Origin of the sequence: Pseudomonas sp. GW531-T4, from assembly GCF_017349615.1 — a bacterium.
GTDB lineage: Bacteria > Pseudomonadota > Gammaproteobacteria > Pseudomonadales > Pseudomonadaceae > Aquipseudomonas > Aquipseudomonas chlororaphis_I.
On record NZ_JACMZT010000019.1, the window covers coordinates 1 to 57136 of the forward strand.

Annotated in this window: 52 protein-coding genes, 2 tRNA genes and 1 pseudogene (1 of these 55 cut by a window edge); 18 read left to right on the forward strand and 37 right to left on the reverse strand. The window is 62.2% G+C overall.

What is annotated here, in order from left to right:
• Positions 1-39: 39 nt before the first annotated feature.
• On the reverse strand, positions 40-264 hold the full coding sequence (locus tag J4D28_RS16570; RefSeq protein WP_007927809.1) for a hypothetical protein: 225 nt from the start codon (positions 262-264) through the stop codon (positions 40-42).
• A gap of 940 nt (positions 265-1204) precedes the next feature.
• On the opposite strand from J4D28_RS16570, the gene J4D28_RS16575 reads away from it, so the two are divergent.
• Both J4D28_RS16575 and rmuC read left to right on the forward strand, forming a co-directional pair.
• Positions 1205-1528 carry a hypothetical protein gene (locus tag J4D28_RS16575; RefSeq protein WP_009050247.1) on the forward strand — a complete coding sequence of 108 codons (324 nt, stop codon included), beginning with the start codon at positions 1205-1207 and terminating at the stop codon, positions 1526-1528.
• A gap of 175 nt (positions 1529-1703) precedes the next feature.
• A complete protein-coding gene (rmuC, locus tag J4D28_RS16580) occupies positions 1704-3071 on the forward strand; it encodes a DNA recombination protein RmuC (protein ID WP_162096439.1) in 1368 nt (455 codons plus the stop codon).
• A gap of 103 nt (positions 3072-3174) precedes the next feature.
• Here rmuC and J4D28_RS16585 read toward each other — a convergent pair whose 3' ends face one another.
• On the reverse strand, positions 3175-6645 hold the full coding sequence (locus J4D28_RS16585; protein ID WP_009050245.1) for a PAS domain-containing hybrid sensor histidine kinase/response regulator: 3471 nt from the start codon (positions 6643-6645) through the stop codon (positions 3175-3177).
• Positions 6646-6834: 189 nt separating this feature from the next.
• Positions 6835-7380, reverse strand: coding sequence for a TetR/AcrR family transcriptional regulator (locus tag J4D28_RS16590; RefSeq protein WP_009050244.1), 546 nt, complete (start codon positions 7378-7380; stop codon positions 6835-6837).
• A gap of 91 nt (positions 7381-7471) precedes the next feature.
• Here J4D28_RS16590 and J4D28_RS16595 point away from each other — a divergent pair, with 91 nt between their 5' ends.
• The 4 genes from J4D28_RS16595 (at position 7472) to J4D28_RS16610 (ending at position 12298) form a co-directional block, all read left to right on the forward strand.
• Positions 7472-8677: an MFS transporter gene (locus J4D28_RS16595; protein ID WP_009050243.1), complete on the forward strand. Its 1206-nt coding sequence runs from the start codon at positions 7472-7474 to the stop codon at positions 8675-8677.
• A gap of 93 nt (positions 8678-8770) precedes the next feature.
• A complete protein-coding gene (locus tag J4D28_RS16600) occupies positions 8771-9082 on the forward strand; it encodes a cupin domain-containing protein (protein ID WP_016704411.1) in 312 nt (103 codons plus the stop codon).
• Positions 9083-9190: 108 nt separating this feature from the next.
• A complete protein-coding gene (locus J4D28_RS16605; RefSeq protein WP_009050241.1) occupies positions 9191-10339 on the forward strand; it encodes a TDT family transporter in 1149 nt (382 codons plus the stop codon).
• Between the two features lie 84 nt (positions 10340-10423).
• On the forward strand, positions 10424-12298 hold the full coding sequence (locus J4D28_RS16610) for an MFS transporter (RefSeq protein ID WP_009050240.1): 1875 nt from the start codon (positions 10424-10426) through the stop codon (positions 12296-12298).
• Between the two features lie 64 nt (positions 12299-12362).
• Here the strand turns inward: J4D28_RS16610 and sugE are convergent, their stop codons facing one another.
• From sugE to rdgC, 3 genes are all read right to left on the reverse strand, one after another.
• Positions 12363-12680 (reverse strand): quaternary ammonium compound efflux SMR transporter SugE, encoded by a 318-nt coding sequence (gene sugE, locus J4D28_RS16615; protein WP_009050239.1) that lies wholly within the window; start codon positions 12678-12680, stop codon positions 12363-12365.
• A 117-nt stretch (positions 12681-12797) separates the two neighbouring features.
• Entirely contained in the window at positions 12798-13763 is a 966-nt protein-coding gene (locus J4D28_RS16620) for a bile acid:sodium symporter family protein (RefSeq protein ID WP_009050238.1), read from the reverse strand.
• 130 nt (positions 13764-13893) lie between these two features.
• On the reverse strand, positions 13894-14814 hold the full coding sequence (rdgC, locus tag J4D28_RS16625) for a recombination-associated protein RdgC (RefSeq protein ID WP_009045083.1): 921 nt from the start codon (positions 14812-14814) through the stop codon (positions 13894-13896).
• 160 nt (positions 14815-14974) lie between these two features.
• On the opposite strand from rdgC, the gene J4D28_RS16630 reads away from it, so the two are divergent.
• Together J4D28_RS16630 and J4D28_RS16635 are read left to right on the forward strand one after the other, a co-directional pair.
• Positions 14975-15050: transfer RNA gene (locus tag J4D28_RS16630), tRNA-Val, on the forward strand.
• A 19-nt stretch (positions 15051-15069) separates the two neighbouring features.
• A tRNA-Asp gene (locus tag J4D28_RS16635) sits at positions 15070-15146 on the forward strand.
• A gap of 130 nt (positions 15147-15276) precedes the next feature.
• On the opposite strand, the gene J4D28_RS16640 is transcribed toward J4D28_RS16635, so the two are convergent.
• Positions 15277-16413, reverse strand: a complete 1137-nt coding sequence (locus tag J4D28_RS16640; RefSeq protein ID WP_009050237.1) for a catalase family protein — start codon at positions 16411-16413, stop codon at positions 15277-15279.
• Positions 16414-16441: 28 nt separating this feature from the next.
• Entirely contained in the window at positions 16442-18250 is a 1809-nt protein-coding gene (locus J4D28_RS16645; protein WP_009050236.1) for a di-heme-cytochrome C peroxidase, read from the reverse strand.
• A 258-nt stretch (positions 18251-18508) separates the two neighbouring features.
• On the opposite strand from J4D28_RS16645, the gene J4D28_RS16650 reads away from it, so the two are divergent.
• The 5 genes from J4D28_RS16650 (at position 18509) to J4D28_RS16670 (ending at position 21216) form a co-directional block, all read left to right on the forward strand.
• A complete protein-coding gene (locus J4D28_RS16650) occupies positions 18509-19222 on the forward strand; it encodes an FKBP-type peptidyl-prolyl cis-trans isomerase (RefSeq protein WP_007927823.1) in 714 nt (237 codons plus the stop codon).
• 289 nt (positions 19223-19511) lie between these two features.
• Positions 19512-19967, forward strand: a complete 456-nt coding sequence (locus J4D28_RS16655) for a YkvA family protein (protein WP_007927824.1) — start codon at positions 19512-19514, stop codon at positions 19965-19967.
• A gap of 107 nt (positions 19968-20074) precedes the next feature.
• Positions 20075-20416 carry a helix-turn-helix domain-containing protein gene (locus J4D28_RS16660; protein WP_028683112.1) on the forward strand — a complete coding sequence of 114 codons (342 nt, stop codon included), beginning with the start codon at positions 20075-20077 and terminating at the stop codon, positions 20414-20416.
• On the forward strand, positions 20413-20784 hold the full coding sequence (locus J4D28_RS16665) for a hypothetical protein (RefSeq protein ID WP_003179080.1): 372 nt from the start codon (positions 20413-20415) through the stop codon (positions 20782-20784). The genes J4D28_RS16660 and J4D28_RS16665 overlap by 4 nt, the downstream gene beginning before the upstream one ends.
• Positions 20785-21216 (forward strand): hypothetical protein, encoded by a 432-nt coding sequence (locus J4D28_RS16670; RefSeq protein ID WP_038634234.1) that lies wholly within the window; start codon positions 20785-20787, stop codon positions 21214-21216. It begins immediately after the preceding gene.
• Here the strand turns inward: J4D28_RS16670 and J4D28_RS16675 are convergent.
• Complete coding sequence (locus J4D28_RS16675) at positions 21152-22978, reverse strand: bifunctional diguanylate cyclase/phosphodiesterase (protein ID WP_009050234.1); 1827 nt, start codon at positions 22976-22978, stop codon at positions 21152-21154. The two genes, J4D28_RS16670 and J4D28_RS16675, sit on opposite strands and share 65 nt — an antisense overlap.
• A gap of 133 nt (positions 22979-23111) precedes the next feature.
• Entirely contained in the window at positions 23112-25196 is a 2085-nt protein-coding gene (locus J4D28_RS16680) for a carboxy terminal-processing peptidase (protein ID WP_177477884.1), read from the reverse strand.
• Positions 25197-25334: 138 nt separating this feature from the next.
• Here J4D28_RS16680 and J4D28_RS16685 point away from each other — a divergent pair, with 138 nt between their 5' ends.
• Positions 25335-26297 (forward strand): zinc-binding dehydrogenase, encoded by a 963-nt coding sequence (locus J4D28_RS16685; protein WP_009050232.1) that lies wholly within the window; start codon positions 25335-25337, stop codon positions 26295-26297.
• A gap of 112 nt (positions 26298-26409) precedes the next feature.
• Here the strand turns inward: J4D28_RS16685 and J4D28_RS16690 are convergent, their stop codons facing one another.
• The 6 genes from J4D28_RS16690 to J4D28_RS16715 form a co-directional block, all read right to left on the reverse strand.
• Positions 26410-27063, reverse strand: coding sequence for an HAD family phosphatase (locus J4D28_RS16690; protein WP_009045076.1), 654 nt, complete (start codon positions 27061-27063; stop codon positions 26410-26412).
• A gap of 120 nt (positions 27064-27183) precedes the next feature.
• Entirely contained in the window at positions 27184-28173 is a 990-nt protein-coding gene (locus tag J4D28_RS16695) for an ABC transporter ATP-binding protein (protein WP_028683109.1), read from the reverse strand.
• Positions 28170-28970 (reverse strand): ABC transporter permease, encoded by an 801-nt coding sequence (locus J4D28_RS16700; RefSeq protein WP_009050230.1) that lies wholly within the window; start codon positions 28968-28970, stop codon positions 28170-28172. The genes J4D28_RS16695 and J4D28_RS16700 overlap by 4 nt, the downstream gene beginning before the upstream one ends.
• Positions 28957-29802 (reverse strand): ABC transporter permease subunit, encoded by an 846-nt coding sequence (locus tag J4D28_RS16705; protein ID WP_009050229.1) that lies wholly within the window; start codon positions 29800-29802, stop codon positions 28957-28959. The genes J4D28_RS16700 and J4D28_RS16705 overlap by 14 nt, the downstream gene beginning before the upstream one ends.
• The gene (locus J4D28_RS16710) at positions 29799-30605 is read right to left on the reverse strand and encodes an alkaline phosphatase family protein (RefSeq protein WP_103331208.1); all 807 of its coding nucleotides are present in this window, start codon (positions 30603-30605) and stop codon (positions 29799-29801) included. The genes J4D28_RS16705 and J4D28_RS16710 overlap by 4 nt, the downstream gene beginning before the upstream one ends.
• Positions 30606-30731: 126 nt before the next feature.
• The gene (locus J4D28_RS16715; RefSeq protein ID WP_009050227.1) at positions 30732-31799 is read right to left on the reverse strand and encodes an ABC transporter substrate-binding protein; all 1068 of its coding nucleotides are present in this window, start codon (positions 31797-31799) and stop codon (positions 30732-30734) included.
• A 352-nt stretch (positions 31800-32151) separates the two neighbouring features.
• On the opposite strand from J4D28_RS16715, the gene phnR reads away from it, so the two are divergent.
• The gene (phnR, locus tag J4D28_RS16720; RefSeq protein WP_009050226.1) at positions 32152-32865 is read left to right on the forward strand and encodes a phosphonate utilization transcriptional regulator PhnR; all 714 of its coding nucleotides are present in this window, start codon (positions 32152-32154) and stop codon (positions 32863-32865) included.
• A gap of 58 nt (positions 32866-32923) precedes the next feature.
• Here phnR and J4D28_RS16725 read toward each other — a convergent pair whose 3' ends face one another.
• The 9 genes from J4D28_RS16725 to minC form a co-directional block, all read right to left on the reverse strand.
• Entirely contained in the window at positions 32924-34270 is a 1347-nt protein-coding gene (locus J4D28_RS16725; RefSeq protein WP_103331206.1) for an amidohydrolase, read from the reverse strand.
• Between the two features lie 107 nt (positions 34271-34377).
• Positions 34378-36534 carry a mechanosensitive ion channel family protein gene (locus tag J4D28_RS16730; RefSeq protein ID WP_029527109.1) on the reverse strand — a complete coding sequence of 719 codons (2157 nt, stop codon included), beginning with the start codon at positions 36532-36534 and terminating at the stop codon, positions 34378-34380.
• Positions 36535-36613: 79 nt separating this feature from the next.
• Positions 36614-36790 (reverse strand): hypothetical protein, encoded by a 177-nt coding sequence (locus J4D28_RS16735; RefSeq protein WP_007927853.1) that lies wholly within the window; start codon positions 36788-36790, stop codon positions 36614-36616.
• Positions 36791-36992: 202 nt separating this feature from the next.
• The gene (locus tag J4D28_RS16740) at positions 36993-38282 is read right to left on the reverse strand and encodes a M18 family aminopeptidase (RefSeq protein ID WP_007928670.1); all 1290 of its coding nucleotides are present in this window, start codon (positions 38280-38282) and stop codon (positions 36993-36995) included.
• A gap of 105 nt (positions 38283-38387) precedes the next feature.
• The gene (locus tag J4D28_RS16745) at positions 38388-39224 is read right to left on the reverse strand and encodes a hypothetical protein (RefSeq protein WP_103331205.1); all 837 of its coding nucleotides are present in this window, start codon (positions 39222-39224) and stop codon (positions 38388-38390) included.
• 156 nt (positions 39225-39380) lie between these two features.
• Positions 39381-40016: an RluA family pseudouridine synthase gene (locus J4D28_RS16750; protein ID WP_007928667.1), complete on the reverse strand. Its 636-nt coding sequence runs from the start codon at positions 40014-40016 to the stop codon at positions 39381-39383.
• 117 nt (positions 40017-40133) lie between these two features.
• Positions 40134-40388, reverse strand: a complete 255-nt coding sequence (gene minE / locus J4D28_RS16755) for a cell division topological specificity factor MinE (RefSeq protein WP_007928666.1) — start codon at positions 40386-40388, stop codon at positions 40134-40136.
• Positions 40389-41201 carry a septum site-determining protein MinD gene (minD, locus tag J4D28_RS16760; RefSeq protein WP_009050222.1) on the reverse strand — a complete coding sequence of 271 codons (813 nt, stop codon included), beginning with the start codon at positions 41199-41201 and terminating at the stop codon, positions 40389-40391.
• 168 nt (positions 41202-41369) lie between these two features.
• Positions 41370-42107 carry a septum site-determining protein MinC gene (gene minC / locus J4D28_RS16765; RefSeq protein WP_009045065.1) on the reverse strand — a complete coding sequence of 246 codons (738 nt, stop codon included), beginning with the start codon at positions 42105-42107 and terminating at the stop codon, positions 41370-41372.
• Between the two features lie 121 nt (positions 42108-42228).
• Here minC and J4D28_RS16770 point away from each other — a divergent pair, with 121 nt between their 5' ends.
• Both J4D28_RS16770 and J4D28_RS16775 read left to right on the forward strand, forming a co-directional pair.
• On the forward strand, positions 42229-43161 hold the full coding sequence (locus J4D28_RS16770) for a lipid A biosynthesis lauroyl acyltransferase (RefSeq protein ID WP_009050221.1): 933 nt from the start codon (positions 42229-42231) through the stop codon (positions 43159-43161).
• 193 nt (positions 43162-43354) lie between these two features.
• On the forward strand, positions 43355-44527 hold the full coding sequence (locus tag J4D28_RS16775) for a patatin-like phospholipase family protein (RefSeq protein ID WP_103331204.1): 1173 nt from the start codon (positions 43355-43357) through the stop codon (positions 44525-44527).
• Between the two features lie 90 nt (positions 44528-44617).
• Here the strand turns inward: J4D28_RS16775 and J4D28_RS16780 are convergent, their stop codons facing one another.
• The 9 genes and pseudogenes from J4D28_RS16780 to puuE all read right to left on the reverse strand — a co-directional run bounded on the left by J4D28_RS16780 (position 44618) and on the right by puuE (position 53762).
• A complete protein-coding gene (locus J4D28_RS16780) occupies positions 44618-45472 on the reverse strand; it encodes a pirin family protein (protein ID WP_038634224.1) in 855 nt (284 codons plus the stop codon).
• 142 nt (positions 45473-45614) lie between these two features.
• Positions 45615-46401, reverse strand: a pseudogene (locus J4D28_RS16785) (outer membrane protein OmpK).
• A gap of 385 nt (positions 46402-46786) precedes the next feature.
• Positions 46787-47572 carry an outer membrane protein OmpK gene (locus J4D28_RS16790; RefSeq protein WP_016704392.1) on the reverse strand — a complete coding sequence of 262 codons (786 nt, stop codon included), beginning with the start codon at positions 47570-47572 and terminating at the stop codon, positions 46787-46789.
• A 145-nt stretch (positions 47573-47717) separates the two neighbouring features.
• Positions 47718-49076, reverse strand: coding sequence for a nucleobase:cation symporter-2 family protein (locus J4D28_RS16795; protein WP_009050216.1), 1359 nt, complete (start codon positions 49074-49076; stop codon positions 47718-47720).
• Positions 49077-49226: 150 nt separating this feature from the next.
• Positions 49227-50546, reverse strand: a complete 1320-nt coding sequence (locus J4D28_RS16800; protein WP_103331203.1) for a urate hydroxylase PuuD — start codon at positions 50544-50546, stop codon at positions 49227-49229.
• Between the two features lie 51 nt (positions 50547-50597).
• On the reverse strand, positions 50598-51101 hold the full coding sequence (locus J4D28_RS16805) for an ureidoglycolate lyase (RefSeq protein ID WP_009050214.1): 504 nt from the start codon (positions 51099-51101) through the stop codon (positions 50598-50600).
• 148 nt (positions 51102-51249) lie between these two features.
• Positions 51250-52245, reverse strand: coding sequence for an allantoicase (gene alc, locus J4D28_RS16810; protein WP_101283145.1), 996 nt, complete (start codon positions 52243-52245; stop codon positions 51250-51252).
• Positions 52246-52323: 78 nt separating this feature from the next.
• Positions 52324-52839, reverse strand: a complete 516-nt coding sequence (gene uraD, locus J4D28_RS16815; RefSeq protein WP_009050212.1) for a 2-oxo-4-hydroxy-4-carboxy-5-ureidoimidazoline decarboxylase — start codon at positions 52837-52839, stop codon at positions 52324-52326.
• A complete protein-coding gene (gene puuE / locus J4D28_RS16820; protein WP_009050211.1) occupies positions 52836-53762 on the reverse strand; it encodes an allantoinase PuuE in 927 nt (308 codons plus the stop codon). The genes uraD and puuE overlap by 4 nt, the downstream gene beginning before the upstream one ends.
• A 421-nt stretch (positions 53763-54183) precedes the next feature.
• Between puuE and uraH the strand changes: the two genes are divergently transcribed.
• Positions 54184-54537: a hydroxyisourate hydrolase gene (gene uraH / locus J4D28_RS16825; protein WP_009050210.1), complete on the forward strand. Its 354-nt coding sequence runs from the start codon at positions 54184-54186 to the stop codon at positions 54535-54537.
• A gap of 189 nt (positions 54538-54726) precedes the next feature.
• On the opposite strand, the gene J4D28_RS16830 is transcribed toward uraH, so the two are convergent.
• From J4D28_RS16830 to J4D28_RS16840, 3 genes are all read right to left on the reverse strand, one after another.
• The gene (locus J4D28_RS16830; RefSeq protein WP_009050209.1) at positions 54727-55353 is read right to left on the reverse strand and encodes a LysE family translocator; all 627 of its coding nucleotides are present in this window, start codon (positions 55351-55353) and stop codon (positions 54727-54729) included.
• A 63-nt stretch (positions 55354-55416) separates the two neighbouring features.
• Complete coding sequence (locus tag J4D28_RS16835; protein ID WP_009050208.1) at positions 55417-56766, reverse strand: NCS2 family permease; 1350 nt, start codon at positions 56764-56766, stop codon at positions 55417-55419.
• 321 nt (positions 56767-57087) lie between these two features.
• Positions 57088-57136, reverse strand: the final stretch of a protein-coding gene (locus tag J4D28_RS16840) for a MarR family transcriptional regulator (protein WP_009050207.1). 386 nt of this gene lie beyond the right edge of the window; the window shows 49 of its 435 coding nt (coding positions 387-435); its start codon lies off the right edge, out of view — the gene reads right to left on this strand; the stop codon is at positions 57088-57090.

Below are 57136 nucleotides of genomic sequence, written 5' to 3' on the forward strand. Positions count from 1 at the left end.
TGTTCAGACGGGGCTTCGGGTTTTCAGCGCTCTGGCGTCTCAGGCAGTCAGGGCCTGACGGGTGCGCTCGATCACCGCTTGCAGCGGCTCGGCGCTGGAATACTGGTCGGGGTACAGGCGTTCGCTGTGACGAGCGATACCGTGTTCGTTGACCAGGGTGAAGCTGAAGCAGCCTTTGCGAGCGGCCATGATCAGGCAGTTCATTGGAGCAAAAGCGTTGGTGAGGGTGCGAATGGCATCCTGAGTCTGGATTTGAGTAGACATAGTTATTGGGTGTTCCTACAAATGACACGGTTAAGAACCGTGCAACGTTAAAACGTTCCAGTAACGCCGACCACCATTGGTCGAACGAAGAACCCGACTGGAACAAAGCAGCCAGTTGGAAGCGCTTTATCAAGTGCGCGCTAGGGCTGGCAGGTAGGTACTTAGGAGGGCAGGCAATCACAGCGGGGGTTAAGGTTCTGGGCCCCAGGTGAAGATCCTGATCAATTTGCAGGTTGGTTCGGTCAGAGTAAAAGGGCTTCGCGACATCCTTTGCAATGTGTTCAAAGGCGGTGTCGGCGAAAGCTTTACCTGGAAACCAGCGAGGTGGTCGATCCCGTGTAGTCGGTAGAAACTTCTCTTCAGGGAAGCTGAACCGGGGGACTTGTTCGACCAGAATTGACTTTCAGCTTGGTACTAACGCTGTGGATGATAACGGATTGATGTGGCTGGTGCAAGTGTGTTAGGCAAAATGGTTATGAGTATCGCAGGGCAGGCCGCGAATGAGCCGGGCCGGACTTTCACCGCTGTGGGGGAGAAAAGTTGTTACTGGAATCTTTGGTCTTCGATGTTGTTCTCCCGGGAACGGACGAAAAAGGTGCAGCGATATAACTGGATCGAGGGTACTTGTGCACAATAGTTGCGCGGGCTGTCACCGGCCTGTCACCTCACCTGCCGGGCCCTCCAATGCCTGCGATGAAAATTTAAGTCAATGAAAAACATCGGTTTTTTTTACTGGTGAAAAAATCGTCAGTTTGACTGCGGGCCCCGTCCCATGCGGCTTTCGGCGACTTGTAGGGCGGTTGTCCACTGAGTTATCCACAGCTTCTGTGGATTGTCCCAAGCGCTTGCTCTAGCACGGGCGTGCCGAGTTCTTTTCGACTTTACGCGTGCGAAAAAAGGAGTAGAGTGGCGCGCCTTCCGATCTGCCCTACAGTGCTTTATGAAGTTTCGCTCAGTGTCACCTTCTGTTACCCCTGCCTCTTCCAGTGTTACCGAGCCCAAGCGTTTTTCGTTACGCGTGGCCATGTGGCTGCTCGACAGCCCACGCCTGGGTGATAACCGGAACATCAAGCACTTTGCCGGGCGTTTGCTCAAGCAGCCTGCCCGGGAAGGGGTGGTGGCAGCACAGAGTCGTCTTGGCCAACTGATGTGCCGCGAATGCGGCAACGCCCGCGATCGGCGGATCGGCCACGATCTGCTGCGTCAGGCGGCACGGGCTGGCGATCGTCGCGCCCAGCAGGAGCTTGGCCAGATCGAAGACTGAGCTGTCCAAGCCTCGGTCCCTTGGTTAACCTTCAAGCTTTATTTCCCTGTCTGGAGTGGCTATGGCTATGGACTTGACCAGCGTACTGCTCGGTCTGGCAGGCGCGGCATTGCCCTTGGTGGCGCTCGCCTGGCAACTGCAACGCCGTCTGAGCTCCCGCCAAACCGAACTGTCCCTGCTGGAGGAGCGCCTGGCCACCGCACTGCTGGCGCAGGATGGCTTGAACGCCCAGCTGGATGCCTGCCGCGACGAGATCAGCGACCTGGGCCAGGCGAATGCCGTGAAGCAGGCCGATCTGGCGGCGGTGCGCCGGGAAGTCGAGTTGTTGCAGATCGAACGCGACAACGCCCGTGACGCGGCCCACGCCTGGAATCTTGAGCGGGCCAACAAGGAAGCCGAGTTGCGGCGCCTGGACGCCCAGGCCGCGTCATTGAATGCCGAGCTGCGCGAGCAGCAGGAAAGCCACCAGCAACGCCTGAGCGACCTGCAAGGCTCGCGGGACGAGCTGCGGGCACAGTTCGCCGAGCTGGCAGGCAAGATCTTCGATGAGCGCGAGCAGCGTTTTGCCGAGAACAGCCAGCAGCGTCTCGGACAATTGCTCGACCCGCTCAAGGAGCGCATCCAGTCCTTCGAGAAGCGGGTCGAAGAGAGTTATCAGGCCGAAGCGCGCGAGCGTTTTTCCCTCGGCAAGGAACTCGAACGCCTGCAACAGTTGAACCTGCGCTTGAGCGACGAGGCGACCAACCTGACGCGCGCGCTCAAGGGCCAGAAAACCCAGGGCAACTGGGGCGAGCTGATTCTCGAGCGGGTGCTGGAACATGCCGGCCTGGAGAAAGGCCGCGAGTACCAGACCCAGGTCAGCCTCAAAGGGCCCGACGGCGAGCGCTTCCAGCCCGACGTGCTGATCATGCTGCCCGGCGACAAGCAGGTAGTAGTGGACTCCAAGGTCAGCCTGACCGCCTACCAACAGTTTGTCGCGGCGGACGATGAGGTGATCGGCCAGGCGGCGCTGAAACAGCACGTGCTGTCCTTGCGCAATCACGTCAAAGGCCTGGCCGGCAAGGACTACAAGCGCCTTGAAGGCTTGCACAGCCTGGATTTCGTGCTGCTCTTCGTACCTATCGAGGCGGCCTTTTCCGCCGCCTTGCAGGCCGAGCCCAACCTGTTCCAGGAAGCCTTCGACCGCAACATCGTGATCGTCAGCCCGACCACGCTACTGGCCACGCTGCGAGTGATCGACAGCCTGTGGAAGCAGGAGCGGCAGAGCCAGAACGCCCGGGAAATCGCCGAACGCGCCGGTTGGCTGTACGACAAGTTCGTGTTGTTCATTCAGGATCTGGATGAGGTCGGCAATCGTCTGCAGCAGCTGGACAAGGCCTACAGCGCCGCGCGCAACAAGCTGACCGAGGGGCGCGGCAACCTGGTCAGCCGTAGCGAGCAACTGCGCTTGCTCGGCGCGCGCGCGAGCAAGAGCCTGCCGGCGGACCTGCTGGAACGGGCGATGACCGATGCCGACGGTGCCCTGCTCGAGCTGCCGGATTGAGCTGTAGCCGCTGCCGTAGGCTGCGATCGGCCCCGGAGGGGACGCGGCGCTTTCAATATCGCTGAAGGTCTTATCGCAGCCTGCGGCAGCGACTACAGGACTCTCAGAGCGGCAGATGCCGGCTCAACAGCGCCCGCAACGCCGCCGGCTTCACCGGCTTGGCCAGGTAGTCCAGCCCCGCGGCGTGTACCTCGGCGACCATCTCGGGGCGTCCGTCGGCGCTGATCACCACGCCAGGTACCGGATCACCCAACTGGGTGCGCAGCCAGGCCATGACCTCGGTGCCGGTTTCACCATCGTCCAGGTGATAGTCCACCAGCGCCAGTTGCGGGCGCACGCCATCACTGAGCAGCGCGGCGCATTCTTCCCGGTTGCGCGCGGTCCAGACCTGGCAGCCCCAGCGGCTGAGCAGGCTGTTCATGCCGATCAGGATGCTGTCTTCATTGTCGACGCACAGCACCTGGGCACCGGACAGCAGATGACCGTTGAGTTCGGCCACCTGTCTCGGTGCGCTGACAGCTGCCTTGGCCAGCGGCACGCTGACGCTGAAGACGCTGCCCTTGCCCGGCCAGGAGCGGACTTGCAAGCCGTGGCCGAGGACGCGGCACAAGCCATCGGCGATCGCCAGTCCGAGGCCCAGGCCTTTTTCGGCGCGGGTCTGGTGGCTGTCGAGGCGCTTGAACTCTTCGAAGATCACCTGCTGCTTGTCCAGCGGAATCCCCGGCCCACGATCCCAGACCTCCAGGCACAGTTGGTTGCCGCGGCGGCGCACGCCCAAGAGCACAGGCCCCTTGGCGTAACGGAAGGCATTGGTCAGGAAGTTCTGCAGGACCCGGCGCAGAAGCTTGATGTCGCTGTCGACCCTGAGACGGCTGCCGCGCAGGCGGAACTTCAAGCCTTGCTCCTGGGCCAGGACCTTGAATTCGGCCCCCAGGGTATCGAACAGCTCGTTGAGCACGAACGGCTTGCGCTCCGGATTGATCTTGCCGTTTTCCAGGCGGGAGATATCCAGCAGGTCGCTGATCAGGTCTTCGGCGGAGCGCAGGGAGCTGTCCAGGTGCTGGACCAATTGCTGGGCTTCGGCGGACAAACCGTCGTTCTGGTGGGAGAGGGCGGCGGAGAACAGCCGGGCGGCGTTCAGCGGTTGCATCAGGTCGTGACTGACCGCCGCCAGGAAACGCGTCTTGGACTGGTTGGCGGCCTCGGCGGTGCCCTTGGCTTCGGTCAGCGCAGCGTTCAACTGCGAAAGCTCCTGGGTCCGTTCGGCAACCCGTTGTTCCAGGCCTTCGTTGGCTTCGGTGAGGGCCTGTTCGGCTTCGCGGAACGGGGTGATGTCGGTGAAGCTCATGACAAAGCCGCCGCCGGGCATCGGGTTGCCGATCAACTCGATCACCCGGCCATTGGGGAACAGCCGCTCGGAAGTGTGGGCGCGGCCCTGGCGCATCCAGTGCAGGCGGCGGGCGACATGCACTTCCGCCTCGCCCGGCCCGCACAGGCCGCGCTCGGCGTTGTGGCGGATGATGTCGGCGATCGGCCGGCCGACGCTGATCAGCCCGTCCGGGTAGTTGAACAGCTCCAGGTACCGGCGGTTCCAGGCCACCAGCCTGAGGGACTGGTCGACCACGCTGATGCCCTGGCTGATGTTCTCGATCGCGCCTTGCAGCAGGGCGCGGTTGAATTGCAGCACTTCCGAGGCTTCGTCGGCGATGCGCACCACGTCTTCGAGCTGCATCTCCCGCCCTTCGATGGCGGCCTTGACCACTGCGCGGGTGGACGAGGCGCCGAGGACACCGGCCAGCAGGCGTTCGGTGTGGGCGATCCATTCGCCGTCGGCGTTCTGGTTGGGGTTGAAACCTTTGCCCTGGCGGTAGGCAAAGCGGATGAAGCTCTGGCGGGCCCGTTCTTCCCCGACAAAACGCGCGGCGAGCTTGAGCAGGTCGTCGATCTGCACCGACAGCATCGAGCGGGAGCTGGGGCGGCCGCTGATTTCCTGGCCGATGAAGCGCCCGGCCTGCCAGTGTTCCGAAACCCGGGTGCGTGACAGTACCGAGACCCAGGCGAACAGGGTGAAGTTACCGGCCAGCGACAGCACCACGCCCTGGGTCAAGGGCGTGATCGGCAGGTTCAGCGGGTTGCCGTGCAGCCAGGCCAGGCCCGGGAAGCTGCTCAGCGACCAGCCCAGGCTGTGGGCGGCGATCGGCAGGATCAGGGTGTAGAACCACAGGAAGGTGCCGGCCGCTAATCCGGCGAACACGCCGCGGCGGTTGGCCTGCTTCCAGTACAGCGCGCCGAGCATGGCCGGGGCCAGTTGGGTCACGGCGGCGAAGGCGATCTGGCCGATGGTCGCCAGGCTCGCGGTGGAGCCCAGCAGACGGTAGCTGACATAGGCCAGCAGCAGGATGACCACGATGCTGACCCGGCGCACCGAGAGCATCCAGTGGCGGAACACTTCGAAGGGTCGCTCGGCGCTCTGCCGGCGCAGCAACCAGGGCAGCAGCATATCGTTGGAGACCATGGTCGACAGCGCCACGCTGGCGACGATCACCATGCCGGTGGCGGCCGACGCGCCGCCAATGAAGGCCAGCACCGCCAGGGCCGGATGGGCTTGGGCCAGGGGCAGGCTGATGACGAAGGAATCCGGCAGGACCGAGCTGGGCAGCAGCATCTGCCCGGCCAGGGCGATCGGCACCACGAACAGCGCGGCCAGGGCCAGGTAGGCGGGAAACACCCACTTGGCCAGGCGCAGGTCCTGGGGCTCGATGTTCTCCACCACGGTGACGTGGAACTGCCGCGGCAGGCAGATGATCGCCATCATGGCGACGCCGGTCTGCACCACCATCGACGGCCAGTTGATGGTTTCCTGCCAGTACTGTTCCAGGCGCGGGGCGAGCATGGCCTGGCTGAACAGATCGTCGAAACCGTCGTACAGGCCATAGGTGACAAAGGCGCCGACCGCGAGAAAGGCCAGCAGCTTGACCAGGGATTCGAAGGCAATCGCCAGCACCATGCCGCGGTGGTGCTCGGTGGCGTCGAGGTTGCGGGTACCGAAGACAATGGTGAACAGCGCCAGGATCAACGACACGATCAGCGCCGTGTCCTGGGCGCGGGTGCCCATGGTGTCGGCGCCGGCGCCGATCAGCAGGTCCACGCCAAGCACGATGCCCTTGAGCTGCAGGGCGATGTAGGGCAGCACGCCAACCAGGCAGATCAGCGCCACCACCACCGCCAGCGACTGGGATTTGCCATAGCGCGCGGCGATGAAGTCGGCGATGGAGGTGATGTTTTCCTGCTTGCTGATCATCACCATCTTTTGCAGGACCCAGGGCGCGAGCACCAGCAGCAGGATCGGCCCCAGGTAGATCGGCAAGAACGACCAGAGTTGCTCGGCGGCCTGGCCGACGGCACCGAAGAAGGTCCAGCTGGTGCAATACACCGCCAGCGACAGGCTGTACACCCAGGCACGCACCCGCGGCGGCAAGGGCGCGCTGCGACGGTCACCGTAAAAGGCGATGGCGAACATGATGGCCATATAGGCCAGGGCGACAATGGCGATCAGCCCGCTGGACAACGACATGGAAACTCCGAACATAAAGGCGCGCCGGGCGCTTCAGCCCGGTCAGACAGTCTCGCACGATGTTCGGGGTTCGTCAGTGTCGACCAAGGTATTGGCGCGGCCAGGTGTCGCAGGGGGGAAGTGCAAGCAATCTCGCTTCTGCAAAGGGTGACGAACCCGGCAGGAGCGAGCTTGCCCGCGCTGGCGGTCTCAAGGCCGCAGCGCGATGTCGATCAACTCAGGCAGCGCTTGCGGCTCAAGCGGGGTCGCGGCGAACAGGATGCGGAAGGCTATCGGCGCCACCACTATATTCAGCAGCCGGTCGATGCTGGGGAGCACTGCTTCGTTGGGCCGGTGGCGGTCGAGGATGATCTGCAATTGCCCGCCGAGGATGCTCGCGCAATAGCCGGGCGTGGCGCTGCATTGCACGTCGCGCATCATGTTGCGCCCGGGCTCGGAACTCATTTCGTCGAGGTACTGTTCGGCCCAGGCCAACAGGTCGCCGCGCAGGCTGCCGGTGGCGGCCGGTTCGCTGTCCGGGCGCATGCGCGCCAGGGCGACATCCGCCAGCAGCGTCGACAGGTCGCCCCAGCGGCGGTAGATGGTCGAGGGTGTCACGCCGGCGCGGGCGGCGATTTGCGGCACGGTCAGGGTCGAGCGCTCCTGTTCTTCGAGGAGTTCCCTGACTGCCGAGTGGATGGATTCCTGCACCCGGGCACTGCGCCCGCCTGGGCGTAAACCTTCTTTAATAGCCATGGATCGAACCTTAACACAAAGAATTTGCTTTAAGAGCGAGGCGGTAGCACACTCCGCAAAAGCAAAATATTAGCTTTAATGGAGCGTGCCCATGTCCAGTCCTGTCGACTCTTCACTGTCAAACCGTTCCAGACTGCTGTTTCTGGCGATCACCTTACTCAGTTTTCTCGCCGCTTCCAGTGTGCCGACACCGATGTACCACCTGTATCAGGAGGTGCTGCAATTCTCCTCGGCGACCCTGACCCTGATCTTCGGCGTCTACGCCTTGAGCCTGTTGGCGGCGCTGCTGACCGTGGGTTCGCTTTCGGATTATCTGGGACGCAAGCCGGTGATCTTCGTGGCGCTGCTGCTGGACATACTGGCGATGCTGCTATTTATCCATGCCGACAGCGTAGCCTGGCTGATTGCTGCCCGGGTGATGCAGGGCTTCGCCACCGGCATGGCCACCAGCGTGCTGGGGGCGGCGCTGCTGGATACCGACCGGCAGCAGGGGCCGCTGGTCAACAGCGTGGCGCCCTTGCTGGGCATGGCGTGCGGGGCGATGGGCAGCGGTTTGCTGGTGGAATACGCACCGTTGCCGCTGCAACTGGCCTACTGGTTGCTGCTGGTGCTGTTTGTCGCCCAGGCGCTGTACGTCTGGCGCCTGCCGGAGACAGTCAGTGCCCAGCCCGGTGTCTGGGCCTCCCTGCGGCCGACCCTGCATGTACCGCCTCAGGCGCGGCGGGCGCTGTGGCTGGCGTTACCGGTGGACGTGGCGGTGTGGGCCGTGGGCGGGTTCTTTCTGTCGTTGGCGCCATCGCTGGTGCGTACCGCGACGGGCTCGACCTCGAACCTGATCGGTGGCGGCCTGGTGGCGGTGCTGACCCTGAGCGGTGCCCTGATGATTGTTTCCCTGCGCCATCGTCCGGCGGACAAGGTGCTGCGGCTGGGCGCGAGCCTGCTGGCCGTCGGCATCGGCCTGATCCTGATTGCCGTGCACACCGCCAGCCTGCCGCTGTTCTTCCTCGGCACCCTGGTCACTGGCGGTGGTTTTGGCTCCGGGTTCCTCGGCGCCCTGCGCAGTGTGATGCCCCTGGCCTTGCCCCATGAGCGGGCGGGGTTGATGTCGGCATTTTATGTCCTGAGTTATCTGGCGTTCTGCCTGCCGTCCCTGCTGGCGGGAAACCTGACCCGCAGTTTTGGCCTGATCGCGACCACCGATGGTTATGGCGCGGTATTGATCCTGCTGTCCCTGGCCGCCTTGCTGGGGCTGCTGCGCCAGCGCACCGCCAAGGCCTGCGTCGTGCCAGAAGGTTGAGCGCGTTGGTGGCTGATCCGGGCGCCGGCTTGGGTTAGCCTGCGCATCTGGCGCGCGAGGTGCACGCATCAGCCTTGGGGGCGACGGGCATTCATGAAGATCATTCGCAGTAAAACCTTCACTGGGGAGCGGGCCTGGGCGGCGTTGGATATCGCCAACATGAACGGCATCACCACGCGCCTGCATTGGACCGACCAGCCTTATAAGTGGCACACCAACGACGGGCAGGAAGTGTTTGTCGTGCTCGATGGCCAGGTGCGCATGCACTATCGGGAAAACGGCCTGGAACAGTCGGTGCTGCTGGAGGTGGGCGATATCTTCTACGCCGATGTCGGCACCGAGCATGTGGCTCTTCCACAAGGTGCAGCGCGGGTATTGGTGGTGGAAACCGCGGGCAGTGTCTGACTCTTATATTTGCAAAATAGATAACAGATAGAGAAATTACCCGTTATATAGATATTCGATCCGGTTCTATCATGGGCTCCACCTCATCGGAGGACAGGAGATCGCACCATGACATGCCCCAACACCCTCAGAACCGGACGGCCCTTGAGCCAGCTGCAGCATCCTCGCGAAGCCATTCGCCAATTCACCCCCAACTGGTTCGCCGCGACCATGGGCACCGGCGTACTGGCCCTGGCGCTGGCCCAGTTGCCGCTGCGGATCCCGGGCCTGCACCTGCTGGCCGAGGGGCTGTGGCTGTTCACCATCGTACTGTTCGTGCTGTTCAGCGCGGCCTATGCGGCACGCTGGATAATGTTCTTCGACGAAGCCCGGCGGATTTTCGGGCATTCCACGGTCTCGATGTTCTTCGGCACTATCCCCATGGGCCTGGCCACCATCATCAACGGTTTCCTGCTGTTCGGCGTCCCACGCTGGGGCGACGGTGTGGTGCAACTGGCCGAGCTGCTGTGGTGGCTGGACGTAGCACTGTCGCTGGCTTGCGGGGTGCTGATTCCCTACATGATGTTCACCCGCCAGGAGCACCGTATCGACCAGATGACCGCGGTCTGGCTGTTGCCGGTGGTCGCGGCCGAAGTCGCCGCCGCCAGTGGCGGGCTGCTGGCGCCGCACCTGGTGGACGCGCATTCGCAACTGGTGATGCTGGTGACCAGCTATGTGCTCTGGGCCTTCTCGCTGCCGGTGGCGTTCAGCATCCTGACCATTCTCCTGCTGCGCATGGCCCTGCATAAGCTGCCGCACGAAAGCATGGCCGCCTCGAGCTGGCTGGCCCTGGGGCCGATCGGCACGGGGGCCCTGGGCATGTTGCTGCTGGGCGCGGACGCTCCGGCGATCTTTGCTGCCAACGGCATGGCCGGAATGGGCGAAATCGCCGAGGGCCTGGGGCTGGTGGCCGGTATCACCCTGTGGGGGTTCGGCCTGTGGTGGATGCTGACGGCGCTGCTGATCACCTTGCGTTACCTGCGCGACGGCATTCCGTTCAACCTCGGCTGGTGGGGGTTCACCTTCCCGCTGGGGGTCTATGCCCTGACCACCCTGAAACTGGCCGCTACCCTGAACCTGACGTTTTTTGCGGTGTTCGGCAGCCTGTTGGTCCTGGCGCTGGCACTGATGTGGCTGCTGGTGGGCAAGCGCACGCTGCAGGGCGCCTATCGGGGTGAGCTGTTCGTTTCGCCTTGCATCGCAGGATTAGCGAAATAATCCGCGAACTTTAGGTAAGGTTGTGGCCTGGATCGAAGATCGATAATCCAATAACAGCATCCAAGCCACTCAGGGACATGGAAGATGAGTCACCCCTCACAGTTCACCTTGCTTCGTACGCGGCGTTTCCTGCCGTTCTTCATTACCCAATCCCTCGGTGCGTTCAACGACAACATCTTCAAGCAGTCGCTGATCCTCGCCATTCTCTACAAGCTGGCCATCGAGGGCGACCGCTCGATCTGGGTCAACCTCTGCGCCTTGCTGTTTATCCTGCCGTTCTTCCTGTTCTCGGCGCTGGCCGGGCAATTCGGCGAGAAGTTCGCCAAGGACGCGTTGATCCGCCTGATCAAGCTCGGCGAGATCGTGATCATGGCAGTGGGGGCAGTGGGTTTTGTCTTCGATCACCTGTCGCTGATGCTGCTGGCATTGTTCGCCATGGGCACCCACTCGGCGCTGTTCGGTCCGGTGAAATATTCGATCCTGCCGCAGGCGCTGCGGGAGGAAGAATTGGTCGGCGGCAACGGCCTGGTGGAAATGGGCACCTTCCTGGCGATTCTCGCCGGGACCATTGGCGCGGGGATCATGATGTCCTCCGCCCATTACGCCCCCATCGTCTCGACGGCGATCATTGCAGTCGCCGTACTCGGTTATCTCGCCAGCCGGGGCATTCCCCGGGCCGCGGCGGCCACTCCGGACCTGCGCCTGGACTGGAACATCTTCAGCCAGTCCTGGGCTACCTTGCGCCTGGGCCTGGGGCAGACTGCGGCGGTGTCGCGCTCGATCGTCGGCAACTCGTGGTTCTGGTTTGTCGGGGCGATCTACCTGACGCAGATTCCGGCCTACGCCAAGGAGTGGATGCACGGGGACGAAACGGTGGTCACGCTGATCCTCACCGTGTTCTCGGTGGGGATCGCTGTCGGTTCCATGCTGTGCGAGAAGCTCTCGGGTCGTAAGGTCGAGATCGGCCTGGTGCCCTTTGGCTCGTTCGGCCTGACGGTGTTCGGCCTGCTGCTGTGGTGGCATTCCGGCGGGATTCCGGTCAGCGAGGCGGGTTACGGCTGGATCGAAGTGCTCGGTTATAGCCACGCCTGGTGGGTGCTGATCGATATTCTCGGCCTGGGCATCTTCGGCGGTTTCTACATCGTGCCGCTGTACGCCCTGATTCAGTCGCGGACCCCGGAGCACGAGCGGGCGCGGGTGATTGCCGCGAACAACATTCTCAACGCGCTGTTCATGGTGGTGTCGGCGATCGTCTCGATCGTCTTGCTGAGCCTGGCCAAGCTGTCGATCCCGCAGTTGTTCCTGGTGGTGTCGCTGCTGAACATCGCGGTCAACGCCTACATCTTCAAGATCGTCCCCGAGTTCAGCATGCGTTTCATGATCTGGCTGCTCAGCCATTCCATGTACCGGGTCGAGCATCGCAACCTGGAGGCGATCCCGGACGAAGGCGCGGCGTTGCTGGTGTGCAATCACGTGTCCTTCGTCGATGCCTTGCTGATCGGCGGCGCGGTGCGGCGGCCGATTCGTTTCGTGATGTATTACAAGATCTACAACCTGCCGGTGCTCAACTTCATCTTCCGTACCGCCGGGACCATTCCGATTGCCGGGCGCAACGAGGACATCCAGATCTACGAAAGGGCGTTCACCCAAATTGCCCGTTACCTCAAGGATGGCGAGCTGGTGTGCATCTTCCCGGAAGGCAAGCTGACCGCCGATGGCGAGATCAATGAGTTCAAGGGCGGGCTGACGCGGATTCTCGAAGAGACACCGGTGCCGGTGATTCCGCTGGCGTTGCGGGGGCTGTGGGGCAGCTTTTTCAGCCGCGATCCTAGCAAGGGGCTGTTCCGCCGCCTGTGGTCGCGAGTGACCCTGGTGGCGGGTTCGGCCGTGACAGCCGACAGTGCCGAACCGGCCCGTTTGCAAACCCTGGTGGGCGAGCTGCGCGGTAACGTGCGCTAGGTTTCCAGCGCCTATAAAAACGCCCACAGAGTTGTGGGCGTTTTTGTTGGGGCGCTTGCTGGTATCAGGCCGTGCTGACCTTCAAGCCGATCAGCCCGGTAATGATCAGTGCCACGCTGGCCAGGCGGAACAGCGCCATGGACTCACCGAACAGAATGATCCCGGCGATCACCGTGCCGACTGCGCCGACCCCGGTCCAGATGGCATAGGCGGTGCCCAGCGGCAGCTCCTTCATGGCCAGCCCCAGCAGGCCGAGGCTGACCGCCATGGCGGCGATGGTCAGGGCAGTGGGGAGAGGGCGACTGAAACCGTCGGTGTACTTGAGGCCGACGGCCCAGCCCACTTCGAACAGGCCGGCGAAAAACAGAATGATCCAGGACATGATGACCTCCATCGATTGACGGGGTCGTCCCCAGATTAATGACTCGATCGAGCCGCGGGGTCGTCCCCGCGTTGCGCAGTATAGTGCCCATCATTAATCCGGGGATCAAGTTTCTCCTCAGTCGCTCGCCTGCTGGGCGGCCAGTGTGCGGTCGTCCTTTTCGCTCATGCGGCGGAACCAGGTGGAAAGCAGCGCCCCGGAAATGTTGTGCCAGACGCTGAACAGGGCGCTCGGCACCGCCGCCAGCGGCGAAAAATGCGCGCTGGCCAGGGCGGCGCCAAGGCCGGAGTTCTGCATGCCGACTTCCAGGGCCAGGGATTTGCGTTGCGCCAACGGCAGCTTGAACAGGCGGCCGGTGAAGTAGCCCAGCAGGTAACCGAAGCTGTTATGCAGCATCACTACGGCCATGATCAGCAGGCCGGACTCGGCGATTTTCGCCTGGCTGGCGGCCACCACCGCGGTGACGATGATCACGATGCTGACCACCGACACCAGCGGCAATACTTCCACCGCATGCCGCACCCGGTCGCCGAGCACGCGCTGGGCAATCACCCCGAGCACGATCGGCAGCAGCACCACCTGCAGGATCGACCAGAACAGCTCCATGAACGAAACCGGCAGCCAGGCCGAGGCCAGCAGCCAGATCAGGGCCGGCGTCAGCAGCGGCGCCAGCAGGGTGGTGACAGCGGCGATCGCCACTGACAGCGCCAGGTCGCCGCGGGCCAGCCAAGTCATGACGTTGGACGAAGTACCGCTCGGGCAGCAGCCGACCAGGATCACGCCGACGGCGATCTCCGGCGGCAGGTGGAAGACCTGGCACAGCAACCAGGCCATGCCCGGCATGATCACGAAATGCGCGACCACGCCCAGGGCCACGCGCCATGGATGGCGGGCGACTTCGGCGAAGTCTTCGAGCTTCAGGGTCAGGCCCATGCCGAACATCACCAGGCCCAGCAGCGGCACGATGGCGCCCTTGAGGCCGATGAACCAGCCCGGCTGCAAGAACGCCACCACCGCGAAAATCAGTACCCAGTAGGCAAAGGTATTGCCGACAAAACGACTTAATGCTGCCAGTGCACGCATGGCCTGTTCCTTCTTATATGAAAACGCCACCGAAAGCGGTGGCGTCTGTGAGGCTCCTGCAGGAGCGAGCGGGCTGGCGATAAGGCCGGAGGCTGCCGGTCGCAAGCCCGCTGGCTGCTACAAGGGGGTGTCAGATGCCTTGTGGAATCTCTTCGCCACCCAGGGCTTCGAACAGCGCCGGGAGGAAATCGCCGAAGGTCAGCATCATCAGGGTGAAGCTGGCGTCCAGTTGGCCGAGGGCTTCGTCGCCGCCGTCCTGTTCCGCCTGGTCCTGCAGCAGGTCTTCGAACTTCAGGCGCTTGACCGTCATCTTGTCGTCGAGCATGAAGGACAGCTTGTCCTGCCAGGCCAGGGACAATTGGGTGACCACCTTGCCAGTGCTCAGGTGCAGCTGGATTTCTTCGCTGGTCAGGTCCTGGCGCTTGCAACGGACGATGCCGCCGTCTTCGTGGGTGTCGCGCAGTTCGCACTCATCGAGGACGAAGAAGTCGTCGGCGGCTTGTTGGGTTTTCACCCAGTCGGTCATGATCGCAGTCGGCGCGGTCTTCACGGTCAGCGGGCGCACTGGCAGGGTGCCGAGCACTTCGCGCAGGGTGGAGAGCAGGTCTTCGGCGCGTTTCGGGCTGGCCGAGTTGACCAGGATCAGGCCCTGCTTCGGCGCGATGGCGGCGAAAGTCGAGGAGCGACGGATAAAGGCGCGTGGCAGGAAGGCCTGGATGATTTCATCCTTGATCTGGTCGCGTTCCTTTTTATAGACCTTGCGCATTTGCTCGGCCTCGATCTCTTCGACCTTTTCCTTGACCGCGTCGCGCACCACGCTGCCAGGCAGAATACGTTCTTCCTTGCGCGCGGCGACCAGCAGGAAGTCCTGGCTGACGTGCACCAGCGGCGCATCTTCGCCTTTGCCGAATGGCGCGACGAAACCGTAAGTGGTCAACTCCTGGCTTGCACATGGACGCGCCAGTTTGGTGGCCAGTGCGGTTTCCAGCGCCTCAGCATCAAAGGGCAGATCTTGGGTCAGGCGATAGATAAGCAGGTTCTTGAACCACATGGGGTGAATCTCTCCTTTATACAAAGGGGGGCATTATTCTCCGCGCAGCTCCATAGGCCAACCCTCCGCTAAGCCTTTGGAAGGCCTGAAAAAATTATTTTAAAAAGTGCTTGCCAGAGTAGGGGACGCTCCGTAGAATGCGCGCCACACCGAACGTGAAGGGTGATTAGCTCAGCCGGGAGAGCATCTGCCTTACAAGCAGAGGGTCGGCGGTTCGATCCCGTCATCACCCACCATTCGCTTTCAGTGTTACGCGCAGCGGTAGTTCAGTCGGTTAGAATACCGGCCTGTCACGCCGGGGGTCGCGGGTTCGAGTCCCGTCCGCTGCGCCATATTCGATGAGTTGGAACACTGAACGCCAGCTCATTACAAAAAGCCCGCTAACGCGGGCTTTTTGCTGTCTGGGGTATGCAAATACTCCCCAAAAAAAGCGGCCTGCGGGCCGCTTTTTTCGTTTGTGGCTCACTGCTCGGCGTTGCGGCTGTGCCGGTAGTCGCTGACCGCTTCGTACACCGCCTTGCGCAGGCGGTTGATGCCGCCGATAGGGCGGTGCGCCTCCAGGCCGAACCAGGGGTTGAAGGACAGGTTGTCGCATTGCAGGTTCTGCTGCGGGGTATCGAAGTCCTGGGCGGGAATCCTGATCCGTGCCACGGTTTCGAAGGGCGCATCGCTTTCTCGCCATTCGATGCTGGTGTCTTCGATGGGCATGTAGTGGCCCGGGTCCTGGCGTTGCACCTGCAATACCAGGCAGGCCGGCACCCGGTCGGTCGACAGCTGCTGGTTCAGGGCGTTGCGCAGAAAGTTGGGCAGGGCCTGGTTCTGTGGGGGCAGGTTGTACGCCGGGCAGCTGTCCGGATCCGGTGCGACGCGGAACTTGGCGTTGGCGCCGCCGAACTTGTAGGGCGAAACCGAAAAATAGCGGGTTTGCGTCGGGCTGGCCGGGGGCGGCGACAGGGTGGCCAAGGCGATGAACAGATGACGAACCTGCCAGGTGCGTGGGTCCCAGCCGGGGAAAAAGGCTCCGACCTTTTTTCCGTCCGCCTGCGCGGCGACATTCTGCCGATACTCGGCGACATCGCTGACGAAGAAGTTCGGATGGTTGAACATCACGAAATCCTGCTCGCCACGGCCCTGTTGCTCCTTCAATAGCTGGGTGCCGGGCACATTCAACAATTTGATCGCCATCCCGCGCGCATCACGAATGCTGTCGAACTGTGGATAAGCATTGCCGTTGGACAGCCGTACCATGGCTTGCCAGGTCTTGCCGGGTTCGGCGAACACGCCCTGGCGCAACGGCGGCGTCAGTTGCTCGAGCACCTGGACCTCGGCCTTTACGCAGCCGTGGGCCTTGGCGTGGGCGTCGCGCAGGTAACGGGTGTTATCCCGGTGCTGATCGACGATGCGCACGGCGGTCTGGATGATGTCCTGGGTCATGGCGGCTTCGCCGGGCGGGACCTGTTCTTCGGTCGAGACCGGCCCCTGGTAGCGCCAGATCGACCAGGCGCTACTCAGCGCCCAGCCGAGCAACGCGATCAGCACCAGCAGCACAAGTGTCTTGAGCAGCAGCGCACCGATGCGCAGCCATAAGGTGATCAGCATGAAAGCATCCTTTCGATGAGGGCCAGGGTCATGGCAGCTGCGCCTCCAGCGGCCCGCCCAGCACTTTCAGGTATTCCAGCAGCGCCCAGCGTTCCTCGGGTTGCAGCAGGCGGCCGATCACCCCGTCGCCACGCTTGCCCGAGCGGAACTCATGTCCACCGTTGTGGTTGCCACTGATCCGCGTATCGAACAGGAAGCCGTTCTTGAACGGTTCGGTACGGTAGCCCAGGTGCTTTGGATCGTATTCGAAGGTGCCTTTATAGAAGGTGCTGGCGCGTTCGTCCTGAGGCGAGAGCAACTGGTACAGGCTGGGCACCGAACCGTTGTGCAGGAAGGGCGGGGTGGCCCACACGCCAGCCAGCGGCCCGGCCTTGTAGGCCCGCAGTTCGCGAACGCCGATCGGCAGGCCGTAGCCGTCGAGCCGCGGGCGTTCGGCCGGGGTCACCTGGGCGTCCCGGTAGGCACGTTCTTCGACGAAGGCCGTGACATAGGCCAGGCCCTTGGCCACGGACAGCTGACGCATGTCCAGCGGCTCGTCGGGCGTTGGGTGCAACTCGACATTCGACTGGGCCAGCTCGGCGGCATCCCATTGCAGCGCGCTCAGGTCATAGCGCTGGTCGGCAATATTGTTGGCGGTATTGGGGTCGGTACCGATCACCGCAACCGGCAACATCTTCAGCTGCTGCACCGGACGCCCGTTGACTTCGGTGACCGACGGGACATGGCAACCCGCGCAGTTTTCCGCGAACAGTGCTCGCCCCTTGGCCGCCAGCGGCTTGTCGATGCTGCCGAACAGGCCTTCCGGCCAGGTCGGCGGTTTCAGCCGTTGCAGGGTTTCTTCGATGCGATTGAGGTCGCGCACCCGAACGCTCGACGGGTAGCGGGCATCGCCCTTGAGCGGCTGGCCCTGGGCATCGAAGAAATTCAGGGTGGCGCCGACGCCCAGAGCCTCGCCGATATTGCGGGCCATGGGTTGCTGGGCCGAGCCGTTCCACTGCACCCAGTCGAAGCTCCAGATGTCCCACAGCTGGGGGTAATCCACCGGCGCGTTGGCTACCCGATAGTTGTCGGGGGAGATGGCGTCGCCGAAGCTGGCGTTGGCGATCCGGCCAAAGGCATCGGTACGCCCGGGGCCTTCTTCGGTGGGGTAGAGGCCACGATGCGTGTCGTTCCAGGCGACGCGCAGGAAGGTGTCCAGCGATGCCTTGAAGTCCTTGCGCAGTTGTTCATGCTCGGCGTCGTAGTTCTGGCCCAGCACGTTGCGGGCGAACCGCTCGAATTTCCACGGGTTGTAATAGGTCGACGCCAGGCTGGCGACCAGTGCCTGGCCGAAGCTGCCGCCGCGCAGGGTCGGCACGCTGGAGGGCAGTACATGCTGCGCCGACCCGCCGTCGATCCGCAGGGCCTGCTGGTTGTAGCGCAGCTCGCCGGTGTGGCAGGCGGCGCAGGTGATGTCCAGGTACTGTTGTGGACTGCCAGGGTTCTGATGACGGGTGAAGCCGACCGGCAGGTTCGCCGGGTTATCGGCGCTGGCCTGCTGCGCCGGATCCACCAGGAAGCCGAAGCGGGCCAGGTACTGCGGGGCGGCGAAGCGTTGCGTGGAGAAGGGCAGTTCCAGGGCGGCGAACCACTCATAGCGCAAGCCTTTCACCTGAGTGCCCTGGGGCGTGAAGTAATAGGTCTGGCGGTCGGCGGCGCTCCATTGATCCTGATAATGCACCTGCCGGGCGGGCACATAGTCGGGCAATTTCGGATTGGCCGCGTAATACAGGACCACGGCCAGGGCGACGCCGATCAGGGCGAGGATCAGCAGCAAAACACGGGATAAGAGGCGCAAGATAAACATCCTTGTCGAGTTGTGGCTCTCTTATGCCTCAGGGCAAACTGCCGGGCAAGTGGCCATTACGTCCGGTGTCATGACTTTGTGTTCGAGGCGTTCTTTCCCGCACTCGTAGTATTGGCTGGCGAAATGCTTTTAAACACGTGAACTTATCGGACTAATCCGGCTCTCATGCCGGTAGCCATTGGTCGTGGCCGCCTGATAAGCTCGCGGCTTTACTCGAATGCCCTTTAGGCGCATGAACAAGGAAATAGCATGAAACAGCATCGGTTAGCGGCGGCGGTAGCCCTGGTTAGCCTGGTACTCGCGGGTTGTGACTCGCAGACCAGCGTGGAGCTGAAAACCCCGGCGCAGAAAGCTTCCTATGGTATCGGCCTGAACATGGGTAAAAGCCTTGCCCAGGAAGGTATGGATGACCTGGATTCCAAAGCGGTAGCCCAGGGCATCGAAGATGCCATCGGCAAGAAAGAACAGAAGCTGAAAGACGACGAACTGGTCGAAGCCTTCGCCGCGCTGCAAAAGCGTGCTGAAGAGCGCATGGCCAAGATCAGCGAAGAGTCGGCAGCAGCCGGCAAGAAATTCCTCGAAGAAAACGGCAAGAAGGCTGGCGTGACCACTACCGCCTCGGGCCTGCAGTACGAAGTGCTGAAGAAGGCCGATGGCGCCCAGCCTAAGCCGACCGACGTGGTGACTGTTCACTACACCGGCACCCTGACCAACGGCACTGTGTTCGACAGCTCGGTCGAGCGCGGCAGCCCGATCGATCTGCCGGTCAGCGGCGTGATTCCGGGCTGGGTCGAAGGCCTGCAACTGATGCACGTCGGCGAGAAGTACAAACTGTACATCCCGAGCGATCTGGCCTACGGCGCACAGAGCCCGAGCCCGGCCATTCCGGCCAACTCAGTGCTGGTGTTCGAGCTGGAACTGCTGGGTATCAAGGATCCAGCGAAACAAGACGACGCCAAGTAATCTTCGTCTGGTTCAATGACAACGCCCCGTCCTTACGGGGCGTTGTCGTATCTGGTCGTTGGTCCGGGAAAAAATGCGAACCCACGGCATAAGGCATAGTCTTAACAAGACGCGCTGCGGCTAGCCGCATGAAGCTGCCAAGTCAATGAAATTATGGGTTTTTTTATGTGAGTAAAAAACGCCCGATCTGAGCCGAGCCCTTGTAAAACGGGGCTTTCAGCTGTGAAAAGCGGCTCTGTTCACAAGGTTATCCACAATTTGTGTGGATAACATTTCAGTGGGAGTGACGATGAAAGCACCCTGGAATTTCGCCCGCTTCCTGCCCCTGGCCGGCCGCTTGCTCAGCCGTGGCCGGCTGCCGACCCTGTTGTTCGCCGTGGCCAGCAAAGGCGCCTTGCAAGGCGGCCGTCTCGGCAAGCTCAAGGACGATCTGCGCCTGCTGCAGGCCCTGTGCCTGGCTTACTGGCGTGGCGAGTACCGCGCCATCAGCCCCAAGGCGCTGCTGTCGGTGGTCGCGGGCCTGATGTACTTCCTCAGTCCGCTGGATGCCATCCCGGACTTCCTGCCCATGTTCGGCATGCTCGATGATATCGCTGTGCTGGCCTGGATCATGAAAACCCTGGACGGCGAACTCAGCGCCTTCCGCGCCTGGCGCAATCGCCAGCAACCGGAGAAGCTGGCGGTGGTCGAGCGTTTGCCCGACACCCCGGAACAACTGCAATTGGAAGGTCCGAAGAAAAACTGAGGTGAATTCGGATCCATACAACGATGCCCCCGCGACCTTAGTGACTGTTAGGATTACACTTCATAAGGAAAAGTCCGACTCGTTATGTGTCGTCCTACGGGGTAGTAATGGATATTCAGATAATTGCACGCGATGGCGAGCCCGAGTATGCGGTGCTGCCATGGGCTCAGTATCAGGCTTTGCTAAAGGCCGCAGGTATCACCGATCAATCTCCGCGAGAGGCCAGGGGACCTGTCGCGACCGCAGCCGACCAGCCACTTCCGGGTCTGGATCAACTCCGCAGTTTGCGTGAAACCAAGGGCATCGCCATCGAGGCGCTTGCCCGTACGGTAGGTATCAGTCCGTCATATCTGGCCATGATTGAAAGCGGTGAGCGTCAACCGGACGCCGCTATACGCCGTAGCCTGGCCTGGGAATTGACGGTTCCGGGTTGGAGGGATGAATCGTGAGCGTAAGGATCAGTCGTCAACATTGGGATGGCCTGTTGGGGGAACTCGACCAGGCCCGTCGGCAACGCCATCTTTTGACCTATCGCGCTCTGCTTGAGCGCTTGCAGCTACCCAGTCCCGCCATGCAGACCCTGACAGCGGCCCTCGAGCATCTGGCCGCGCTGGATGCGCGTGCGGAGCAGCCGTTGCGCAGTTCGCTGGTGATCAGCCAGGGGGCGAGCCGTTTGCCGCGCACCGGTTTTTTCGAGTGTGTGGAGCGCCTCGGGCGTTTTTCCGGGCCTTCCGACGGGGTGGCGGCCGCCTCATGGCATGCCTCGGAAGTGGTTCGTGTATTCGAGTACGAATACCCTGAGTCGGCGGAGGCCTGAGTGTACTGGCGCCTCAAGGCGCGGGCCGGCTACTGGCTGGCCCGCCGGTTGTTTCATTGGCCCTGGTTTGTGCGTCAACCCCGGGGCTGGCACTGGCTGGAGGGGCAACTGGCGCGCATGGCGAACCTGGGGGACGTCGGTGCGCAGAGCTTTTATGGCCATATCCTGACCTTTCGTGGCCAGGGCCTGGGGGCCCGTGAAGAAGGCATACGCCTGTTGCGTCTTGCCGGCTTGGCCGGGGACGCCAAGGCGGCCTATCAGATGGGCGTCATCAGCCTGGCCGGTTCACCCAGCAAGGCGGCGGATGCGGCAGAAGCGGCCCGTTGGTGGACCCTGGCGGCGAAGGCCGGGCACCCCTTGGCCGAGGTCAAGCTGGCGCAGCTGAATCCGTCGAGTACGCCGGATCCGCTAGCCGGTCCGCGCCAGCCGTAAAGCCGCCGGCCACCTGGCGGCTGTCGATCACATGAATGCTGTAGCCCGGCACGTTCTTGGCGTGGTGCTTGGCTTGCGAGGCCAGTTCGGCCAGCTGGCTGGCATCGAGTTGTCCACAGGCCTGTGGATACAGATGCACCACGCCAATGGACAGTGACAGCAAGGCGAACTCCTGGCGAATGCCCTGGCGGTTCGGGGCGATGAAGCAGCCGGCTTCCAGGTGTTCGCTGCGATAGAAGCGCCGGCACTGGCTGTGGAAATCGTCCAGCAGCTGGTTCAGGCGCTTTTGCCAGTCCTCGGGGCCCAATACCAGGAGAAAGTCGTCGCCGCCGATATGGCCGACGAAATCGCGGCTGGGGTCCACCCGGTCATTCAGGCACTGCGCCAGACACAGCAGCACTTCATCGCCACGGCCGTAGCCATAGATATCGTTGAAGGGCTTGAAGCTGTCGATATCCACGTAACAGATCAGTGATTCCCGCCCTTGTTGCAGCAGGTGGGTCAGGCACTGCTGGATCGGCACGTTGCCAGGCAGCAGGGTCAACGGGTTGGCATAACGCGCCTGCTGGATTTTCAGTTCGGTTATCAGCTTGAGCACATCGATCACCCGTCCCAGGCCCAGGTAGCCGCCGTTGAGGGTGATGATGAAATCCTCCTCGATCCGTTGCCGCGCGCGGCTGGTGATCAGGCGGCTGACCTGTTGCAGCGACTGGCTGAGCTCCACCGCGAGGAAGTCGTCGTTCATCAGGCGGCTGATGGGCTTGCGGGCAAACAGGTCGGTGGCGAAGGGCTTGAGCAGGGCGTCGGACAACGAATGGCGGTGCACGATGCCGCAGGGCTGGCCCTGTTCATCGAGCACCGCCAGCGAATTGAGGTTGGCCTGGCGGCGGAAGGCTTCCAGCACCGTGGCCGTCGGTATGTCGCGTGCTACCGCTGGTTGTTCGTTGAGCAGGGCACTGAGGTCGCTGCCTTCGTCGTTGAGCGTCGCGGGAGTGCTTTCGCGCTTGGGCAGCAGGTTGCGGCCATCGCGGGGCGGGTGCTCCTGGGGACGGCAGAGCAGGTAACCCTGCAGCAGGTCCACGCCCATTTCCGTGAGCACCGCCAGCTCTTCCGCCACTTCGATGCCCTCGGCGATCACCTGGGCGCGGGAGGCCTTGGCAATTTGCAGGATCGAACCGACGAACTCGCGCTTGAGGGCATCCTGGTGAATGCCGTCGATAAAGTGCCGGTCGATCTTCACGTAGTCCGGGCGCAGCTCGGACCACAGGCGCAGGCTCGAATAACCGGCGCCGAGGTCGTCCAGCGCGATCGAGAACCCCATGTCCCGATAGTGATGCAGCGCATCGTGCAGCAGCTGGAAGTCATCGATCGGCGTCTGTTCGGTGAGTTCGATCACCACCTGGCTCGGCGGGATACCGAAGTCCTGCAGCAATTGCAGGGTGCGCCCTGGCTGGTGGGCGGCTTCCAGCAGCGATTCCGGAGAGACGTTGAGAAACAGCTTGCCGGGCAACCGCTGCTCGCTGAAGCCCTTGCAGGCGCTCTGGCGGCAGGCGATTTCCAACTCGCTGAGGCGTCCGACCTGGCGGGCCACGGCAAACAGGGCGACAGGGGAGTGCAGCGGGCTGTTGGACGGGCCGCGGGTCAAGGCTTCGTAGCCGAGAATGCGCCGCTCGGAGAGACAGATGATCGGCTGGAACAGACTGTGCAAACCGCTTTGAGCCAGGATTGAGCTCAAGGCACTCAGCTGTTCGGTCGTGGTCATGGCGATCTCTGTCGATAAAAAAAGGACCGGGCGTGCCCTTGATTCAAGAGCAGCGCCCGGTCCTTTATTTCACGACAGAATGATGACTGTTTGATGACGCTCCGAGGAGCGTCAGCATTAAATTGCCATCATCTCAGTGCTTGGCTACCGCGGTGTTGAGCTTCAGGTAATCGAGGAGGATTCGCCCGGTTTCGCTCAGGTAAGCATCGTCTTCCGGCTTGGTCTTGTCCGGATCGGCGGCCGCGATGGCGTCTTCGTCTTCTTTCTTCAACTCCTTGAGCGGCTCTTCACCCTTGGCCTTGCGGCGGATGTTTTCCAGCGTCAGCTGCTTGGCCTCGATGTCGGCATGCTGCGCCCGACGCTCGGCTTCGTTGAGGCTGACGGTTTTTTCCGCCATCAGCTTCTTGGCCAGGGCCAGCTTGTCGCGGATGAAGACGAATTCGGCGTCCTTGGCCGAGCGCACGTCATGCTCGGATTTCAGCTGCGCGAGGAATGGCTTGAACGGATCCACCGCCGGCTTGATGGCCGGGCGAATGGTGTCCCACGGCATGGCTTCGGGCAGGGCGCTTTCGCCGATTTCCTTGGTGTCGATGATCGACGGGTAATCGATGTCCGGCAGCACGCCCTGATGCTGGGTGCTCTGCCCGGAAACCCGGTAGAACTTGGCCAGGGTCAGTTTCAGCTCGCCATGGTTGAGCGGCTGGATGGTCTGCACGGTGCCTTTGCCGAAGGTCTGGCCACCGATGATCAGCGCACGGTGATAGTCCTGCATCGCACCGGCGAAAATCTCCGAGGCCGAAGCCGAGAGACGGTTGACCAGCAGCGCCATCGGCCCTTTGTAGAAGGCACCAGGGTTTTCGTCTTCGAGCACGTCGACCCGGCCGTCGGCGTTACGCACCAGCACGGTAGGGCCCTTGTCGATGAACAGGCTGGTCAGCTCGGTGGCTTCCTGCAGGGAGCCGCCGCCGTTGTTGCGCAGGTCAATGACCACGCCGTCGACCTTGTCTTTCTGCAACTCGGTCAGCAGCTTCTTCACGTCACGGGTGGTGCTCTTGTAGTCCGGATCGCCGGCACGGAAGGCCTTGAAGTCCAGGTAGAAGGCCGGGATCTCGATGACCCCGAGCTTGTAGTCCTTGCCATCCTGCTTGAGGTTGAGGATCGACTTCTTCGCCGCCTGCTCCTCCAGCTTCACCGCTTCGCGGGTGATGGAGACGATCTTGCTGGTCTGGTCGTTCGGCGCGTTGCTCGCCGGGATGATTTCCAGGCGCACCACCGAGCCTTTCGGACCGCGGATCAGCTTGACCACTTCGTCCAGGCGCCAGCCGACCACGTCGACCATTTCCTTGTCGCCCTGGGCCACGCCGATGATCTTGTCCGCCGGAGCCACCTGCTTGGTCTTGTCCGCCGGGCCGGCCGGCACCAGGCGCACGACCTTGACCTGGTCGTTGTCGCTCTGCAATACGGCGCCGATGCCTTCCAGCGACAGGCTCATGTTGATGTCGAAGTTCTCCGCGTTATCCGGCGACAGATAGTTGGTGTGCGGGTCGTAGGACATGGCGAAGGTGTTGATGTACGCCTGGAAGATATCTTCGGCGCGGGTCTGGTCCAGGCGGGCGAGCTGATTCTTGTAGCGCTTGGTCAGCGTTTCCTGAATCTGCTTGGGTTCCTTGCCAGCGATCTTCATGCGCAGGACTTCGTCCTTGACGCGCTTGCGCCACAGGTCGTCGAGTTCCGCGGTGGTCTTGAGCCAAGGCGCGTCCTTGCGATCGATCAGCAAGGATTCCTTGGTAGTGAAGTCGAATTTGTCGACGCCTTTGCCCAGCTCGACCAGGGCGAAGTCCAGACGCGCCTTGACGCGGTCCAGGTAGCGCTTGTAGATGATGAAGCCGGCGTTCAGGTCACCGCTTTTCAGGAAGTCGTCGAACTGGGTTTTCCACTTGTCGAATTCCGCGATGTCACTGGCCATGAAGTAGCTGCGCGACGGGTCCAGCAGCTTCAGGTAGCTGTCATAGATGATCGCCGAGCGCGCGTCGTCCAGCGGTGGCTTGCTGTAGTGATGACGCTTGAGCAGCTCGACGACATTGAGGCTGGCAATTACCTCGTCGCGATCCGGCTGAAGTTTGTCCCAGCTATTGGCTGCGAACGTATTGGTCGACATCGGCAGCAGACCGAGACCAATGAAAAGAGCGAGGGCGGTGCTGGGGAACAAATGCTTCATGCTGATTCGACGCGGGGGCAATTGATAACGCATATTAGGCCGTCTTTGAAGTCGCCGGTTCCACAAGGGCCGGTCGCATAATGCAAAAAGCCCGGTGCTACAGCTCCGGGCTCAGTCCAGACTCACTATGGAGGCACTGTGAAAGCATTGCAAGGCGTTGAAGGTCATGTGGAGTGGGTTGAAGAGCCAAGTCCGACGTGCGACGTAGGACAAGTGCGAATCCGCGTGGCGGCCGCAGGGTTGAACCGGGCCGACCTGTTGCAACGGGCCGGGCTCTATCCGCCGCCACCGGGCGCCAGCAAGGTGCTGGGCCTGGAGTGCTCGGGCGTGATCAGCGAGGTCGGGCCGGGTTCGGCGTGGCAGGTCGGCGATCGGGTCTGCGCGCTGCTGGCCGGGGGCGGCATGGCTGAGGAAGTGGTGGTCGATGCCCGTCATGTCCTGCCGGTGCCGGAAGGACTGTCCCTGGCGGAAGCGGCGGCGCTGCCGGAGGTGTACAGCACCGCCTGGCTGAACCTGTTCCAGCTGGCGGCCCTCAAGCCGGGGGAAAAGGTCTTGCTGCACGCTGGCGCCAGCGGCGTCGGTTCGGCCGCGATCCAGTTGTGCAAGGCGTTTGGCAACCCATGCTGGGTCAGCGTCGGTTCCGCCGACCGCCTGGCCTACTGTGAAGCGCTGGGCGCCCAGGGCGGCGTGGTGCGCACCGATGGCCTGGAAGGGCTGCGGGATTTCGGGCCGTTCGATGTGATCCTGGATCCGGTCGGCGCCAACTATGCGGCGCACAACGTCAAGCTGCTGGCCCTGGACGGGCGCTGGGTGCTGATCGGGCTGATGGGCGGGCGCGAGGCCCAACTGGACCTGGCGCAGATCCTCGGCAAGCGCATCCAGTTGCTGGGCTCGACCCTGCGCAGCCGCAACGAACAGTTCAAGGCCGATCTGTTCAGCGACCTCAGCCAGCATGTGTGGCCGCTGTTCGCCGAAGGACGTTTGAGCCCGCAACTGGCCATGACCTTCCCGATCAAGGACGCCGAGGCGGCCTTTGCCGAGCTGGCGACCAACCAGGTGTCGGGCAAGCTGGTGCTGCTGATCGACGAAACGTTGGTCTGATCCTGTAGCCGCTGCCGCAGGCTGCGATCGCCCACAACGTGGGCGCAAGATCTGAAGATCGCTGAAGCCCTTCGGGCTTATCGCAGCCTGCGGCAGCGGCTTACAGTGGCGCTTATTTCCACTGGTGAATCGGCCAGCCGGCCTTTTCCGCGTGTTCGCGCAGCACCGGGTCCGGGTTGACCACGTGCGGGTAATCGACCTTCAGCAGCAACGGCAAATCGTTGCGCGAATCGGAATAGAAGCTCGCGCCCTCGAGGTTTTCTTCTTCGGCATCCAGCCATTCCAGCAGGCGGGTGACCTTGCCTTCGCGGTAGGTCAGGGTGCCCAGGGTATTACCGCTGTAGACCCCGTGCAGCACCTCCAGCTCGATCCCCAGGACTTCATCGATGCCCAGGCGTTCGGCGATGGGCTGGACCAGATGAGTGCCCGAGGCCGAGATCACCAGGATCCGGTCGCCGGCCTTGCGGTGTGCGGCGATGGCCTTGCAGGCGTCGCTGAAAATGATCGGCTCGATCACGTCCTCGACCCAGGGGCCGACCAGGTGCCCGACCTCTTCCGGGGTGCGGCCGGCCATCGGCTCCAGGCTGAAGGCCATGAACTCCTCCATGGCCAGCTTGCCGTGGCTGTAGGCGTCCATCAGTTCATTGTTGCGGCGCATGAAAGACTCGCTGTCGACCCAGCCCAGGCGCCCCATCTGTTCGCTCCAGAGGGTGGCGCAGTCGCCGTGGATCAGGGTCTCGTCCAGATCAAAAATTGCCAGGGCCATTAGTGCAGTTCTCTCCGAGAACAGCTTCAAGCTATAAGCTTCAAGCTGCAAGAATTGGTTTTAGGTGCTTAGCAGTCTATCTATAACTTGAAGCTCGCTGCTTGAAGCTTATCGCTGCCGTCAAGCTACCTCACAGAGGGCCGCGGGATCGATGGAAAGGGCCAGGCGTTGACCGTCGGGGTGCAGATCTTCCGGTGAGCGGTTCAATACATCCACCACCAGCTCCACGCCACGGGCCTCGACCCGGTAGCGGATCACGTTGCCCAGCAGGCTGTGGCTGCGGATCTGCGCGTCGGGTTCGCCGTCCTTGCGCAGTTCGATGGCCTCGGGGCGAATTGCGATACGCCCGTTGATCGGCCGCTGCAACAGCTTGCTGGCGCTTTCTGCATCCAGCAGGTTGTAGTTGCCGATGAAGCCTGCGGCGAACACATCCACCGGGGCGGTGTAGAGCGTCTCGGCGTCGCCGCTCTGGACGATCTTGCCCTGGTTCATCAGGAAGATGCGGTCGGACATGGTCAGGGCTTCTTCCTGGTCGTGGGTGACGAAAATCGTGGTCAGCCCCAGTTCGCGCTGGATCTGCCGGATCTGCTCGCGCAGGTGCTTGCGGATCCGTGCGTCCAGCGCCGACAGCGGCTCGTCCAGCAGCAACAGGCGCGGGCGGGTCACCAGCGAGCGGGCCAGGGCTACGCGCTGGCACTGGCCCCCGGACAGTTGATGGGGATAACGGCTGGCGAAGTCGTGCAGCTCCACCAGGCGCAGGACTTCGAGCACGCGCTTGTGGCTCTCGTCGGCGTTGACCTTCTGCATGCGCAGGCCGAAAGCCACGTTCTGTTCCACGGTCATGTTGGGGAACAGCGCATAGCTCTGGAACACCATGCCGATCCCGCGTTTCTGCGGGCTCAGGGGCACGATGTCGTGGCCGTCGAGGAGGATCTTGCCGGCGTCCACCGGGGTCAGGCCGGCGATGCAGCGCAGCAGGGTGGACTTGCCGCAGCCGGAGGGGCCGAGCAGGGTGACGAATTCGCCCTTGTGGATTTCGCAGTTGATGTCGCTGAACACCGGGGTGCCACTGTAATTTTTCTGCAGGTGTTGGACGCTGACGAAGCTCATTGGCTTTTGTCCTTGTTCAAGATGTTGGCGGCCCAGGTCAGAACCAGCACAAAGAAAAAGTAGGAAATCACCAGTGCGCTGGTGAAGTGGCCGCTGCTGTTGCGCATGTTGTTCAGGTAGACCTGCAGGGTTTCATAGCGGGTGCCCACCAGGATGTTGGCGAACACGAATTCGCCGAACAGGAACGAGAACGACAGCAACAGGGCCACCATCAGGCCCTTGCGCAGGTTCGGCAGCACCACCAGGAAAGCCGCCTGCCAGGTGCTGGCGCCCAGCAGCTGGGCAGCGTCCATCAGGTCGCGCAGGTTGATCGCCTGCAGGTTGTTGGTGATCGCCCGGTACATGAAGGGCAGGGCCACGGTGAAGTAGCAGCCGACGAGAATCCACGGCGTGCCAACCATGGCGAACGGCCCTGAACCGTAGAGTTGCAGCAGGCCCACCGAGGACACCACCGGCGGCACCGCGAACGGCAGCAGGATCAGGATGTTCATCAGCGCATCGAGCCGCGGGAAGTGGTAGTGCACCACGAACAGCAGCGGCAGGATCAGCACCACCGACAGGATCAGGGCGCCGACGCAGACCAGCAGCGACTGGCCGAAAGCGTGCAGGAAGCGCGGGTCGCTCCACAGCTGGATGTACCACTTGAAGGTAAAGCCGCTGGGCAGGATGGTCGCCGACCAGCTGCTGGCGATGGAGTAGACCAGGGTCCCGGCCAGCGGCAGCAGGAGGATGGCGAACAGCAGGTACACCACGAGCCGGTGATAGAGGGCGGCGGAGCCGGGTTCAGCGCGAGACATGGTAGCTCCTCTTCAACAGCAACTGATGGACGATGGTCACCAGGGTCATCAGCGCCACCAGGACCACGGCCAGGGCGCTGGCCATGTTCGGGTCCAGGGAGATGTCGCCGGAAACCATGGCGGCGATGCGGATCGGCAGCACGTTGAAGTTGCCGGTAGTTAGCGCATAGACCGTGGCATAGGCGCCCAGGGCGTTGGCCAGCAGGATGACGAAGGTCCCCAGCAGCGCCGGGGTCAGCACTGGCAGGCCGATGTGGCGCCAGAACTGCCAGCCGCTGGCGCCGAGTAAGGCCGCGGACTCGCGCCAGTCTTCGCGCAGGGCGTCGAAGGCCGGGTAGAGCAGCAGCACGCCGAGGGGGATCTGGAAGTAGGTGTAAAGGATGATCAGGCCGGTCTTGGAGTACAGGTTGAAGTCCTGAATGATCCCCGCCTGTTTGAGCATGATGGTGATGCTGCCGTTGAAACCCAGCAGGATGATGAAGGCGAACGCCAGGGGCACGCCGGCGAAGTTGCTGGTCATGTTGGCGAAGGCGTTGACGAAGTTGCGCAGCTTCGAGTCGACCCGGCGCAGCGAATAGCTGCCGAGAATCGCGATGACGATACCGAACAGGCTCGACCAGAAGCTGATTTCCAGGCTGTATTGGATGGCTTGCAGATAGAACCTGGAACTGAAGATCTTGTTGAAGTTGGCCAGGCCCCAGCCGAACTCTTCCGATTGCAGGCTGTTGACCAGCACCCAGAGCAGCGGGGCGATCTGGAACACGATGAAGAACAGGGCAAAGGGCAAGAGGCACAGGATCGCCAGCCATTTGCCACGGGTGAATGCATTCACTTCAGCAACTCCCGGCATACAGGTTTGTCGTGGGGCGCGCCGAGCAATTCGCAGATGGTGCCGCACAGCTCGGTCTGATCCGGGGTGGCGACGGGGCTGAAGCTGAACGCATCGCCGAGGACGAACAGCGGCACTTCCCGCTCCTCGGGTAACAGGCCGTTGTGGGAACGGTCGTTGTTCATGCCGTGGTCGGCCGTCACCAGCACCTGGTAGCCGGCGTCGAGCCAGCCTTGCAGGTAGTCGGCGAGGATGATGTCGGCCGAGCGTGCGCTGTTGCGGTATTGCGGGCTGTCGATGCCGTGCTTGTGCCCGGCATCGTCGATGTTCATCGGGTGCACCAGCAGAAAGTTTGGCGCATGGCGCAGCCGCAGGTGCTCGGCATCGGCGAACAGGTGGGAGTCGGGGTAATGGTCGTTCCAGTAGAAATGCCCGTGCTGGATCGGCAGCTTCTTGTTGTCGGTATGCCGGTCCCGGGCTGGCTCGAACGGTGAGCGGTTGTACAGCTCGCTGACCCAGTGATAGGCCGCGGCGGCGGTGCTGAGCCCAGCGGCGCTGGCATAGTGGAAAATGCTGCGCTGGTTGGACAGGCGCGAGACGTTGTTGTGCACGATGCCGCTGTCCAGCGGTGGCACCCCGGTCAGGATGCATTCGTAGAGCGGTCGGGACAGGGCCGGCAGTTCACATTCCAGCTTGTACAGCGCGGCGCGTCCTGCGCCGACGTAGGCCTGAAGGTGTCCCATGGCATGACGGGCGACCTCGTGGTTGAGGCCGTCGAGCACGACAAGGATGACGTTGTGTGGCATGGGGGGGGACTCCGCAAGACAACCAGGTGCCTGTAGGAGCGAGCTTGCTCGCGATGGCGTCTCTGCGGTTCCAGGGCAGACCGCAGTGCCTGGATCGCGAGCAAGCTCGCTCCTACAGATGCAGCATTACTGCATGTTGATGATCACTTCTTCCTGCCATTTCTGTGGCAGGGCCTTGGAGGTCTTCTCCCAGGCATCGGCGTCCTTGATCGGCGTGACTTTCTTGTACTGCTCGTTGGGCAGCAGGTTGGCCTGGACTTCGGCGGGCAGGGTCAGGTGCTCGGCGCGGATCGGACGCGCATTGCCGCGTGCCAGGTTGATCTGCCCGGCATCGCTGAAGATGTATTCACGGGTCAGCTTGGCTGCGTTCGGGTGCTTGGCGTATTTGTTGATGATAGTGGTGTAGCCGGAGATCACCGAGCCGTCCGACGGGATCAGCACGATGTAGTCGTCCTTGTTGACCATCTTGTTGCGGTAGCTCAGGCCGTTGAAGTCCCAGACCACGCCGACTTCCACTTCACCCTTTTCCATGGTGGCGATGGTCGGGTTGGCCAGCGACAGGCGCCCTTGCTTGGCGATCTCGGCGAACATCAGCAGGGCGGGCTGGATGTTCTTTTCATCGCCGCCCTTGGCGATGGCCGCGGCCAGCACGCCGTTGGCGGCCTGGGCGGCGGTGCTCACGTCGCCGATGGAGACCTTGTATTTGCCTTTCTCCAGGTCGGCCCAGCTTTTCGGCGCTTCGGAACCGTGCAGCAGCTTCTTGTTGATGATGAAGGCGATGGTTCCGGTGTAGGCCAGCGCCCAGTTGCCGTCCTTGTCCTTGGCCCAGTCCGGGACCTGGTCCCAGGTGCTTGGCTTGTAAGGCTGGACCACGCCCTGCTTGACCGCGATCGGGCCGAAGGCCGCGCCCACGTCGCCGATATCGGCGCTGGCGTTGTCTTTCTCGGCGGCGAACTTGGCGATCTCCTGGGCCGAACTCATGTCGGTGTCGATGTGCTTGAGGCCGTAGTTCCTGGCCAGGTCTTCCCAGGTCCCTTTCCAGTTGGCCCAGTCGTCGGGCATGCCGACGCTGTTGACGGCGCCTTCGGCTTTCGCCGCGGCTTCCAGGGTCTTCAAGTCGGTATCAGCGGCCATGGCGGCGGTGCACAGGGCGATGGTCGAGCCTAACAGTGATGCCAGGAAAAGCTGTTTCATCCGAAGCTCCTTTGGGCGTGTTCAACGCTGTGTTTGTCTAACGTTGTTGGTCTAGGTCAGCAATACCTGAGCCAATTTAAGCCGGCTGGATGACACTTTAATGTCGGCATCAGTCCTGCAAGGCATTCGCGGGCGGCAGGTGCGGGGCTGCGAGATAAGCGTAGACCAAGGCTAAGCGGCTGATATGAAAGGACTTGGCCAGCCAATTGCAGGCGTCTGGCACAGCCGTTGGGCGACTTTGTCATCTGTCAGTCATATGCATTGCCTAGGCTCTCGGTGAAGGCTGAGTGCCTTTTTTCCAGGCACGTTTTGCCCTGAAACAGTGCTGGTCTAGTCCAGATAGGTAACGTTGATGCGCGAAGAGGCAGTCAAGGCGGTGACAGCCATTGGGCAGGTCCTGCAGGAACAGATCGATCACGGGTTGTTGGCGCCCGGTAGCAAGCTGCCGGCCGAGCGCAAGCTCAGCGAGTTGTTCGGTACGACCCGGATTACCGTGCGCGAAGCCTTGTTGCAGCTGGAGGCCCAGGGCCAGATCTATCGCGAGGAGCGACGCGGCTGGTTCGTCTCGCCACCGCGGCTGGCCTACAACTTGATGCAGCGCAGCCACTTTCACGCGATGGTCAGTGCCCAGGGACGGGTGCCGTCGACCGAGATGATCTCGGCGCGCCTGCAACCGGCTTCAGCAGCGGTCTGTGCCTGGTTGCAGCTGCCGGCGCTGTCCAGCGTGATCCAGATCCGTCGGGTACGGCGCATCGACGAGCGCCTGGTGCTGTATGTGGAGCACTACCTCAATCCACAGTACTTTCCGGGCATCCTCGAATTCGACCTGAACCAGTCGATCACCGAGCTGTACGCGCGGCACTACGACCTGCATTACGGTCGGGTGCGTTTCGAGATCGTGCCGACTTCCTTGCCGGTGGAAGCCGCGGCGGCGCTGAAGGTGTCGGCGGGCAGTCCCGGGCTGCGGATCGCCCGGGTCAATTACGACCAGCACCAACGGCTGATCGACTGCGACCTGGAGTTCTGGCGCCACGATGCGATCCATGTCGGCGTCGATGTGGTCTGAGCCCGCTCCCGTTGCAGGAGCGGGCTTGCTCGCGATGACGCCAGGAGCGTTTCAATCCTTAGGGTTTGGCCCCGGCGAACAGATAATCGGTGGTCAATGACGCCAGGGTACGCACGCCCACCAGCAGCGCCGATTCATCGACAAAGAACCCCGGGTTGTGGTTCGGCGCGGCCTTGGCCATGTCCTGGTCCCGTGGCGTCACGCCGAGAAACACGAACAGCCCCGGCGCCTCCTTGGCATAGAAGGAAAAGTCTTCCGCGCCTCCCACCAACGGGCCCTGCACCACATCGTCCTTGGCCGCCCAGCGCAGGCTCGGCAGCATTTTCTCGGTCAGGGCCGGGTCGTTGATGGTCGGGTCGTACTTCTCGATGATGCTTACCTCGGCCTTGGCGCCACCGCTTTCGGCGATCTTTTCCACGGTCTGGCGCACATCGCTGTGCAGCTTCTGGCGGATGCCATAGTCGTAGGAGCGGATGGTGCCGGTCATGTCCAGCGACTCGGGGATGATGTTGTAGCGCGTGCCGCCGTTGATGGTGCCGATGCTGACCACCGAGGGGAACGATGAGATATCGGTGCGCCGGCTGACCACGGTTTGCAGTCCGACCACGGTCTGGGCGCCGACCGTGATCGGGTCGATGCCGTCCCAGGGGTGGCCGGCGTGGGTCTGCTTGCCGAGGATCCTGATACGCAGGTCGTCGGAGCTGGCCAGGGTCGGGCCCGGGCGATAGGCGATGCGCCCGGCCGGAATCCCGGCCCAGACATGCAGGCCGAACACCGCGTCCGGCTTGGGCGATTTCATGACGCCTTCCTGCACCATCATCTTCGCGCCCCAGGTGTTCTTGCCGTCGGGGACGAAATCGCTCGGGCCTTCTTCGGCGGGCTGGAAATAGAACACCACGGTGCCGGGCAGGCGCTCGCGCATGTCGCTGAGGATTTTCGCCGTGCTCAGCAGGATGGCGGTGTGGGCGTCATGGCCGCAGGCGTGCATGACGTCCACTTCCTTGTCCAGGTAGCGCCCCTTGGCCTTGGAGGCGAACGGCAGGTCCGCGACTTCCTTGACCGGCAGCGCGTCCATGTCGGCGCGCAGGGCCACGGTCGGGCCGGGCAGGGCGCCCTTGAGCACCGCCACCACGCCGGTACGGGCGACGCCGGTCTTGACCTCCAGGCCCAGGGCGCGCAATTGCGTGGCCACCAGTTCGGCGGTGCGTTGTTCGGTGTTGCCGAGTTCCGGGTGGGCGTGGATATCGCGACGGGTTTCCAGCAGCGCCGGCTCCAGGGCCTTGGCCTGTTCGGCGATGTGCTGGCGGGCCTGTTCCATGGCGCTGTCGTCGACGGCGTTGGCGGCCTGGCTGGACAAGGCCAGGACGCCGATCAGGCAGGCTTGGGCGATAGCGGATAGCTGCATAGGGACTCTCTCCATGATTATTGTTGTGCTGCTCAGGTGGCAAAACCTGTGACCGCCCCAACCGTGGAGAGTGCGGCCGCGCCCTTGCCAGTACGCGGCCGGACGCCTTACTCCTCTTGCTGGGGCCCGCCGCCGGCGGTGATCACTTGCACGCTCATGCGTGGCGTGGCCAGGTCCATTCCGGCTTCGTCGAGGTGGCGCTTGAGGGACAGGTTGAAGGCCCGTGACACCTCCCATTGCTTGATCGGCGCGGTCTTGAAGCGGGCGCGCAGAATCGCGTTGCCAGACTCGAAGCTTTCCACCCCCTGGAACTCCAGCGGCGACCAGATGTTGCGCCGTTGCAGCGGGTCGGTGCGCATCTTCTGGCCGACATCGCGCATCAGCTTGATGGCCTCGTCTATGTCCATGTTGTACGGAATGGCCACCCGGAAGATCGCGTAGCCGAACTCCCGGGAGTAGTTCTTGATGCTCTTGATTTCGCTGAACGGGATGGTGTGCACGATGCCGTCGATGTCCCGCAGGCGCACGGTGCGGATGGTCAGGCCTTCGACGGTACCCAGGTGGCCGCCGACGTCCACGTAGTCGTCGATGGCCAGGGAGTCCTCGATGATGATGAACAGGCCGGTGATCAGGTCGGCCACCAGCGACTGGGCGCCAAAACCGATGGCCAGGCCGATCACACCGGCACCGGCCAGCAGCGGCGTGACGTTCATACCCATGTTCGCCAGGGCGACGATCAGGGCGATGATGAAGATCGCCACGAACAGCACGTTGCGGATCAGCGGCATCATGGTCTGCGCCCGGGCATTGGCCAGGCCTTTGCGCGAACGGGTCAGGGCGTGATGCACCGCGGTGTCGCTGAGGATCCAGATCAGCCAGGCGAACAGCAGGGTGCCGCCGAGGCTGAACAGCTTGACGCTGATTTCGTGGCCGTCGCCTTCGGTGAAGCGGATCAGCGACATGCCCCAGACCCGCAGGCCGAGTTCGATGAATACCAGCCATACCATCAGGTGGGCGAGGGTGTAGAAGAAGCCTTTCAGGCGCTCGGAGTACAGGGCGTGGCGCTTGTGCCCGCGCTGGGGCTTGAGGGAATGGCGGCGCACCAGGCCGTTGATCACCATGCACAGCACCAGCAGCACGGTGCAGATCAGCGACTGGCGCAGGGCAGTGCTGGTGTCGCCGGCGGAAATGAAGGTGGCGAACAGGGAGATGGCCACCAGCACCAGCGCTGGCAGGTACCAGAAGGTGCCGATGATCTCGATGGTGTCGCTCAGGGCGCGGCGGGTCAAGCGCCGGGACAGCGGCTGGTTGCGGATCAGGTGCGCGATCGGCCGCCGGAAACGCAGGATGAACACGCCGGTGGACAAGGCCGCCATAACATTGGCGAAGGTGGCCGCGGTGTGCGCCAGGTGGCTGCCCAGGCTGGCGATCAATCGTGGGTCGCTCAAGGCCTCGCCGAAGGCGGCGAAACTGCCGATCAGCCACAATGGGCGGAACGCCTGGCGGCGCAGAATGTACAGCGCGCGGTGACGGTTCGGACCGTCCAGCACGGAAAAGGCGATCACGCAGATCGCCGAGAAACAGGTGCCGACCACCAGTGCATAAGCCAGGACCATGGCCAGGTCCTTGCCCAGGGACGACGGCAGTTTGTAGGTCATGTACACGGTCATGATCAGCGCGATCAGCCAGGGCCCCAGTTTGCGCAGGGCGAAGCGCAGCAGGTCCCAGGTCTTGGGGTGCTGCGGCAGTTCTTCGGTGAGGCCGAAACGCTCCCGCAGGCGGTGGCTGAGCCAGATCAGCGCCGCCGCCAGCAGGCTCCAGACCATCAGGATCAGGGCGAAGGCGAAGATGATCGGCAGCCATTCGCTGGCCGGCAGCATCAGGGCCGCCAGTTCATCCTGGGCCTGATCGAATTCGTTCGACCAGCGGGTGATCGGGCTGTCGGCGCCGGAGAACTGTTTTTCGAAGCTGGACAGGGTGCCGCCGATTAGGCCGAGCACGCCTTCTTCGGCGGGCGTCTGGGCTTTTTTCGTGGCGTCGCGGAGCTTTTTCAGGTCGGTCAGCAACTGGCTGCGTTGCTGGTCGTTTTCCAGGGATTTGATGACCTCGTCCAGCGACTGTCCCAGGGGCTGCTCGGCTTGTGGCTGGGTTTTACCGCTGTTGAGCAGGCCCGGCAGACCCACCGCCTGGGCCGATGACAGCGGCAATAGTGTCAGGAGACAGAGAAACAGGCAGTAGGGCAGAGCGGAAAGACGAGCGAACACTGGGCGGTCAACCTCAGAAAAAGCGGATCGACCGAGTGTACGAGGCAGCTAATACCAATGCGAGCCTGGACGGCGCATTTTATTCGGCGAGTTTGGCGAGGATCTTGTAGATCACGGTGCCAAGGATCAGCAGCATACCGGCCCACATGCTGAAGATGCCGGCATTCTTGTCGCGGAAGTTGTAGCCGATGGCCAGCAGGATCATCCCCGAGAGAATGGGAATGAGCATGGCGTGGAACGAAGACATCGAGATCATGGCGACAGCCTTGTCGGAGGGGATACTCACCAGTCTAGGTGGCTTTGGCGGAGTTCGGGTTGATGTGCATCAGAAATGCCTCGATGCCTGGATTTTCGCGTCTTGTAGGAGCGAAGCTTGCTCGCGATGGCGGCGACGCGGAGGTACTGGACGACCGCATCATCGTTCATCGCGAGCAAGCTTCGCTCCTACAGAAGAGAGCTTACGGCAGGTCGCGGCTGGCGTAGAACGCGCTCAGTACCTTCACCAGATGCGCCAGGTCGTGGCTGCCACACAGTTCGCGGATCGAGTGCATGGCGAAGGTCGGCAGGCCGATATCCACGGTGCGCACGCCCAGGTGGCTGGCGGTGATCGGGCCGATGGTCGAGCCGCAGCCCATGTCGCTGCGCACCACGAAGCTTTGCACCGGCACTTCCTCGGCCATGCACAGATGGCGAAAGAAACCGGCGGTTTCGCTGTTGGTGGCGTAGCGCTGGTTGCTGTTGACCTTGATCACCGGGCCGGCATTGAGTTTCGGGCCGTGATTGGCATCGTGCTTGTCGGCGTAGTTGGGGTGCACGCCGTGGGCATTGTCGGCCGAGACCAGCAGCGACTTCTGGATGGTACGCACGAATTCGTCGCCTTCGGGCAGCAGGCGGCGCAGGGTCTGCTCGAGCATCGGGCCGTCGGCGCCGCAGGCCGAGCAGGAGCCGACTTCTTCGTGGTCGTTGCAGACCAGCACGCAGGTTTCCTCGGTGTCGGCGTTGAGCAAGGCTTGCAGGCCGGCGTAGCAGGACAGCAGGTTGTCCAGGCGCGCGCCAGCGATGAAGTCGCCGTGCAGGCCGATCACCGCGGCGCTTTGGGTGTCGTAGAAGCTCAGCTCGTAATCGAGCACCACATCGGCGTTCAGGCCGTGTTCGCGGGCCAACTGGTCGGTCAGCACCGCGCGGAAGTCGACCCGCTCGTCGCCGGCGAATTGCGCGAGGATCGGCGGCAACTCGGTCTGGGCATTGATGGCCCAGCCCTGGTTGGCTTCGCGATTGAGGTGAATGGCCAGGTTGGGGATGATCGCGATGGGCGCCTTGAAGTCGATCAGCTGGCTTTCGACCTTGCCGTCGCGACGGAAGGTGACGCGGCCGGCCAGCGACAGGTCGCGGTCGAACCAGGGCGCCAGCAAGGCGCCGCCGTAGACTTCCACGCCCAGTTGCCAGAAGCCCTGGCGTTGCAGCTCCGGTTGCGGCTTGACCCGCAGGCACGGGCTGTCGGTGTGCGCGCCGACCATGCGGATCCCGCCTTGCAGGGGCGAATGCCGACCCAGCTTGACGGCCACGATGGAGGAGTCATTGCGGGTGACGTAGTAGCGACCGTTGGCTTCGGTGGTCCACGGCTCGCGCTCGTCGAGACGCTGGTAGCCCGCGGCCTCCAGACGTTGAACGAGGCTGGCGGTTGCATGGAAAGGGGTAGGGGAGGCCTTGAGGAAGTCGATCAGGCCCTGGTTCAACTCTTCGCGCATAAGTAACTCCAGACAGCAGTGGCGCGAGTTTACCGTATCGGCTCGCGGCATTGCAGGCGCAATGCCGTTGAGGGAGACAACATTCATCGCGGCAGGGAGAACGGCTCAGCCGGTGATCAGGTTGCCTTTGAGGAACACTTCGCGGCGTTGTTTGCGGCCCACATATTCATGCTTGCTGGCCTGGTAAATCTGGTTGAATTTCTCTGCGCAAATGCCCGGCAGTTGATCGAGGTATTCCTCCACCAGCGCGTCGTACTGCGCTTCGGTGATCAGTTTGTAGACTTCGCGACGGTAGAAGAACCCCAACTGAAAACCCAGGGTTTCGCTGGGATGGGGCGTGATGGTCGCGAAGCAGTTCTCGAAGTCGATGGCCTTGAGTGGAGCCTGGGGGCTGATCATGATGTTGCCGGCCCAGAAGTCCATGTGGGTGATGTTCTTTTGCGCGAGGGAGTGCAGCAGGCCGAATGCATCGCGGATAAAGGGCTCGATCTTGTCCGGGTTGTTGCGCAACCACTGTACGCCGTCGACGTAATCGTCCAGCAGGCGGGTAAGGATGAAGTATTCCTGTACCAGTCCCAGGCGATCCCGGGTATAGCCGAATCCTTCAAGGTCGGACATCTGTACGCCGCGTCGCTGGGCTTCGACGGTGTTGATCAGCTCTTCCAGCGGCCAGTCGAAGCGGCCGTTGCGCTGGGGCTTGCCCAGGGTGACGCGAACTTTCGCCTTGAGTGTATCCAGAGGCTGCACCTTGGCGAACAGCGGTGTCTCGCCGTTCGCCAAAGGGGCGCTGGCGCGGGTCTGTTTGTGTGCGTGACGTTGGCGGATGAGTTGTTCGAGGGCTGTGCAGGCGTTTGCCGAAGGTTTTTCGCGAAGGTGCAGGGTGGTATTCAGAAAGCAGAAGGTGAAAGGGTAATCGCGTTGAAATGGCTGAGTGCTGAGCACGGGGGCTTCCTGCCTTAATGTCGAATAGCCACTATTTTAATATTTTTTTCACAAATCCATAACAAATTATTCAGATTAATCTTAATTTTTGGTCGGATTTTTCTGAGGTTGTATGCCCTCAATCGAGGGGCGTCCCGCTACGGTGGCCGCTCTCGATCAGAACGGTGCCGGGCATTCGAAGCGCAGGCGTTCGCCACTCTGCGGATGGGTGAAGCTGAGCATGCTGGCGTGCAGGCACAGGCGTGGCCAGGCGGCCAGCGCTTGTGGATGCGCATACAGACCGTCGCCCAGCAGCGGGTGACCGATGGACAGCATATGCACCCGCAACTGGTGCGAGCGCCCGGTGATCGGGGTCAACTCGACACGGCACCAGTCGCCGCAACGTTCCAGCACGCGCCAGAAAGTCAGGGCGTTCTTGCCGAATTCGTGGTCCACCACGTGCCGCGGTTTGGTCGGCGGGTCGTAGCGCAGTGGCAGGTCGATGCTGCCGCTGTCCAGTTCCGGTTGGCCCCAGCACAATGCGGTGTAGGCTTTTTCGGTCTCGCGGTCGTGAAATTGCCGGGACAGTTCGCGGTGGGTATCGGGGTCGCGGGCCAGCAGGATGATGCCGGAGGTTTCCCAGTCCAGCCGGTGGACGATGCGGGCTTCCGGGTAGCCGTTTTCCTGCAGGCGGGTGATCAGGCAATCCTTGTTGTCATCGGCCCGGCCAGGCACTGAGAGCAGCAGGGTAGGTTTGTCCACCACCAGGACAGCGGCGTCCTGGTGAATGATGCGGATATTCGACAGCGGCATTAAAACAGCCTCGTAACAAACGCCAACGGCGGCTCGATCAGCCCGGCTTCTACAGGAGCAGGCTTGCTCCTGTAGAAAAACCGAGGGATCGAGCCGCCGTGGCTCCAGCCTGGTCGATCAGCGATCAGGCAGGGTGATATTGAGTTCCAGGATCGAGCAGCTGCCCTGGTTTTCCAGAGCGACATGCACGTCATCGGACCCGATATTGACGTACTTGCGGATTACTTCCACCAGTTCCTTCTGCAAGGCAGGCAAGTAATCGGGGGTAGTGCGTTGGCCGCGTTCATGCGCCACGATGATCTGTAGACGCTCTTTCGCTACCGACGCGGTGCTTACTTTTTTGCTGGCACGAAAGAAGTCAAAAAGGTTCATTTACCTACCTCCAAACAGGCGCTCGAAGAATCCCTTCTTCTCGACATTGAGGAACCGGTGTTCCTTTTCCTTGCCCAGCAAGCGATCAACGGTATCGCTGTAGGCCTGGCCGGCATCGCTCTGGTCGTCGAGAATCACCGGCACGCCCTGGTTGGAGGCCTTGAGCACCGCCTGGGATTCCGGGATCACGCCCAGAAGGCGCACTGCAAGGATTTCCTTGACGTCTTCGACACCGAGCATTTCCCCTTTTTCGACGCGCTCCGGGTGGTAGCGGGTGATCAGCAGGTGTTCCTGGATCGGCTCTTCGCCTCTTTCGGCGCGGCGGGACTTGCTGGCCAAAAGGCCGAGCATACGGTCGGAGTCGCGCACCGAGGAAACTTCAGGGTTGGTCACGACAATCGCTTCGTCGGCGAAGTACATGGCCAGGTGGGCGCCTTTCTCGATACCGGCCGGGGAGTCGCAGACCACGAAATCGAAGGTCTCCTTGAGCTCCATCAGCACTTTTTCCACGCCTTCCTGGGTCAGCGCGTCTTTGTCGCGGGTCTGGCTGGCGGCCAGTACGTAGAGGTTTTCCAGGCGCTTGTCTTTGATCAGGGCTTGCTGCAGGTTGGCTTCGCCGTTGACCACGTTGACGAAGTCATACACCACGCGACGTTCGCAACCCATGATCAGGTCGAGGTTACGCAAGCCGACGTCGAAGTCGACGATGACAGTTTTGTGGCCGCGCAGAGCGAGGCCGGTACCGATAGCGGCGCTGGTGGTGGTCTTACCCACACCACCCTTGCCGGATGTAACCACGAGAATCTTGGCCAAGGTGTTTCACCCCTAAGGAAGAAGGACTTTTTAGCCCCTGAAAAACATCTCTATGAAAACTACTGCAGTCGGACAGCCTTGGCTGGAGGTCGGTTAACACCTGCTCCTACTTCGTTTGAGCCGTATTCGCTAGGTTTTAGAGATGCCTGGAAAATGCGGCAGTATCCGTTAAAGACGTGTGATGTTCAACACGTCACCCGACAGGCTGACCTGGACCCCGGCGCCCCACAACGGGTCGCGCCGCAGGTCCTCGGAAACCTTGTACTGGCCGGCGATGGACACCAGTTCAGCGCTCAACTGCTGACAGAAAATCCGTGCCTTGGTGTCGCCCTTGACCCCGGCCAGCGCTCGACCGCGCATCGGGCCGTATACATGGATGTTGCCATCGGCCAGAAGTTCCGCACCCGGACTGACCGACGAAGTCACTACCAGATCACCACCCTGGGCATAGATCTGCTGTCCGCCGCGTACTGGCGAAGTGATGATGCGGGTGGGCTTGATGGTCGGCTCAGGCGGTTTTTCAGGCTTTTTCCGGGCTTCGTTTTCCTGCGGTTCCAGCGGCCGCTCGCGGGCGCCGGAGGGAGGCAGGACCGGCAGATCAACGGCGATCGCCGCGGCGATGTCTTCGATGCGGCTGGCGCGGATCGCCAGGGTGCGCAGACCATGGTGACGGCAGACGCGCATCAGGCCGGGCAGATCGACGGCGCCTTCGCTGGCCGGCAGTTTGTCCAGCGCCAGCACCAGCGGGGCGTTACTGAAGAAATTCGGGGCTTGCGCGACCTTCGCCGCCAGTTGGCGATCGAGGCCTTCGAGGTCGTTGCGGGCCAGTTCCAGCACGGTGATGGCCAGCATGCTGCCCTTCAACTGGAACACAGGATCCAGGTCTTGCGATTCGGTTTGGCTCATGGTCGGCATAAAGCGGCTTGTCACTAAAAGTGCCGAGACTTATAACGAGAACGCCCGCGGGCCGCAAGCCGGGTCGAACCGATGTAGAATGCGCGACCTTGTTGTCTGTCCGGAATCTGTAATGGATCGCCCGCGTTTTCGAGCTGCATTTCTTTATCCCCGTTTTTGGCCGCTGTGGCTGGGCCTGGGCCTGCTATGGCTGGTGGTCCAGTTGCCCTATCCGCTGCTGCTGTGGATCGGCCGTGCCCTGGGCGCGTTGATGTACCGGGTGGCCGGCGAGCGTCGGCGGATCGCCAAGCGCAACCTGGAACTGTGTTTCCCCGAGAAGTCCGCGGCCGAGCGCAAGCGCCTGCTCAAGGAAAACTTCGCCTCCACTGGCATCGCCTTTTTCGAGATGGCCATGAGCTGGTGGTGGTCCAAGCCGCGCCTGGCGCGCCTGGCCCATGTCGAAGGGCTGGAGTACCTCAAGCAGGCGCAGCTGGAAGGCAAGGGCGTGATCCTCATGGCCCTGCACTTCACCACCCTGGAAATCGGCGCGGCGTTGCTGGGCCAGCAGCACACCATCGATGGCATGTACCGCGAGCACAAGAACCCGCTGTTCGATTTCATCCAGCGCCGTGGCCGCGAACGGCACAACCTGGATTCCCTGGCCGTGGAGCGTGAAGACGTGCGCGGCATGCTCAAGCTGCTGCGTGCCGGGCGTGCCATCTGGTACGCACCGGACCAGGATTACGGCGCCAAGCAGAGCGTGTTCGTGCCGCTGTTCGGCATCCAGGCGGCGACGGTTACCGCCACCAGCAAGTTCGCCCGGCTGGGCAAGGCCCTGGTGGTGCCTTTCACTCAGCAGCGGCTGGCCGATGGCAGTGGTTATCGCTTGGTGATTCACCCGCCGTTGCAGGATTTCCCGGGTGAGACCGAAGAGGCCGATTGCCTGCGCATCAACCAGTGGATCGAAGGCGTGCTGCGCGAGTGCCCGGAGCAGTACCTGTGGGCGCACCGCCGCTTCAAGAGCCGCCCGCCAGGCGAGCCGAAGCTGTATAAGAAGCGCGGTTGAAATTATCGCGTTAGGCTCTAGGACGAAAGGTCGGCGAGCGAAGGTCAGGCAAGGCAAAAACAGGCGAGGAAGCGGAGTGTAGGGGCCTACATGAGCATTCCGAGCCTGTTTTTAACGCAGCATGGCCGAGCGTAGCCACTTTTCGTACAGAGCCAAGATTGAAAGCCCTTTATCAGCGCCATGGAGTGTAGCGATGAGCCCAGCGGAACCGGTCACAGGATTGATTCTTTCCGGCGGTGGGGCTCGTGCGGCATATCAGGTGGGGGTATTGGCGGCAATTGCCGAGTTGCTGCCGGCGGGGGCGAGCAATCCGTTTCCAGTGATTGTCGGGACCTCGGCCGGGGCGATCAACGCGGTCAGCCTGGCCAGCGGCGCGCTGGATTTCACCGCGGCCATCGAGCGTCTCACGGCGTTCTGGCAGGGCTTTCGCAGCCATCAGGTGATCCGCAGCGACTGGCCCGGGGTGATCCGCCAGGCCACCCGGTTCGTCGGTCACAGCCTGCTCGGCCTGGGCGCGCAGGTGCCGGTGGCGCTGCTCAACAGTTCGCCGCTGCGGCAGTTGTTGAACGATAAGCTGCAGCTGTCCGGCATTCGTCAGGCGATCGCGCAAAAGCACCTGCAGGCGGTGGCGGTCACGGCCTTCGGTTACGAATCGGGCCAGGCGGTGACGTTCTACCAGGGCGGCGGCACCATCGATGCCTGGCTGCGCCATCGGCGTATCGGCCTGCCCACCGAACTCACGGTCGAACACTTGCTGGCCAGTTCGGCGATTCCGTTGCTGTTCGCTCCAGTGAAAATCGACCAGGAGTTTTTCGGCGACGGCGCGGTGCGGCAATCGGCGCCCATCAGTCCGGCGTTGCACCTGGGGGCCAGCCGGGTGCTGGTGGTCGGGGTCAGCGGCAACCCTCGCGGCATCGATCCGCAGGTGCCCCAGCAACGCAGCTACACCGGACAGCAGCCGACGCTGGCGCAGATCGGCGGCCACATGCTCAACAGTACCTTCATTGACAGCCTGGAGAGCGACATCGAACTCTTGCAGCGACTCAACCAGTTCAGTCATCTGCTGCCGTCGGGCACGCCCGTCCGCGCCCTGGGCGTGGCGCCGGTGGAGGTGCTGGTGATTGCGCCCAGCCAGCCGATCGACGAGATCGCTGCCCGGCACCGGCATGAGCTACCGGCGGCACTGCGCCTGTTTCTGCGCGGGCCGGGGGCAACCAAGACCAGCGGTGCCGGAGTCCTGAGTTACCTGTTGTTCGAGTCGGGGTATTGCAGCGAACTGATCGAACTGGGACGCAGCGATGCCCTGGCCAAGCGCGACGAGCTGCGGCGCTTCCTGGGATTGGCGGCAGAAGTCGAGACGGCCTGAAAAAGCATCGCGAGCAAGCTCGCTCCTACAGGGAGTTCATTATCTCTGTAGGAGCGAGCTTGCTCGCGATAGCGTTTCTAAGGGCAATGCTCAGGCCGTCAGTTTGTCATCGCGAAAATCCCGCAACGCCTGCTCGATCTCTTCCCGGGTGTTCATCACGAACGGGCCGTACTGCACGATCGGCTCGCCCAGGGGCTTGCCGGCGATCAACAGCACACGGGCGCCATCGGCACTGCTCAACTGGATCTCGCCCTGGTCGGACAGGCGCACCAGCTTGCTGCTGGCGACCGGTTGCGGATGCCCGGCCAGCTCAACCTGGCCTTCATAGACATACAGCAGGGCCCGGTGCCCTTCGGGCAGACGCGGGCTGATGCTGGCGCCAGCAGGCAAGCGCAGGTCGAAGTAATGGGGCTCGGTGTCCGGCCGTTCGACGGCGCCGGTCTGTTGCACCTGGCCGTCGTCGAAACGGCCGGCGATCACCACCACTTCCACGCCATTGGCGGTGGTCAGGCGCGGGATGTCCTGGGGTTGGATGTCCCGGTAGCCGGCCTTGTCCAGCTTGTGTTTGCCCGGCAGGTTCAGCCATAGCTGGAAGCCGCGCATCACGCCTTCTTCCTGCTCCGGCATCTCGCTGTGGATGATGCCTTTGGCAGCGGTCATCCACTGCACGCCACCGCCTTCCAGCAGGCCGACGTTGCCCAGGTGATCCTCGTGGCGCATGCGGCCTTCAAGCATGTAGGTGACGGTTTCGAAACCGCGATGGGGATGGGGCGGGAAGCCGGCGATGTAATCGTCGGGGTTTTCCGAGCCGAACTCGTCGAGCATCAGGAACGGGTCGAAACGCTCGACACCCTGGCCACCGAAGACCCGGGTCAGTCTGACGCCGGCGCCGTCCGAAGCGGGCTGGCCGGTATGGACGCTGAGTACTTTGCGAAATTGAGTCATCGATGCAACTCCTGATCAGATTGGAATGAGCGACATGCTATGCCAGCTCAACTGATCGATGGTTGCGAATATCGGGGTGTTATTATCGATTTGTTCGATGTAATCCGTTCCCGCGACCCGCACGGGAACGGCGCTCACAGCATCAGAAGTGGTACTTGAGCAGCAGGCTGGCGGTGTTCTGGTCGGTGTCGAAGTACGGGGTGTCCTTGACTCCGTACTTGTTCTTCCAATAGTCGTATTCGATACCGACATACAGCTGTTTGTCGCCCAGTTTCAGCGCCTTGCCCAGGTCATACTTGATCTGCGGGTTGATGTGCAGGTTGGCGTGGTACTCGCCTTTGGAATTCTTGTCGTTGTCCACTACCCAGTCGATGAAGCCGTCGATCAGGATGTCCGAACGGCCCGCCGGAATGGTGTAGGACCATACCGGGGTGATCTGCCAGACATTGTCGCCGGCACGGCTGCCTTCGGTCTGGCGGTTGTAGAAGTTCAACTGGAAGTAATCGAACCCCGGGGATCGCCAGGTCAAAACCCGGACCGATCAGGTAGGACTCGTTATCGCCTTCGCCGAACTCGTAAGTCATGGCCAGTAATACATCCTTGATCGGACCGAACTCCAACTTCTGATCAAAGATCTTGCCGAATGAAAGACGCGGGCTGAACTCGCCGTAATAAGTATTCGGACCGACGTTGCCGTCCTTTTTACCGTTGTAGAAGATCTTGTCGATAAACAGGAAGTTGTCGCCGTACTTCCAGGCATCGGCATGTTCGAACGTAACGGTCTGTTGGATTTCTGGATTGATCGCGAAGTCTTTGCCGTAGAGGTAAGTCAGGCTGTTGTTCTGCCATTGCAGCAGATCGCCGGCGGTGGCCTGGGCCCCTGCCAGCAAGGATCCGGCAAGCATCAGGCCTTTACAGATGCGGTTCATTCGGTTGCTCCCAAAAAGTAAGTGGTTCCACGTTTTTTTCTTTAAAGCCGGTGCTCTGGTGTGGCACCTTTCAGTGGCTGAAAAATCATCCGATCGGTCAGCTTTGTTGCTGATAGCAAGAGCTGAGCCAAGGCGAAAAAAAAACGCAAAAACTCCCGCGCGGCTGTACGAATACAGTCGATCGAGAGTGAATTCGGTTCTAAATCGGTACGCCTTGGTACTTTCCAGAGGCCTGGATAAGTTGGCTTTCTGGTCAGTTTTTAAATCCGGGCTTTTTTTTTCACCGGATTCAGGCGGCCGCGGAGAATACTGACTCCCACGGCCTTGCTCAAGTGCTCTGCAATAGCGCACTTGAAACAACTTTGGAGCACGTTTGCCGGCCATCCTAGAAATGCACCTTCACCAGCAGGCTGGCGGTGTTCTGGTTGGTGTCCAGGTTCGGGCTGTTCTGGATGCCGTACTTGTCTTTCCAGTAGCTGTATTCGAGGCCGACATACAGCTGCTTCTCGCCCAGGCGCAGGGCCTTGCCCAGGTCGTATTTGATCTGTGGGTTGATATGCAGGTTGGCGTGGTAGGTGCCGCGGTCGTTCCGGTCGTTGTCCACCACCCAGTCCAGGTAGCCGTCGATCAACAGGTTCGAGCGACCCAGCGGGATGCTGTAGGACCAGGAGGGGGTGATTTGCCAGACACCGTCGCCGGGGCGCGGGCCTTCGGTCTGGCGGCGGTAGAAGTTCAGGGTGAAATAGTTGAAGCCCGGAACGGCGAGGTCGAAACCGGGGCCGATCAGGTAGGCCTCGCTGTCGCCTTCGCCATATTCGTAGGTCATGGCCAGCAACACATCCTTGACCGGGCCGAAGGCCAATGAGCGGTCGAGGATCTTGCCGAACGACAGCCTGGGGCTGAACTCGCCGTAAAAGGCGTGGCGGCCTTTGTTACGGTCTTCCTGGCCGTTGTAGAAAATCTTGTCGACGAACAGGAAGGTGTCGCCGTACTTCCAGCGGTCGGCGTGTTCGAAGGTCACCGTCTGCTGGATCGACGGGTTGATCGCGAAGTTCTTGCCGTACAGGTACGTCAGGCTGTTGGTCTGCCACAGCAGCAGGTCGCCAGCCATGGCCTGGGTTGTCGCCAGCAGTGTGCCGCCGAGCAGCAGGCGTGCGTGTGCATGTCTCATCGTGTTGCTCCCTGTTTGTTTTTATTGTCAAGGCGCAGGCAGCCGCCGACTGCGACCGGGCGCGGTGCCGGGTCTGCCTGTCGTGCGTGTATTTCGGGTATCGACGGTCAAGCAGGGGCGACCGCCAGGCCGCCCCGTTCAGGCTTCAATGCTGGTGGGCGTGTCGGGGATTGCTGGCGGCCCGTTCGGTACCGCCCAGGATGTTGAACAGCAGGTTCAGGGCCAGGGCACTGAGAGTGGCCATGGCGATTCCGCTGTGGGTGATCGGGCTCATCCACAGCGGCAGGTGGGCGAAGAATTCCGGGCGGACCACCGGAATCAGGCCCATGCCGATGCTCACCGCCACCAGCAGTTGATTGCGGCGGTCGGCGATGTCGGCTTCCTGGAGGATCTTGATCCCGGTCGCCGCCACCATGCCGAACATGGCGATGGCTGCGCCACCCAGTACCGCCGGTGGAATCGAGGCCACCAGGAAAGCCGCCTTGGGCAGCAGGCTCAGGACTATCAGCAGGCCGCCGGCGACTAGGGTCACCGAGCGGCAACGCACGCCGGTCATCTGTACCAGGCCGATGTTCTGGGCGAACGAAGAGTGGGTGAAGGTGTTGAGGAAACCGGCGAAAAACGAGGCGCCGGCATCACACAGCAGGCCGCGACGCAGCATGCGCGGGGTGACTTCCTGGCCAGTGATCTTTCCCAGGGCGAGGAACATCCCGGTGGACTCGACGAAGATGATCACTACCACCAGGCACATCGAAAGGATCGGCGCCAGATGGAACTGCGGCATGCCGAAATGCAGCGGAGTGACCACCTGCACCCAGGGCGCCTGGGCCATGCCGCTGAGGTCGACCATGCCGATCAGGCCGCAGAGCACGTAGCCCAGGCCCATGCCGATCAGCACGGAAATATTCACCCAGAAACCGCGCATGAAACGGTGCACCAGCAGGATGGTGCCCAGTACCAGCGCGGCGATGGTCAGGTAGATCGGGGAACCGAATTCGGTATTGTGGCTGCCGCCGCCCGCCCAGTTCACCGCGACCGGGAACAGCGACAGGCCGATGGAGGTGATGACGGTGCCGGTGACCAGGGGCGGGAAGAAACGCACCACCTTGGACATGAAGGGCGCGATCAGCATGCCGAAGAAACCGGCGGCGATGGTCGCGCCAAAGATCCCCTGCAAACCGATGCCCGGCATGCCGGCCATGGCCACCATGCTGCCCACGGCGGCAAAGCTGGCGCCCATCATCACTGGCATGCGGATGCCCATGGGGCCGATGCCGAGGGATTGCACGATGGTGGCGATGCCGGCGACCAGCAGGTCGGCATTGATCAGGAAAGCGATTTCTTCACGACTCAGACCCGCGGCCTGTCCGATGATCAATGGCACCGCGATGGCGCCTCCGTACATCAGCAGGACATGCTGCAAACCGACCAGGATCAGTTGCAAAAGGGGCAGTCGCGCAATGGCGGGTGCGTCGGGGATGCGCGGTTCGGTTAACGCGGACATGCAACACCTCGGATCTTTTTATTCTTGTGATTAGAAAGCTGTGTGGTTGCGAACAGCTTTTTTGCAGCAGGCCAACCGCGTGGCGGTTGATCGCGGGCAAGCTCACTCCCGTAGGAGCGAGGCTTGCCCGCGATGTTTTTCAGCGGTGACTCAGTTGGTGCGTGCCCCCTGGGTGATCCAGGCGCCGATCAGGTCACGTTCCTGCTGGGTCATCTGGGTGATGTTGCCCAGCGGCATGATCTGGCTGGCGACTGCCTGGGCCTGGATCCGTGGGGCCTGGAGCTTGATCTGCTCCGGGGTATCGAACATCACGCCGGCCGGCGCGGCACTGAACAGCGGGCTGGTGGGCTTGGCCGAGTGGCAGACGGTGCAACGTTCCTGGATCACGTTATGCACCTTGTCGAAGCTCGGGCCCTGGGTTGCCGTGGACGCTTGCGTCGGAGCAACTTCGGGAGCCGCCGGAGCTGCCGGAGCCGCTGCGGTTTCAGGCTTGGCGCCGCCGCCGATGGCGGTTTCCGGCAGTGGCTGGTATTCGATCTTCGCTGGCGCCTTGGCCACTTCCGGACCCTTGGCCATTTGCGCGGGGCCGGTGACGTAGGCCAGGCAGATCATGCCCAGGGCTGCGACCGGCAGGGTCCAGGCGAACTTGTGGCTGTCGTGGCGGGTGTTGAAGTAGTGACGCACCAGCACTGCCAGCACCGCGATCCCGGCCAGGATCAACCAGTTGTACTGGTTGCCGTAGGTGCTCGGGAAGTGGTTGCTGATCATGATGAACAGCACGGGCAGGGTGAAGTAGTTGTTGTGGCGCGAACGCAGCAGGCCCTTGGCCGGCAGGGTCGGGTCCGGCGTGCGGTTTTCCGCGATGGCGGCCACCAGCGCGCGCTGGGCCGGCATGATGATGCGGAACACGTTGCCGACCATGATGGTGCCGATGATGGCGCCGACATGCAGATAGGCGCCGCGACCGCTGAACACCTTGCTGAAGCCATAGGCCGCGGCGATCAACAGCACAAACAGGATGAAGCCGAGCAGGGCGGGTTTCTTGCCCAGGGGCGAGTCGCAGAGGAAGTCGTAGACGAACCAGCCGGCGATCAGCGAACCGATGCCGATGGCCACGCCTTCAGGGCCGGTCAGGCCGCTGCCGGGCGCTACCAGGTAGAGCATCGGGTTGTAGTAGAACACCAGGCAGAGCAGGGCGATCCCCGACATCCAGGTGAAGTAGGCTTCCCACTTGAACCAGTGCAGGTTCTCCGGCATGGACGGTGGGGCCAGCTTGTATTTTTCCAGGTGATAGATGCCGCCACCGTGGATTGCCCAGAGGTCGCCCGACAGGCCGTCCTTGGGGTTGACGCGATTGAGGTTGTTTTCCAGCCAGACGAAGTAGAACGACGCGCCGATCCAGGCCACGCCAGTGATCATGTGAACCCAACGCACGCTCAGGTTGAGCCATTCCAACAGATGTGCTTCCACAGTCTTTACCTCTCGCCTGTCACCCTTGTTTTCGGGTGATCAGACCTTCTCTTATTGGTGGGGGGCGAGGATCAAACACTCATCCTCTTCAAAGAAATGCTCATCGCAGTTATTGCCTGTGCCACTGCGATCAACCACCAGGAAGTCATCCCGCTTTTCGATCGTCAGCACCGGGTGGTGCCAGACGCCGCGATGGTAATTAATGCCCTGCCTGCCATTGCTGACGAAGGCGCGGACCAAGCCCGATACAGGTGCATCGCCAAGTGGCGCGACCACGATCAGAAAGGGGTTGCCGAGCAGCGGAATGAAAGCCTGGCTGCCCAGCGGATGGCGCTCCAGCATGCGTACGGTCAAGGGCATGTCCAGCGCGTCGGCGCGGAAGATGCTGATGATCGCCTTGTCGTCCGGCGTGGCGGTTTCCACGGTAGCCAGACGATGGAAGCGCATGGTCGAACCGTTGTTGATCATGAAGTGATCGCTGCCGTCGGTTTCGATCACGTCACCGAAGGGGGCGAAGGCTTCTTTGGTCAGCGGTTCGATCATCAATGTGCGCATGCTGTTCTTCTTAATCTGTGAGTTCGGTTTTTCGGCAAGTCATGTTTTTTGCAGGAGCGAAGCTTGCTCGCGATGGCGTCAAACCAGACAGCAGATGTCGACCTGACAACCGCTATCGCGAGCAAGCTTCGCGCCTACAGGCTCGGCATTACTTCGCGACCTTGCCGAAGATCCGCAGGCGGCTGACGCCACCGTCCGGGAACACGTTCAGGCGGATATGGGTGATCGGGCCCAGGGCCTTGATCTGCTCGGCGAAGGTGTGTTCGGCGTGCATTTCCAGCTTCTGGCTCGGCAGCAGTTCGCGCCAGAACAGCGACTGGGTTTCGATCTGGCTGTCGGTGCCGCCCTTGACGAAGGCGCCCTGGATCGAGCAGCTGTCCGGGTAGTTGCCCTTGAAGTGCAGGGTGTCGACGATGATCTTCTCGATCTCGCCCGGATGGCCCAGGGCGACGATCACCCAGTCATTGCCCGGCGTGCGGCGGCGGGCGGTTTCCCAGCCATCGCCCATGTTGATGCCGCGGCCCGGGTTGAGGATGTTGCTCATGCGGCCGAAGTGTTCATCGGAGCAGGCCAGGGCGCGGCCACCGTTGAGGGCGGCTGCCAGGTCGACCTGTTCGTTGTCGCCGACCGCCGACCAGTCGCGGTACGGGATGCCGTGCACGCGCAGACGGGCCACGCCGCCATCCGGGTAGATGTTGAAGCGCAGGTGGCTGAACGCCTGGTCGTTGCTGATCTCGTGGTAGTGATGGCTGTTGCCTTGCAGCTCGACGGCCGGCAGCACTTCCACCCACTGGGTGTTTTCGTTCGGCTCGCCTTCGGTCAGGAAGCAGGCTTCCAGGGAGGCCGATGGCGGGAAGTTGCCGGTGAAGAATGAGGTGTCGATGTCCACACCCTTGATCTGGCCAGGCACGCCCAGGCGGATCACAGCGCTGTCGTAGCCTTCGAAGCGCTTGCGGCGCGACTCCCAGCCGTCCATCCACTTGCCGTTGTCATCGAATACGCCCTCCTTCCATACGGCCGGGGTCGGCTGGAACAGACGGTTGGCGTCCGCGAACCAGTCATCGGTCACCGAGATGATCTTGGTGCCCAGGCGGGCGTCGGCCAGGTTGACGAACTTCTCGAAAGGTACGGCGTAAGCTTTCATTCTTCTTGTCTGCCTTTAATTGAGTGGCTTGGGATGCTTGCAGGGCCCTGGGTACGTTTCGTACTCGGGCCAGGCTTGCTAGAGAGTCAGTAATCGGAACAGGGCGATCTTGTTGATCTCCGCCAGCGCGCACCGGAATTCGGTGTCCACCGAGTTGTGGATGCGGGCTTCGAACGCCGCGAGGATCTGATGCCGGTTGCTGCCTTTTACCGCCATGATGAAGGGAAACTTGAACTTGGCCTTGTAGGCATCGTTCAGCTCGGTGAAGCGCTGGAACTCTTCGGCCGTGCATTGGTGAATACCGGCGCCAGCCTGTTCATGGGTGCTGGCTTCGGTCAGCTGCCCCTGGACGGCGGCTTTGCCGGCCAGGTCCGGGTGAGCGTTGATCAGGGCCAACTGGCTCTGGTGATCAGCGCTCAACAGGATGTCGCTCATGCGCTGGTGCAGGGTGTCGATCCGGTCGATCGATGCGTCCTGGCCCAGGTCGAAGGCCTTTTCGGCGACCCATGGCGAATGTTCGTAGATATCGGCGAAGGCTTTGACGAAGGCGTCGCGGCTCAGGGTCGAGGGTTTCAGGGTTTGGAAGGTGCTCATTTCGCAGCTCCCGGGAACGGGTGGGTTTGTTGCCAGTGGCGGGCGATATCCACGCGGCGGGTGAACCAGACCTGATCGTGACCCTTGGCGTACTCGATAAAGCGTTTCAGGGCGGCCAGGCGCGCCGGACGGCCGATCAGGCGGCAGTGCAGGCCGATGGACAGCATCTTCGGCGCCTCGGCGCCTTCGGCGTACAGCACGTCGAAGGCATCCTTGAGGTACTGGTAGAAATCGTCGCCCTGGTTGAAGCCCTGGACCTGGGTGAAGCGCATGTCGTTGGTGTCCAGGGTGTAGGGGATCACCAGGTGCGCCTTGCCGGTCGGGTTGTTGGGTTCCCAGTAGGGCAGGTCGTCGTCGTAGGTGTCGCAGTCGTAGAGGAAACCGCCTTCTTCCATCACCAGGCGCCGGGTGTTCGGGCCGGTGCGGCCGGTGTACCAGCCCAGCGGGCGTTCACCGGTGATTTCAGTGAGGATGCGGATCGCCTCGAGCATGTGCTCGCGTTCCTGGGCCTCGTCCATGTACTGGTAGTCGATCCAGCGGTAGCCGTGGCTGCAGATCTCGTGGCCGGCTTCGACCATGGCGCGGATCACGTCCGGATGGCGCTGGGCGGCCATGGCGACGGCGAAGATGGTCAGCGGAATGTCGAATTCCTTGAACAGCTTGAGGATCCGCCAGACGCCGGCGCGGCTGCCATACTCGTACAGCGATTCCATGCTCATGTTGCGCTCGCCCTGCAGGGGCTGGGCGGCGACCATTTCCGAAAGGAAGGCTTCTGATTCCTTGTCGCCGTGCAGGATATTGCGCTCGCCGCCTTCTTCGTAATTGAGCACGAACGACAGGGCGATGCGGGCATTGCCCGGCCAGTGAGGGTGAGGAGGGTTGGAGCCGTAACCGATCAGGTCGCGTGGGTAGTCAGCGCTCACTGCAGTCTTCCTTCTTATCGTGATAACGGTGGCGTGGCGGGGCCTGAGGGGGAAAGGCAGGCTGGCGTCACAGCGATGGAACGATTGTATACAACTTTTCAATCAGTTTGTAAGCCCGATTTTTTGCATTTTTCATCGATTGTGTTCATCCCTGGGTACTGCAAGAAACCTGCCTGGTTGGTCAGCTAATGGATGAAAAGTCTTCTGCTCTCATGGTCTAGCCGCTGATCAAGGGAATACGGGGACTTGCTCGAAGTACCCGGAAATGGGTGATTTTTATTGTGTACAATTTTTTTTAAAAGTGTCTTAATAAATTCCTTGCCGCATCCTTTCGTGCTCCGAAACGGTGCGGTCTCCTTATCAACTGACTTCAGGAGGCGCGAGGTCTGGACGTGTGAGCGCGCACAGACACGCAGAATCAATGGGACGTTTGACTACACACGTGTTGGATGCCGCGCATGGCTGCCCAGGCAGCGCCATCAAGGTCGAGCTGTACCGGGTCGAAGGTGCCCAGTTGGAACTGGTCGCCAGTGCCCTGACCAACAGCGATGGCCGTTGCGATGCGCCGTTGCTGCAAGGCGATGACTACCGCACCGGGGTTTACCAGCTGCAATTCCATGCCGGCGATTACTACCGTGCTCGCGGCGTGCAACTGCCTGAGCCAGCGTTTCTCGATGTGGTGGTGCTGCGTTTCGGCATCTCGGCCGAGCAGGAGCATTACCACGTACCGCTGCTGATCTCGCCCTACAGTTATTCGACCTACAGAGGAAGCTAGGACTTTCCCCCCACGAAGCCTGCGCAAATAGCTTCTTTGGTCTTTCGCCCGCTCACACTGCGGGCTTTTTTTCGTCCCCGGAAAAGTGCTGCTTGTGAGGACGCTATCGCGGACAAGTCGGATTGCCGCCCGCGCGCTCCTGCAGGATTTGCACTGCTTCTGTAGGAGCGAGGTTTGCCCGCGATGCTCTCAGCGGCTCAACAGCGATGCAGCGCCCGCGCCGCTGAACAGCCCGGCGCTGACCCGGTTGAACCAGCTCTGGCCCTTGCCGCTGCGCAGGTAGCGCGCCGCGCCATGGGCGCCCAGGCCGTAGGCCAGCTTGCACAGCAGGTCGAGCAGGGTCCAGGTGACGATCATGATCAGCAGCTGCGGCAGGAAGGGTTGTTCGGCACTGAGAAACTGCGGCAGAAACGCGGCGAAGAACAGAATGTCTTTCGGGTTGCTCGCGCCCAGCACAAAAGCGCGCCCGAACAGTGCGCGAAAGCGCGGTTTCGGTGCGGCCTGGGGCACTTCGGCGCCGAGGGAGGGCTGCCGCGATTGCTGCCAGCTTTGCCAGGCGAGATAGAACAGGTACAGCGCACCGACGATTTTCAGGGCGCTGAACAGCTGCTCCGAAGCCAGCAGCAGGGCGCCCAGGCCCAGGGCCGAGGCACTCAGCAGGCAGATCGAGGCAAACACGCCGCCGAGAAACGCCGGGTAGGACCGGCGCAAACCGTAATTCAGACTGTTGCTGATCATCAGCAGGGACAGCGGGCCCGGAATCAGGATCACCACCAGTGCCGCGCCGCTGAACAGCAGCCAGGTTTCCACGCTCATTGCCTTTCTCCTTATGTGCAAAAGCCTCACCCGACGGGGTGAGGCCGTTTGAAACCGATGTGCCTACAAGAAAATGAACTTGGCGATAAAGATCGCGCACAGCACCCACAGGCTGATAGAGATTTCCTTGTACTTGCCCGTCCCGGCCTTCAAGGCCACGTAGGTGATGAAGCCCAGGGCGATACCGTCGGCGACCGAGAAGGTCAGCGGCATCATGATTGCGGTGACGATCGCCGGAATGCTGTCGGTGGCCTCTTCCCAATCGATGTGGGCCATGCCGCCCATCATCAGCATCGCCACATAAATCAGCGCACCGGCGGTGGCATAAGCGGGGATCATGCCAGCCAGCGGTGCGAAAAACATGGCTGCGATAAATAGCACACCTACGGTCACTGCGGTAAGACCAGTCCGACCACCAGCGGCGACGCCCGCGGCACTTTCCACGTAGCTGGTCACGGGTGGAACGCCGACCACCGCACCGAATACGCTGGAGGCGCTGTCCGCCTTCAGGGCGCGGGAGAGGTTCTCGATCTTGCCGTCGGGGTTGACCAGGCCGGCGCGCTGGGCCACGCCCATCAGGGTGCCGGCGGTATCGAACATGTGCACGAAGAGGAAGGCCAGCACCACGCTGATCATGCTGACGTTGAACACCCCGGCGACGTCCATGGCCATCCAGGTCGGTGCCAGGCTCGGCGGGGCCGACATGATGCCCTCGTAGTGCACCAGGCCCAGGCCCCAGCCGGCCAGGGTCACGGTGATGATGCTGATGAGGATTGCGCCGAACACCCGGTGGTAACTGAGCACGGCAATCATCAGGAAGCAGATCGCCGCCAGCAGCGGGCCGGGTTCGCGCAGGGAGCCGAGCTTGATCAGGGTGGCCGGGCTATCGACCACGATGCCCGCGGTCTTCAAGCCGATCAGCCCGAGGAACAGGCCCACGCCGGCGCCCATGGCGAAGCGCAGGCTGGCCGGAATGCTGTTGAGCAGCCATTCGCGGATCCGCGAGAAGGTCAGGAACATGAACAGCACGCCGGACACGAACACCGCACCGAGGGCGGTTTCCCAGTTGTAGCCCATGGTTCCGACCACGGTGTAGGTGAAAAAGGCGTTCAACCCCATGCCGGGCGCCAGGCCTACCGGCCAGTTGGCGTACAGCCCCATCAACAGGCAACCCAGGGCGGCGGCGATGCAGGTGGCGACGAAGGCCGCGCCGTGGTCGATGCCGGCGTCGGCCATGATGTTGGGGTTGACGAAAATGATGTAGGCCATGGTGATGAAGGTTGTCAGACCGGCGATCAGCTCGGTCTTCACCGTGGTGCCATGCAACCTGAGTTTGAAGATGCGCTCCAGCCAGCCACTGTTCAGCGGCGGCGAGAGTTCCAGCGTAGGGGCTTCGGATTTGCGGCTTTCCACAGCGAGTACTCCTCAAGAGTTTTATTATTTTTTCCAGAGCCGGACACGTGAGGGTGGGCAGCGGCTCTTTGAGGCATGTAAGGCTTGCGGGCTTTTATTGACCTATGGGTCAGGAACTCGCACGTGGCGAATTATGCTTTTGTATACAAAGAAAGCAAATAATGTTTTTTAGGTTGTGTGCGAAAAGTTCGCCAGAAATGCTATATGCCTGTAGCCGCTGGCGCAGCCTGCGATCGAGCGTGCAGCGCTCGCAATGGGGCTGACGCGGTCTTGCAGAAGCATCGGCTATGCAGATTGACGGCCGCTGCGCAGGCTGTGGTGTCAGCGGTTTTCGCCCAGGGCCTTGTTCACCGCCAGCCAGCCATCCACC

Excerpts from the sequence above, each read along its gene's own strand:
- J4D28_RS16570 (WP_007927809.1), bottom strand. The coding sequence starts at position 264 with ATGTCTACTCAAATCCAGACTCAGGATGCCATTCGCACCCTCACCAAC.
- J4D28_RS16575 (WP_009050247.1), top strand. The coding sequence starts at position 1,205 with ATGAAGTTTCGCTCAGTGTCACCTTCTGTTACCCCTGCCTCTTCCAGT.
- J4D28_RS16585 (WP_009050245.1), bottom strand. The coding sequence starts at position 6,645 with ATGTCGTTGTCCAGCGGGCTGATCGCCATTGTCGCCCTGGCCTATATG.
- J4D28_RS16590 (WP_009050244.1), bottom strand. The coding sequence starts at position 7,380 with ATGGCTATTAAAGAAGGTTTACGCCCAGGCGGGCGCAGTGCCCGGGTG.
- J4D28_RS16595 (WP_009050243.1), top strand. The coding sequence starts at position 7,472 with ATGTCCAGTCCTGTCGACTCTTCACTGTCAAACCGTTCCAGACTGCTG.
- J4D28_RS16600 (WP_016704411.1), top strand. The coding sequence starts at position 8,771 with ATGAAGATCATTCGCAGTAAAACCTTCACTGGGGAGCGGGCCTGGGCG.
- J4D28_RS16605 (WP_009050241.1), top strand. The coding sequence starts at position 9,191 with ATGACATGCCCCAACACCCTCAGAACCGGACGGCCCTTGAGCCAGCTG.
- J4D28_RS16610 (WP_009050240.1), top strand. The coding sequence starts at position 10,424 with ATGAGTCACCCCTCACAGTTCACCTTGCTTCGTACGCGGCGTTTCCTG.
- sugE (WP_009050239.1), bottom strand. The coding sequence starts at position 12,680 with ATGTCCTGGATCATTCTGTTTTTCGCCGGCCTGTTCGAAGTGGGCTGG.
- J4D28_RS16620 (WP_009050238.1), bottom strand. The coding sequence starts at position 13,763 with ATGCGTGCACTGGCAGCATTAAGTCGTTTTGTCGGCAATACCTTTGCC.
- rdgC (WP_009045083.1), bottom strand. The coding sequence starts at position 14,814 with ATGTGGTTCAAGAACCTGCTTATCTATCGCCTGACCCAAGATCTGCCC.
- J4D28_RS16640 (WP_009050237.1), bottom strand. The coding sequence starts at position 16,413 with ATGCTGATCACCTTATGGCTGCGCATCGGTGCGCTGCTGCTCAAGACA.
- J4D28_RS16650 (WP_007927823.1), top strand. The coding sequence starts at position 18,509 with ATGAAACAGCATCGGTTAGCGGCGGCGGTAGCCCTGGTTAGCCTGGTA.
- J4D28_RS16655 (WP_007927824.1), top strand. The coding sequence starts at position 19,512 with ATGAAAGCACCCTGGAATTTCGCCCGCTTCCTGCCCCTGGCCGGCCGC.
- J4D28_RS16660 (WP_028683112.1), top strand. The coding sequence starts at position 20,075 with ATGGATATTCAGATAATTGCACGCGATGGCGAGCCCGAGTATGCGGTG.
- J4D28_RS16675 (WP_009050234.1), bottom strand. The coding sequence starts at position 22,978 with ATGACCACGACCGAACAGCTGAGTGCCTTGAGCTCAATCCTGGCTCAA.
- J4D28_RS16680 (WP_177477884.1), bottom strand. The coding sequence starts at position 25,196 with ATGAAGCATTTGTTCCCCAGCACCGCCCTCGCTCTTTTCATTGGTCTC.
- J4D28_RS16690 (WP_009045076.1), bottom strand. The coding sequence starts at position 27,063 with ATGGCCCTGGCAATTTTTGATCTGGACGAGACCCTGATCCACGGCGAC.
- J4D28_RS16695 (WP_028683109.1), bottom strand. The coding sequence starts at position 28,173 with ATGAGCTTCGTCAGCGTCCAACACCTGCAGAAAAATTACAGTGGCACC.
- J4D28_RS16700 (WP_009050230.1), bottom strand. The coding sequence starts at position 28,970 with ATGTCTCGCGCTGAACCCGGCTCCGCCGCCCTCTATCACCGGCTCGTG.
- J4D28_RS16710 (WP_103331208.1), bottom strand. The coding sequence starts at position 30,605 with ATGCCACACAACGTCATCCTTGTCGTGCTCGACGGCCTCAACCACGAG.
- J4D28_RS16715 (WP_009050227.1), bottom strand. The coding sequence starts at position 31,799 with ATGAAACAGCTTTTCCTGGCATCACTGTTAGGCTCGACCATCGCCCTG.
- phnR (WP_009050226.1), top strand. The coding sequence starts at position 32,152 with ATGCGCGAAGAGGCAGTCAAGGCGGTGACAGCCATTGGGCAGGTCCTG.
- J4D28_RS16725 (WP_103331206.1), bottom strand. The coding sequence starts at position 34,270 with ATGCAGCTATCCGCTATCGCCCAAGCCTGCCTGATCGGCGTCCTGGCC.
- J4D28_RS16735 (WP_007927853.1), bottom strand. The coding sequence starts at position 36,790 with ATGATCTCGATGTCTTCGTTCCACGCCATGCTCATTCCCATTCTCTCG.
- J4D28_RS16740 (WP_007928670.1), bottom strand. The coding sequence starts at position 38,282 with ATGCGCGAAGAGTTGAACCAGGGCCTGATCGACTTCCTCAAGGCCTCC.
- J4D28_RS16750 (WP_007928667.1), bottom strand. The coding sequence starts at position 40,016 with ATGCCGCTGTCGAATATCCGCATCATTCACCAGGACGCCGCTGTCCTG.
- minE (WP_007928666.1), bottom strand. The coding sequence starts at position 40,388 with ATGAACCTTTTTGACTTCTTTCGTGCCAGCAAAAAAGTAAGCACCGCG.
- minC (WP_009045065.1), bottom strand. The coding sequence starts at position 42,107 with ATGAGCCAAACCGAATCGCAAGACCTGGATCCTGTGTTCCAGTTGAAG.
- J4D28_RS16770 (WP_009050221.1), top strand. The coding sequence starts at position 42,229 with ATGGATCGCCCGCGTTTTCGAGCTGCATTTCTTTATCCCCGTTTTTGG.
- J4D28_RS16775 (WP_103331204.1), top strand. The coding sequence starts at position 43,355 with ATGAGCCCAGCGGAACCGGTCACAGGATTGATTCTTTCCGGCGGTGGG.
- J4D28_RS16780 (WP_038634224.1), bottom strand. The coding sequence starts at position 45,472 with ATGACTCAATTTCGCAAAGTACTCAGCGTCCATACCGGCCAGCCCGCT.
- J4D28_RS16790 (WP_016704392.1), bottom strand. The coding sequence starts at position 47,572 with ATGAGACATGCACACGCACGCCTGCTGCTCGGCGGCACACTGCTGGCG.
- J4D28_RS16795 (WP_009050216.1), bottom strand. The coding sequence starts at position 49,076 with ATGTCCGCGTTAACCGAACCGCGCATCCCCGACGCACCCGCCATTGCG.
- J4D28_RS16805 (WP_009050214.1), bottom strand. The coding sequence starts at position 51,101 with ATGCGCACATTGATGATCGAACCGCTGACCAAAGAAGCCTTCGCCCCC.
- alc (WP_101283145.1), bottom strand. The coding sequence starts at position 52,245 with ATGAAAGCTTACGCCGTACCTTTCGAGAAGTTCGTCAACCTGGCCGAC.
- uraD (WP_009050212.1), bottom strand. The coding sequence starts at position 52,839 with ATGAGCACCTTCCAAACCCTGAAACCCTCGACCCTGAGCCGCGACGCC.
- uraH (WP_009050210.1), top strand. The coding sequence starts at position 54,184 with ATGGGACGTTTGACTACACACGTGTTGGATGCCGCGCATGGCTGCCCA.
- J4D28_RS16830 (WP_009050209.1), bottom strand. The coding sequence starts at position 55,353 with ATGAGCGTGGAAACCTGGCTGCTGTTCAGCGGCGCGGCACTGGTGGTG.